Below are 55403 nucleotides of genomic sequence, written 5' to 3'. Positions count from 1 at the left end.
CGGCACTGGCGATAAACGCCACGGCGAACGCGGCGATCAACAATTGGGGATCGGCCAGGTTCAGCAAGTCGCTGGGACGCAGCCAATCGATGGCGTCGGCGAGGTTTTCCGGCACCTCCACGCGCTTGACCTGCAACGCCAGTACCAAGCTGGCCAGCGTTGCCAGGCCCACACCCAACAAGGCGCCCGGCACAAACCGCAGCGGTTGCGGGCGGAACTTATCCCACAGGTACATCACCAACATGGTCGACAGCCCCAGCAAACCGGCCTGCCAGCCAAGGCCGCCGCCCAGGGTAGGCACCGCCGCTGCCAACGCGGCCGGGAAGCCCGCCAGGTTATCCAGCCCTGATGGCTGGGGCGCACCGTCGAGCATCACATGGACCTGCGACAGCACAATCAGCACGCCGATCCCCGCCAGCATGCCGTAGACCACCGCCGGCGCCGTGACACGGAACCAGCAGCCCAGGCGCAAACGCCCGGCCAACAGCTGCAGCAAGCCGGCCAGCAGCAGGATCGGCCCGAGCATCGGCATGCCGTGCTGGCGCACCAGTTCGAACACCAACACCGCCAACCCCGCCGCCGGCCCGCTGACTTGCAACGGCGACCCCGCCATCCAGCCCACCACCAGGCCCCCGATGATCCCGGTGATCAGGCCCTTGGCCGGCGGCATGCCGGAAGCGATCGCGATCCCCATGCACAAGGGCAGGGCGACCAGAAACACTACCACGGAGGCCAGCAGCTCCCGAGGCAACACAGCTTTTAATTGAGCAGCACGCATGATGACTCTCCCGAGGCATTCGCCGGGCGCGGCAAAGCCTGGCTGCATCCATGGCAGCCACCGCTTTACCCGGCAGGGAAGTGTGTTAGAAGCGCGCTTTAGGCGTCGCGGAGGGGATTGGTTCGGTGCCGTTCAGCGGTCGAAACGCCGCCTTTTCCGCATCGTAGGCGCGGATTTCACTGGTCTCGATGTTGTAGATCCAGCCATGGATAAACAAATGACCATTGGCCATGCGCGAGGCCACGGACGGGTGGGTGCGCAAATGCTGCAACTGGGCGATGACGTTTTCTTCGGTCAGCATCTTCATGCTCTCGCCTTCATTGGCGCAGTCGCAGTTGTCGTGAACCATGGTCTTGGCGACTTCGGCGTGCCGCAGCCAGGCCTTGACCGTCGGCATCTTCTCCAGGCTCGCGGGGTTGAGCACCGCGCGCATCGCGCCGCAGTCGGAGTGCCCGCACACGATGATGTGCTGCACGCCCAGGGCAAGGACCGCGTATTCGATGGCCGTGGAAACGCCGCCGTTCATCTGCCCGTAGGGGGGCACCACGTTGCCGACGTTACGGGTCACGAACAGGTCGCCGGGCGAGCTCTGGGTAATCAGCTCGGGCACGATGCGCGAGTCGGCGCAGGTGATGAACATCGCCCGAGGGTTCTGGGCCGTGGCGAGTTTCTTGAAGAGTTCTTCTTGCTGAGGGAAGACGTCGTGATGGAAATGCAAAAAGCCGTCAACGATGTGCTTTAGCGCTGCATCGGCGGACTCCGCCACTTGAGCGGCTGAAGCCGACGCAGCCAACGGCTGTTTATCCTTGTCACTCATGATTCATCCTCTTGATTAATGCAGGGGAGGGTTCAGGTCAATTCGACGCCGGGCCGATGGAATAGTTTTAGAACGCCGCAAAGCCGGGTGCCAACTCGTCAGTCACTCGCTGAACAAAGTAGCCGTCGAAACTTAACTCAAACTGAATAAACCGCTCTAGATCGCGGGTTTCAGTGATGTCAAAACGCGACCACCTCTACGATCACAGTGCGTATTTGCCCGATAGTCTACAACAACGCCATCTGCCTGCCCGGTGGGCAGAACGCCGTGCAATCCAGATTGAAGCCTTCCCGACGGTCGAGCCCAAGGCGCTTGATTGCCTTGCTGAAGCGCTGCGCCAGCAGGTCGGCAAACGGCCCCTCTCCGCGCATACGCACGCCGAAGCGACTGTCATACACGCCCCCGCCCCGCACCTGGCGTACCAGGCTCATCACATGGGCCGCGCGCTGCGGGTAATGCGCCGCCAGCCACTCCTCGAACAGCGGCGCCACCTCCAGCGGCAGGCGCAGCATCATATACGCGGCACTTTGTGCACCGGCTGCATGGGCTTCGGTGAGCAGGCTCTCCAGCTCGCTGTCGTTGATCATCGGGATCATCGGCGAACACAGCACCCCCACCGGGATACCGGCCTCGCGCATCACCCGGATCGCCCGCAACCGGGCCTTGGGCGCCGCCGTGCGCGGTTCCAGGATGCGCTTGAGTTCGTCGTCGAGGCTGGTGAGGCTGATCATCACCGCCACCAGCCGCTGGCGCGCCAGTTCGGTGAGCAGGTCGAGATCGCGCAGGATCAGCGAGCCCTTGGTGATGATGGTCACCGGGTGCCGATAGCGCAGCAGCACTTCGAGGGTTTGCCGGGTGATCTTGTACTCGCGCTCGATCGGCTGGTACGGATCGGTGTTGGAACCCAGGTTGATCGGCGCACACACGTAGCCGGGCTTGGACAGCTGCTGTTCGAGCACGTCGGCGGCGTTGGTCTTGGCGATCAGCTTGGTTTCGAAATCCAGCCCCGGCGACAGGTCCCAATAGGCATGGCTGGGCCGCGCATAGCAGTAGATGCAGCCATGCTCACACCCGCGATAGGGATTGATCGAGCGATCGAACGGCAAGTCCGGCGAGTTGTTGCGCGTAATGATGGTCTTGGCCGTTTCGATACGCACTTCGGTGCCCTGGGTCGGCGGCACCTCCTGGTACCAGCCGTCGTCCTCGACCACGCTGACGGTGGGCGCGAAACGATTGTGCAGGTTGGTCGCCGTGCCCCGGCCACGGGGCGGCAGAGGTGCAGACATGAAAACGCCCCTATACTGTTTTTATATACAGTATAGGGGCGCAAGCTGGATGACCAGTGCCGTTTGGCGGTCAGTGCGGTTGCGTGACTTGCCCCAGGTCGTCGCCTGACGTCGTGTGCATGTCGTTCTTGCGCAGGTCGGCCACGTCACTGGCCTTCACCGCAGCACCTTTATTACCCCAGCTACCGCGCACAAAGCTGACGACATCCGCCACTTCCTGGTCCGACAGGCGCCAGGCAAACGCCGGCATGGTGAAGGTGGACGGCGCAGTGTGGGTGGCCGGCAAAGTGCCGCCGTTCAACACGATGTTGATCAGCGACGTGGCATCCGCCGTCTGCACCACCGGGTTGCCCGCCAGCGCCGGGAACACCCGCGTGTAGCCATGACCGTCGGTGCGATGGCAGGCGGCGCAGTTGTCGATATACACCGACGCGCCCGGCCGGCTGTCATCGCCTTTCCACAGCGCTTCGGCCACCTGCTTGTCGTACTGGTGCGGCGGGTTTTGAGGGTCCATCGCCGGCAGGCTCTTGAGGTAGCGGGCGATCGCGGTCAGGTCGTCCTGGGACATGTACTGCATGCTGTGGACGACCACATCGCTCATGCCGCCGAACACCGCGCTGCGATCACTGCGGCCGGTCTTGAGGAATTGCACCAGTTGCTCTTCGCTCCAACTGCCGAGGCCGTCTTTGTGGTCGCCACGCAGGCTTTTCGCGATCCAACCTTCCAGCGGCGCACTGCCGGACAAAAAAGCGCTGCCGTCGGCCGCACTCAAGGCTTTTTCCTGCATGGTCAGCGCCCGCGGCGTATGGCACGCGCCACAGTGGCCGAGGCCCTCGACCAAGTAAGCGCCACGGCTGATCACCGGATCGGCGCCCGCCACTTCCGGGGTATCCGCCACGGGCGGGGCAAACATCCAGCGCCACGCCGCCAACGGCCAACGCATGCTCAAAGGCCAGGGAATGTCACTGGCCCGGTTTTCCTGGGCGACCGGTTCCACGCCCTTCATGAAGTACGCATACAGCGCCTGCATGTCGCTTTCACTGACGCGGGCGTAAGACGGATAGGGCATCGCTGGGTAAAGCGTACTGCCACTCTTGGCGACGCCATGGCGCACGGCCTTGTCGAAGTCCGCGAAGCTGTAGGCGCCCAGGCCGGTCTTGTCCGGGGTGATGTTGGTGGAATAGATCACGCCGATGGGGGTCTCCATCGGCAGGCCGCCGGCGAACGGCTTGCCGCCCTTGGCAGTGTGGCAGGCGACGCAGTCGCCGGCGCGGGCCAGGTATTCGCCTTGCTTGATCAGGTCGGCGTCGGCGGCGCTCACCGAGCAGTTGCCGAGCAACGCCAGGGACGCCGCGAAGGAGGCGATAACACGTGCTTTCATGGTCATCGTTCCTTATGCCTGAACCAGTGGGCCGGGATTTTTCAGGTACTGCTCGCGAATCGCTCGCGCCGACCAGTAGGTCAACGCCGCCACCAGGCCGGTAGGGTTGTAACCTAGACCTTGTGGGAAAGCGGACGCACCGGGGACAAACACGTTGTGTACATCCCAGCACTGCAGGTAGCGGTTCAACGCACTGGTTTTCGGGTCGGTACCCATGATCGCGCCGCCGTTGAGGTGGGTGGTCTGATAGGACGCGGTATTGAAATGCTCACCGACCTTCTTGCCCAGCACGGCAATGGCCTTGGGGTTCATCGCTTCGGCGATCTTGCCCATTTTCTCGACCATGAAGCGGTTCATCTTGATGTCGTTTTCCTGCCAGTCGAAGGTCATGCGCAGCAGCGGCAGGCCGTAGGCATCGTGGTACACCGGGTCCAGATCGAGGTAGTTGCCGCGGTAGGATTGATGCGCGCCGTGGGCATCCATCGACACCTGATGGGTGTAGTAATCAGCGGTGGCACGCTTCCAGGCGCTGCCCCACGCCGGAGTACCGGGTGGGTTGGAGGTGCCGGCGATCGGCCGACTGCCGGCCTGGTTGACCCACATCGGCGAGCCCCCGACGAAGCCATGGGGCCCGTGGTCGAAGTTGTCGGCGTTGAAGTCATCGATGGCCACGCCATTGCCGCCAGCACCGATAAAGTTGTTGGTGTGGGTGTCCTTGTCGAAGAAGGCCTTGATGGTCGCCATGTTCTGGTAGGCGAAGTTCTTGCCTACCACGCCTTCGCCGCTGATCGGGTCGTAGGGCTTGCCGATCCCCGACAGCAGCATCAAGCGCACGTTATGGAACTGGAACGCGCCGAGAATCACCAAATCGGCCGGCTGCTCGCATTCCCGCCCCTGGGCGTCGATATAGGTCACGCCGGTCGCCTTGCTCTTGGTGTTGTCGAGGTTGACCTTGAGTACGTGGGAATTCGGCCGCAGCTCGAAGTTCGGCACCTGGCGCAACGCTGGCAGGATGTTCACGTTCGGCGACGCCTTGGAGTACATGTAGCACACGTAGCCACTGCAAAAACCGCAGAAGTTGCACGGGCCCATCTGCGCGCCGTAGGGGTTGGTGTATGGCCCCGAGGTATTGGCTGATGGCAGGTTGTAGGGTTTGTAACCGACTGCCGTGGCTGCTTTCTGAAACAGCTGCGCCGACACCGTGTTCTTCTGCGCCTCCAATGGGAACGGGTTGGAACGATCCGGCGCATACGGGTTGCCGCCACGGCCTTCGCCGACCAACTGACCGTTGACGGTCCAGGCCTGGCCGGAGGTGCCGAAGACTTTTTCGGCGTAGTCGAAAAACGGCTCCAGCTCTTCATAGCTGACGCCGAAGTCCTGGATAGTCATGTCCTTGGGAATGAAATGTTTGCCGTAGCGCTCTTCGTAGTGGCTGCGCATGCGCAACTCGATAGGGTCGACGCGAAAATGCACACCCGACCAGTGCAGCCCCGCACCGCCGACGCCGTTGCCCGGCAAAAAGGCGCCGAGCTGACGGTTGGGCAGGGCGACGTCATTCACGCTATGGCGAATTGTCACCGTCTCCTTGGAGATGTCCTGGAAGAGTTTTTTACGCACGCTGTAGGTCAATTCGTCGATGACCTGGGGATAGTTGCCGTCCGGGTAAGTGTCCTGCATCGGGCCGCGCTCTAGCGCTACCACGTTGAGGCCCGCTTCCGTCAGTTCCTTGGCCATGATCGCGCCAGTCCAGCCGAAGCCGACGATCACCGCATCCACTTTTTTCATAATGGTCGCCACGTTTATGCCCTCTCGCCGCGAATGGAAACCGCCGGGAAGGGGTATTGCTCGTTGCGCTCCACCCAATCCATAAAGTCGGCGCGGGCGCCGGGGAAGCCGATCATGGTCCAGCCGACCAGGCCTTTATTGCCGCCGTGGATCGGATCGCAGAAGAAGCCTTCCTTGGTGTTTTGCAGCAGCAAATTGAAGAACATCTTCGGCGGCACCGCGTCGAAATGGGCACTCACCTCACTACCGCCAGCCTCCAGGCGGCGCAGCATGTCATCCTGGGTAGCGCTGTCTTGCGCAGCAAAAGCCTTGCCGTTGAACGCTTTCGACCAGGCATCCGTCGCGGCAATGCCCAGGCGATAGATGACCTTGGGTACCAACTTGCTCTGCCAGCCCATTTCCGGCGCGGCGTCGGCGTTGAACGGACCTTGCATGAACCACAGCGCGCCACTGGCGTAGGGCGTGTTCATCTGGCGGTCGATGTATTCCGCCGCACCGGCTTCCAGGGCGCCAGGGCCTTGGGCATCGGCCGGGATCAGGCGCGCCACGGCGGCGTTGATGAATGCCCATTCTTCGGCGCTGAAATAGCTCGGCTCATACGCCTTGTCGCTGACCGGCGGCGGAACGGGGCTGGCTTGGGCCGGTGCGGGCGCGGCCATCAGCATCGAACCGCCAAGGCCGGTGCTGGCAACCGTGACCACCGGGATCAAGGTCAAGGATTTGCGCAAAAAGTCACGCCGGGGGTTGTCTTGATCTTGATCAGACATGGGTGTACCTCATCATGTGGTCACGGGTTTATCAGCCGCTTCTAGGAGCAGCTTGTGGTTTGGCAGCAGCAAGGTGGACCCCACCGATCCAAGCAGATAGAACGTAGCGGCAATCAATAGTTACAAATGATAGCAGGCTAAGTATAAAGAGAATCGATTCAGCGTCAAAACTGCAACATCGACGGTGATTCACATTTCTTTGACGCGCCCCTCACACCCCATTGACCGCGCCTGGCCGACTCTTGGCATCACCCGCCAACCCCCTATCGGTTACGTCGCCCATGTTCAATCATCAATGGCTACCGGCCCTCGGCCTTGCGTTCCTGGCACTGTTCACCAGCGCTCACACCTGGGCGGACGACAGCACATCCCTGCGTTCCCCCGAATGGGCGCAGCCGGTCGGCAATCAATACAACCTGCACCAGATGACGCCCACCCTCTACCGCAGCGCGCTGCCGGACAGCAATGCCGTGCCTCTGCTGGAAAAACTCAAGGTCGGCACGGTGATCAACTTTCTGCCGGAGTCCGACGACAGCTGGCTAAAAAATTCTGATATCCGACAGATTCAGCTGATTTATCGCACAAATCATGTCGATGACGCTGACGTGCTGGCCGCACTGAGGGCGATCCGCGACTCCGAAGCCAACGGTGCAGTGCTGATGCACTGCAAGCATGGCTCAGACCGCACCGGCCTGATGGCGGCGATGTATCGCGTGGTGGTTCAGGGCTGGAGCAAGGAAGAGGCGTTGAACGAAATGACCTTGGGCGGCTTCGGCAGCAGCAAGGGCTTCAAGGACGGCGTTCGCTACATGATGAAGGCCGATATCGACAAGTTGCGCACAGCCTTGGCCAATGGCGATTGCAGCACCAGCGCGTTTGCCCTGTGCTCGGTGAAAAGCTGGTTCAACACAGCCGGCAACAGCCATGTCGAACCTCAGAAAAGCACGCTGACGCTGACAACCCCCTGACAGGGTCTCAGTCTTTCTTCAGCTTGGGATTAGGAAAAAACTGCACCGACTGCACCGTCGGGTCCGGCGCTTTGAGCGCCGAGGTGTTGACCCGCGTGCCCAATTCCTTGGGCACTGACAAACCTTGATCATTCAAGGTGTCGGTATAGCCGCAGGCCACGCATTCGCGATGCGGCACGCTGTCCTCGGTCCACATCTTCAACTTGTCCGGCTCGCTGCACGCCGGGCAGACAGCCCCGGCGATGAATTGCTTTTTGGTAATCACTGGTACGTCACTCATGCTGCTGCGTCCTCACTCAGGCCGCTGTGGCGCAAGAGTGCGTCAATCGACGGCGCACGCCCGCGGAAATCGACAAACAACACCATCGGCGCCTGGGAACCGCCACGGGCCAGGATCGCCTCGCGGAAAGCACGTCCGGTTTCGGCATTGAGCACGCCGTCTTCTTCGAACTTGGAGAACGCATCGGCCGACAGCACTTCAGCCCACTTGTAGCTGTAGTAACCCGCGGCGTAACCACCGGCGAAGATATGCGCGAAGCTGTTGGGGAAGCGGTTATAGGCCGGCGGACGCATCACCGACACCTCGTCGCGCACGCTTTCGAGTACCTGCGCCACACTGCGGCCATCGCCATGGGTGGCATGCAATTCAAAGTCGAACAGCGAGAACTCCAACTGGCGCACCATCATCAGGCCGGACTGGAAGTTCTTCGCCGCGAGCATTTTTTCCAGCAGGTCCTGGGGCAGCGGCTCGCCGGTTTCATAATGGCCGGAGATCAGCGCCAGGCCTTCCGGCTCCCAGCACCAGTTCTCCATGAACTGGCTCGGCAATTCCACCGCATCCCAGGCCACGCCGTTGATGCCGGACACGCCGGCATGCTCGACACGGGTCAGCAGGTGATGCAGGCCGTGGCCGAATTCGTGGAACAGCGTCGTCACTTCGTCGTGGGTCAGCAGGGCAGGCTTGCCGCTGTCGGCCGGGGTGAAGTTGCACACCAGGTTGGCCACCGGGCTTTGCAGCACGCCGTCGATGGTGCGGCGACGGTCGCGGGCGCCGTCCATCCAGGCGCCGCCACGCTTGTTGGCGCGGGCGTACAGGTCGAAGAAGAAGCGGCCGACGTGCTGGCCGTTTTCCTTGATTTCGAACAGGCGCACGTCTGGGTGCCAGGTGTCGAAGCCCTTCTGCTCGGCGATCTCGATGCCATACAGACGCTGCACGATGGCGAACAGGCCACCAAGCACCTTGTCGATCGGGAAGTAGGCGCGCAAGGCTTCCTGGGACACGCTGTAGCGCTGCTCACGCAGTTTTTCACCGTAGAAACCGCTGTCCCAGCTTTGCAGGTCGGCGCAGCCTTGTTCGGCGGCGTAGGCTTTGAGCTGCTGCAGGTCCTGGGCGGCAAACGGCTTGCTGCGCTTGGCCAGGTCGCGCAGGAAGCTCAACACCTGGTCGCTGGAGTCGGCCATTTTCGTGGCCAGGCTCAATTCCGAGAAGGACGCATAGCCCAGCAGTTGGGCGAGTTCCTGACGCAGGTCGAGGATCTGTTCCATGACCGGGCCGTTATCGTTCTGACCGGCATTCGGGCCTTGGTCCGACGCTCGGGTGCAATAGGCTGCGTAGATTTCTTCGCGCAGGGCGCGGTCCTGGGCGTAGGTCATCACCGCGTAGTAGCTGGGGAATTCCAGGGTGATCAGCCAACCGTCGAGGCCTTTGGCCTGGGCCGCGGCGGCCATTTGCGCCTTGGCCGAGTCGGTCAGGCCGGCGAGGGTGGCTTCATCGGTGACGTGTTTGGTCCAGGCCTGGGTCGCGTCCAGCAACTGGTTGGAGAACTTGCTGCCCAGTTCGGAAAGCTTGCTTTGCACTTCGGCGTAGCGTTTTTGCTGTTCGGGCGGCAGGTCGATACCCGACAGGCGGAAATCGCGCAGCGAGTGTTCCAGGATGGTTTTTTGCGCCACGTCGAAACCGCCGGCTTCCGGGCTGCTGGCCAGGGCTTCGAAGGCCTGGAACAGTTCGCGGTTCTGGCCCATCTCGGTGGAATAGGCGCTCAACGCCGGCAGGCATGCCTCGTAGGCTTCGCGCAGTTCGGCGCTGTTGCACACGGCATTGAGGTGGCTGACCGGGCTCCAGGCAGCACCCAGGCGATCATTCAGCTCATCCATGGCGAGGACCAGGCCGGCCCACGTCGGATTTTTCCCCTGGCTTTGCAGGATGCCTTCGATGGCAAGCCGGTTGTCGGCGAGGATCTGTTCGATGGCCGGCTGAACGTGCTCGGCACGGATCGCCGAGAACGGCGGCAGGTCATAGGGCTGCAGAAGAGGGTTGTTCGCGCTCACGGTTGGCACCTTGGCTGAAGAAACATGTAAGAACAAAGATGGGGCCATCTTAATTACAATCAACGTCCACCGCAGCTATCAGCAGAAGAGAGAGAGGCTATCGTGACCCTTCGCACCTATCAGAACCACACGCCAAGCCTGGGCGCCGGGGCTTTTGTCGATATTTCGGCGGTGGTGATCGGCGATGTCGAAATCGGCGACGACAGCTCGGTTTGGCCGCTGACGGTGATCCGCGGCGACATGCACCGCATCCGCATCGGCGCGCGCACCAGCGTGCAGGACGGCTGCGTGCTGCACATTACCCACGCCGGGCCGTTCAATCCCGATGGTTTTGCGCTGCTGATCGGCGACGACGTGACCATCGCCCACAAAGTCATGCTGCACGGCTGCACCGTCGGCAATCGCATCCTGATCGGCATGGGCAGCATCGTGATGGACGGCGCCGTGGTCGAAGACGACGTGATCATCGGCGCCGGCAGCCTGGTGCCGCCGGGCAAGAGACTTGAAAGCGGCTTCTTGTACGTCGGCAGCCCGGTTAAACAGATCCGCGAACTGACTGACAAGGAACGCGCGTTTTTCACCTACAGCGCAGCGAACTACGTGAAGCTCAAGGACCTGCACCTGGCCGAGGGATTCGATCAATGACTCTGCACCATCAAACCGTACTGTTCGACCTGGACGGCACCCTGACCGACCCGCGCGAGGGCATTACCCGTTCGATCCAGTACGCGCTGGGCAAACTCGGTATCGATGAGCCGGACATCACCCAACTGGAACATTTCATCGGGCCCCCGTTGCTGCAAGCCTTCATGCAGTTCTACGATTTCGACGAAGCCAAGGCCTGGGAAGCGGTGAATTTCTACCGTGAACGCTTCAAAGTCATCGGTTTGTATGAAAACCGCGTGTTCGACGGGGTGATGCCGCTGCTCGAAGCCCTCAACAGCCAGGGGCGTCAGCTGTACGTGGCCACCTCCAAGCCGTGGGAATTTGCCCGCGAGATCGCCCGTCATTTCGATTTTGCCAAGCACTTCAAGGTGATCTACGGCAGCGAACTGGACGGCACGCGCACCAACAAGGTCGAGCTGATCGCCCACTTGATGCGCGAAGAACGCCTGGACCCGGCCACCACCTTGATGATCGGCGACCGCAAGCATGACTTGATCGGGGCGCGCAGCAATGGGCTGGATTCGGCGGCGGTCGGGTATGGGTTCGGCAGTTTCGAAGAGCTGAGTGCCGAAGCGCCGACCTGGCATTTCGAGACGCTGGCGCAGATGCATCAGGCGTTTTTGCAGCGGCCTTGAGGGCGCTATCGGGAGCAAGCTCCCTCCCACATTTTGATCCGTGTACGCAGGCCAAATGTGGGAGGGGGCCTGCTCCCGATGAGGCCCTACCGGCCAACACCTTCCAACTGCCTCAACGCTGCCTTACGCTGTGCCACCGGTAGTTGGCCCATCCGCTCCACTGCCGCATAGAACTTCAGCCAATCCCCGCCTTCCTGCCGGAACAACGCCGCAAATGCCGGCACCCACTGGTCATACAGCCCGAACGGTAAAAGCCGCGCATTGTTCATCGGCAGGTTCATCCAGGCGTCATAACGCTTGTCGCCGCCCCACTGACTGTCCCGCACCCGCCGGTAGTCGCTGCGCAAACGCTCGAATTCAGCCGCCTTGGCCCGCCGCATCGCATCGGCCGCCAAGGGCTGGGCGTAGAGTGTTTCCAGACGTTTGCGAGTATCGAGGAGCAACTGGGTAAATTGGTCACGCTGCTGCAGCGCCGCGCTGCCGATCGGCGCCAGGCCACGGGCGGCGCGCCATTGGCGCGTGCCTTCCTGCTCGACGAAGGTGGCAAAGGACTCGTTGAACTCGGTGTCGTCCTTCACGTAAAAGCGTTGGTGCGCCAGCTCGTGAAAAATCAACGTGGCCAGGCGCTCGTCGCCCCAGCCCAGCATCGAACTCATGATCGGGTCATTGAACCAACCCAAGGTGGAATAGGCCTCGACGCCGCCAATCGACACGTCCATGCCTTGTTGCTTGAGCAACGCCGCCTCACCCCGCGCCGCGCCCTGGCTGTAATAACCGCGATAGGCGACACAGCCAGCGATGGGAAAGCAGTGATTTTGCGCCGACAAGGAAAATTCCTGCGTGGCAAAAACATTCCAGACCACATAAGGCCGGCCAATATCGGCGTACAACCGGTAACTCTGATTGTCAGGCAGGTGCAACTGCTCGCTGGCGAACGTGCGCGCCTTTTGCGATTGCACCAAGTGCTCACGTAACTGTTGCGGCCGCGCCGGGTCGGCAATCACCTTGGCCACCGGCTCCCGAGCCTGCAGCAACTGCCACTGGCCGCTGGCCAATTGGCCGTAGTAATCGACGCTGGAACAACCGCTGAGCAGCACCCACCACAACCCTGGAAGAAAACGCCTGATCATGCCGCGACTGCTCCTGGGTAATTGGCTCGCCAGCCTATCGTGACTGCCCGGCGTTTTTCCATGGCGTAGCGCGTTTATACTCAAGGCTCTCCTTGTGTTGAGTGCCCGCCATGCGCCAGCTAGTGCTTCCCATCGCCGCCCTGTTGCTCAGCGCCTGTGCTTTACCACCCATCCCGCCGATGGACGCGCAACAGGCCTGGGTCGATTTCGCCACCCCGACACCGGGGGCCAAGCTGGTGATGGCCCAACGTCTGGATGGGAAAAACCTCAACGACGGGCGCTTCTTCCAGGTCCCGCCGGGCAGTCACGAGTTGATGGTGCGGTTTGATTTCGAAGTGCCGACCGGCGGCAGCTTTGGCGGGTTGTCGCAGACCCAGGACCGGACCTGTTTCATGACCTTGCAGTACGACCACTTCGAGGCAGGCCAGCGTTATCGCCTGGAGGGGCGCTCGTTGTCCTACACACCGAATATCCGGCTGTACAACGCCGCGCGTCAGTTATTGGCGCAGGAGCGCAGCGTGAACTGCATCTGATCAGTCATTGTTCTTCTGGTAGATGATTGCCTTGGTACCGTTCTCACACGTGCCTACGACCATGGCGACATCGTGCTTGTCGGCTTCTTCCTTGCTGACGATTTCCAGGGTGTAGGACGGAATCGCCTTGGCCTGGATCTTCACTTCGATCTCTTTCCTGAGTTCTTCGCAGTCTTTGGGCGCGGCCACAGCCGATGTGGCCAATACACCGCAGATGATCGCCAAGACAAAACGTTTCATGTGTGAAGCTCCCTGAATGCACGCGCACGAATGTGCGCCTATGGCTGCATAGGCTATAGGACCACATCGGGGAAACACGAGTTCTGATTTAACGCACAACTGAATGTGGGAGGGAGCAAGCCCCCTCTCACCTAAGGCTGTGTCAGTCGACGAGGGTGGCGTCCAGGCTGATTTTCGCGTTCAGCACCTTGGACACTGGGCACCCTTCCTTGGCCTTTTTGCTCAGCTCATCGAACTGCGCCTGGCTCGCGCCGGGAATCTTGGCATTGAGGATCAGGTGTACAGCGGTGATCGCAAAACCACCGTCGACCTGGTCCAGGGTCACTTCGGCCTGGGTGTCGATGCTGTCAGCCTTGAGCCCGGCGTCGCCGAGAATCATGGAAAACGCCATGGAGAAACAGCCAGCGTGGGCCGCACCGATCAACTCTTCAGGGTTGGTGCCCTTGCCGCCCTCGAAACGGGCCTTGAAGCCGTAGGGCGCTTCGCGCAGCACGCCGGTTTCCGTGGAGATGGAACCCAGGCCTGTCTTCAGATCACCTTCCCAATGCGCGGATGCTTTTTTAACGATACTCATAGCAGTCTCCTCAAACGATGGTTTTGCGTCAGTAAGGGTTCTGAGGATAGATGCTTTGGCAAAGTTCACTTGTAAGAGAAACCTAGCAACAAAGTAGGAAATTTCGCACGACCTATTGAATCTCGGGTATATGCCCTCATTGCATAGAACATGCACATGAAGCGGCAGGTTTTGGTTCGTCTAAGAAACCTGCGCCCTTATTGGAGAAGCAGGCTTATGAAATCGCTGTCCGACGTGAAGTTCTCGACCCTCGACCTGGTGCCCGTGCGGGCCAACGGCAGCGCCGCGCAGTCGTTGCGCAATTCCCTGGACCTGGCCCAGCATGTGGAAAAGTTTGGCTACAACCGCTTCTGGGTGGCGGAACACCACAACATGGACGGCATCGCCAGCTCGGCCACCTCGGTATTGCTCGGTTACCTGGCCGGCGGCACTTCGACCATCCGCGTCGGCTCCGGCGGCGTGATGCTGCCCAACCATGCACCGCTGGTGATCGCCGAACAATTCGGCACCCTGGAAAGCCTGTACCCCGGCCGGATCGACCTGGGCCTGGGCCGTGCGCCCGGTTCCGACCAGATGACCGCCCGCGCCCTGCGCCGTGAGCGCTCCGGCAGCGCCGACGACTTCCCCGAAGACGTGGCCGAATTGATGGCCTACCTCGGCCCGCGCACGCCCGACCAGCGGGTGATCGCGGTTCCCGGCACCGGCACCAACGTCCCGGTGTGGCTGCTCGGGTCCAGCCTGTTCAGCGCACAGTTGGCGGGGGAGCGCGGCTTGCCCTACGCCTTTGCCTCGCATTTCGCACCGCGCTTGATGCATGAGGCGATTCGTGTGTACCGCAATCACTTCAAGCCTTCGGCCGTTCTGGACAAGCCTTACGTAATGCTCGGCCTTCCGTTGGTCGCGGCGGATACCGACGAACAGGCCGATTACCTGGCCACTTCCGTCTACCAACGCATCCTGGCGCTGATGCGCGGGCAGAGCCTGGTGCAGCGTCCGCCGGTGGAAAGCATGGACGGCCTGTGGCTGCCCCATGAAAAAGACGCGGTGGGCAGCTTCCTCGGCCTGGCGATGGTCGGCAGCCCGGCGAAGATCCGCGCCAAACTGGAAGTACTGGTCGAACAGACCGGCGCCGACGAGCTGATCTTTACCTGCGACCTGTACGAACACGCCGACCGGATTCATTCCTACGAACTGCTCGCGCAGTTGATGAAGGGCTAAATCTGGCAGGCGAAAAAAAACCGACGCGCGCGTCGGTTTTTTATGTCTGCAACGCGCGATTAACCGCGCTTGTAGACGATTTCCTTGGTGCCGCCTTCACAGGTGCCAACCACCTTGCCGTCAGCCGCAGCGCCTTTAGCCACCACTTCCAGCGAATAACCCGAAGCACCCTTGGCGTCGATTTTCGCGGCAATTTCGCTTTTCAGCTCTTCACACGGCTTGCCCGCCGCCAGCACGGTGCCCGCCATGCTCAACAAACCTACTGCTAACAAGAACTTCTTCATCCGTCACTTCCCTTGCGCTGATCGAAACGAGCGTGCCGACGCTGGTCGCATCGGCCCCCATTGGTTGTAGCGCAGGTTATGGCAATCGGCCAGCCGGCAAGTTCAACGGCTTAGATCAACTACTGGCAATTCGGAACCCCACCTTCAATGTAACCTGGAAGTGCGCAGCCTTGCCGTCCTTGATATGGCCACGGGTTTCGGTCACCTCGAACCACTCCAAATGCTTGATGCTCTTGCTGGCTTCAGCCAGGGCGTTGTTGATCGCCTCTTCGATGCTGGTGGTGGACGAACCCACCAATTCGACTTTCTTGTAAGTGTGATGATCAGACATGGCGTTTCTCCTGAGGGTCGTCAATAAAGCCTAGCAGTCAAAGCTCATACTGCTTCTGGCGACCGTTCCTACTCGAAAGTTCAGATTTACTGCACTTTCTGAAATGGCCGTAGTCGGTATCTACACACGCCACCTAATCACTTCAGGAGAGTCCACATGGCCAACACCTCTTTACGCAAAGCGTCGCTGGAAAGCATGGAAGCCGAGATTTCGAGCCTGCTCAAGTCCCTAGAGAGCCTCAAGGACGACGCATCCGATGAGTCGCTCAAGACTCTGAAGGCCCTGAAAAGCAATGCCGAGAACGCGCTCAAGCATTCTCGTCACCTGATCAGCGACGCCTACGAAGAAAGCAAAGTCAAAATCCGCGAAACCGGCGTGGCGACCCGGGACTACGCACAAGAACACCCATGGACTACCGCCGGCGTTGCCGTTGGCGCGCTGGGCCTGCTGGCGGCTTACCTTTTGTGCAAACGCGGTAACTGATCTGCCGGCTATACCGGCTGGCGCGACAGCTCAGCCTTGAGCCATTGCGCCAATTGCCGAGCGCGCCCGTCCGCGGCGCGCTTGGGTAGCCACAAAGCCAGGTGCGCCGGGGTTTGCGTGAAACCCCACGGCGCCACCAGGCGACCGGCGCGCACGTCCTCCGCCACCAGCGGCTCCGGCGCGATCGCCACACCCAGCCCCGCAACCGCCGCTTCCAGCAAGTAATACAAATGCTCAAACCCCTGGCCGAGTTTTAACGCACCGGGTTCGATCCCGTGTTGCTGCGCCCAGCTGGGCCAGGCCTGCGGGCGAGACGTGGTGTGCAACAGCGCTTCGCCGCACAGCGCCGTGGCCGGGGCGTCGCGCAGGCGTTCGTAACCGGCGAAACGCGGGCTCATGACCGGGCCGATGCGTTCGCTGGCCAGCTCGTACACCTGCATATCCGCCGGCCACGGCGGTTCGGCGAACAACAGCAGGGCATCCAGGCCGGGGCGGCGCGGGTCCAGATCACCTTCACCCGCCGACAGGTGCAAGCGCAGATCGGGCAGGTCGGCATTCAAGCGGCCCAGGCGCGGAATGAACCAGCGCGCCAGCAAACTGCCCGAACAGCCGAGGACGAACGGTGCATCGGCGCTGCTTTGGGTAATTTGCGCGCACACCTCCCTTAACCGCTCGAACGCCTCGGCACTCGCATCGCGCAGACGCACGCCGGCATCTGTGAGTTTGAGGCCGCGCCCTTCCTTGACGAACAGGCTGACCCCCAAATGTTCTTCCAGCACTTTAAGCTGGCGGCTCACGGCGCCATGGGTGACGTGCAACTGCTCAGCCGCCTGGCTCACACTGTTGAGGCGGGCCGTGGCTTCGAAGGCGCGCAGGGCGTTAAGGGGCGGGAGGTCTCGGCTCATCTGTGAGTTTTCCTGACAGGTTGCAGCGATCTTATCGGTTTTCAGCCCTGAGCGTCAGGGGTAGAGTGAGCGTCATTGCTTCCCACCCGAATTCTTTTCCTGGAGCGTCCCATGACTCAGTCCCAGACCGATCTACGCAACGGCCCTGACGCCAACGGCCTGTTCGGCGCATTCGGCGGCCGCTACGTCGCCGAAACCCTGATGCCGTTGATCCTCGACCTGGCCCGCGAGTACGAAGCGGCCAAGATTGATCCTGCGTTCAACGAGGAATTAGCCTACTTCCAACGCGACTACGTCGGTCGACCAAGCCCGCTGTATTTCGCTGAGCGCCTGACGGAGTTCTGCGGCGGCGCCAAGATTTACCTCAAGCGCGAAGAGCTGAACCACACCGGCGCGCACAAGATCAACAACTGCATCGGCCAGATCCTGCTGGCGCGGCGCATGGGCAAGAAACGCATCATCGCCGAGACCGGTGCCGGCATGCACGGTGTGGCCACCGCCACCGTGGCCGCGCGTTTCGGCCTGCAATGCGTGATCTACATGGGCACCACTGACATCGAGCGCCAACAGGCCAACGTATTTCGCATGAAGCTGCTGGGCGCTGAAGTGATCCCGGTGGTCGCCGGCACCGGCACCCTCAAAGACGCGATGAACGAAGCTCTGCGCGACTGGGTGACCAACGTCGACGACACGTTCTACCTGATCGGCACCGTTGCCGGCCCGCACCCTTATCCTGCGATGGTGCGCGACTTCCAGTCCGTGATCGGCAAGGAAACCCGCACCCAGCTGCAAGCCCAGGAAGGCCGCCTGCCGGACAGCCTGGTGGCGTGCATCGGCGGAGGGTCCAACGCCATGGGCCTGTTCCACCCGTTCCTGGATGACAGCAGCGTCGAGATCATCGGCGTGGAAGCCGCGGGCTTTGGCATCGAAACCGGCAAGCACGCCGCCAGCCTCAACGGTGGCGTACCGGGCGTACTGCACGGCAACCGCACCTTCCTGCTGCAGGACGACGATGGCCAGATCATCGACGCCCACTCGATTTCCGCCGGCCTCGACTACCCCGGCATCGGCCCTGAGCACGCCTGGTTGCACGATATCGGCCGCGTCCAGTACACCTCGGTGACCGACCACGAAGCGCTCGACGCCTTTCACAAATGCTGCCGCCTGGAAGGGATTATTCCTGCACTGGAAAGCGCCCACGCCCTGGCCGAAGTGTTCAAACGCGCGCCGACCCTGCCGAAGGAACACCTGATGGTGGTCAACCTGTCCGGCCGTGGCGACAAAGACATGCAGACCGTGATGCACCACATGGAACAGTCCCAGCAGGAGAAACACTAAATGAGCCGCCTGCAAACCCGCTTTGCGCAACTCAAGCAACAAAACCGCGCCGCCCTGGTGACCTTCGTCACCGCCGGCGACCCCGGTTACGACACCTCGCTGGCGATCCTCAAGGGCTTGCCCGCTGCCGGTGCCGACGTGATCGAGCTGGGCATGCCCTTCACCGACCCGATGGCCGACGGCCCGGCCATTCAACTGGCCAACATCCGCGCGCTGAGCGCCAAGCAAAACCTGGCGAAAACCCTGCAGATGGTGCGCGAGTTCCGCAAGGACAACAGCGACACCCCGCTGGTGCTGATGGGTTACTTCAACCCGATCCACAAATACGGCGTGCCGGCCTTTATTGCCGACGCCAAGCAAGCCGGGGTCGACGGCCTGATCGTGGTCGACCTGCCGCCCGAACATAACGGCGAGCTGTGCGACCCGGCCCAGGCGGCCGGTATCGACTTTATCCGCCTGACCACGCCGACCACCGACGACGTGCGCCTGCCGACCGTGCTCAACGGCAGCTCGGGCTTTGTGTACTACGTGTCGGTAGCCGGTGTGACCGGTGCCGGTGCCGCCACCCTGGAACATGTCGAAGAAGCCGTGGCCCGCCTGCGTCGCCATACCGACCTGCCGATCAGCATCGGTTTCGGTATCCGCACGCCGGAACAAGCGGCCGCCATCGCGCGCTTGGCCGATGGTGTGGTGGTGGGTTCGGCGCTGATCGATCACATCGCCAACGCCAGCAACGACCAGCAAGCCATCGACGGCGTGCTGAGCCTGTGCGCGGCGCTGTCGGAAGGTGTCCGTAACGCACGTAAGTAAGCGCCTCGTATGCGGTAGGTAAAGTTCCTGATACACAGGAATCAACCGGCAACACCGTGGCCTAAACAACAAGACCAAGGGATTTCGAACCGTGTTCGCAATCCCTTTTTTTGTATGTGTGCCCCGAGGAATTCCCGATGAAAATGCGCAAATCCGTGATTGCTGGTTGTGGCGTCCTGGTGCTTGCCGCCAGCGCCCTGGTGCAAGCCGCGCCGCCTGACCAGCGCGGTGACGACCGTGGCGGCCCACAAGACCAGCACGAGCAACGTGGCGACGACCATCGCGGCCCGCAGGACAACCATCGCGGCGGCCCGCCCCAGGACTTCGGCCCGGTGCGCCAGATCATCCACGACAACCACGGCCAATTCGGCCGTGGCGCGCCACCGCCGCCGAATGTGCGCCTGGTCCGTGGCCGGCCGCTGCCCCACGGCTACTATGGCGAACGCCTCGACAACCGCGCCCTGGCGCGCCTGCCGTACTACGAGGGTTACGAATGGCGCCGTTCGGGCCCGGACGTGGTGCTGATCGCAGTGGGCACCGGCATCGTCTATGAGATTCTGGAAGGCGTGTTGAACTGACGCCACGGTTCCGCGATTTCTTCCGCTAGGCTTAAGGGGCGAACCGTTCGTTCCCCCTTAACGCACTTCATGCCTATTGCCGTCTAACCACCTCAGCAAGCCCCGGTATTTCTTGCGCTCCCGGTCGTTAAGTTAGCCGCATCAGAAGTCATTCTTGGCTCTATGGAGTACATCATGGCATTTGATCTCATCACCGAATCGGACCGCCGTCACGCCACCTTGCAAAAAGGCTTCAACCTGCGCTGGCCGTTGGGCAACGTGCAGGGCCAATCCTCGCCCAACGGCGCCAACCTGATTTACCTCTGTTACAGCCCCCAGGACATCATCGACGCCGCGGCGCAGGCCCTGGCCGTTGCCAATGGCCGGATTACCGTGCGCAGCGGCGGCCACTGTTACGAAGGTTTCGTCGCCAACAAGATGCCCGACAACCCCAATGAGGTATTGGCGATTCTGGATATCGGGCAAATGAAGCAACTGGACTACGATGCCGACGGCCAACTGCACTCCCAGTTGATACCGACCTTGCCCTATCGCTACCGCTTTCGCCTGGAGGCCGGCGGGCAAAACTGGGACGCCTACGTCGCACTGTACACGTTGGCCAACAAGACCCTGCCCGGGGGTTCGTGTTATTCGGTGGGCCTGGGCGGGCACATCTGCGGTGGCGGCTACGGCTTGCTCTCGCGCAAACACGGCCTGGTGTGCGACTGGCTGTCCGGTGTCGATATTCTGGTGCCCAACGCCCAGGGCAACGGCCTGACAGCGCGTCATGTCTGCCGGGAGAGCACCGACCCGGACGAACTGGACCTGTTTGCCGCGTGCTGCGGTGCCGGCGGCGGGCAATTCGGGATCATCACCAGTTATTACTTCAAGGACCTGCCGGACGCCCCCAAGGAGGTGCTTTGGCTGGTACTGGAATGGGACTGGGCGATGCTGACCAAACCGGCGCTCGACCGATTGCTGGTGGCCTATCAAGCCTGGTTCGCCCAACATCAGGCCGACCCGGACACCTGGGGCCTGGCGACCAAGCTGGAAATGCGCCACCAGCACACCGGCAACGTCACGCTGGGCATTCACTACGTGGACAAAGACGGCGAGTTGAACGATCAGGCGCCCTTCGACGATTTTGTCACGACGATGCTGGACGCCATCGGCATTGCCGCCAGCGAATCGGTGACACCGTTTCACGTGATCCACCTGCCGCGAAGCAACCCCACCGGGCGTGTCATCAACTCCTTGAGCACGGCGCAGGCCGTCGTGCGCCGTCTCGACTGGCTGCCGTGCCAGCAAACCCTCAACGGCTCCGGCGACAACCAGCGCGGGCGCTATAAGTCGGCCTATCAGAAAGGCATTTTCACGCCGCAGGTGTTATCCGCGATCTGGACCACGCTGACCTGGCCCGACCCGGCGAACGTGTTGACCCAAAGCCTCATACAGATCCAGTCGTTCGGCGGGCGCATCAACCAGCCAGATCCGGCGGTGCGGCGCGAATCGTCTGCGGCCCAGCGCGGCTCTTTCCTCAAGTGGCAACCGCAGTGTTATTGGCGCGATGCCAGCGCCGCCACCGACCAGGCACATGCCGATTGGATTCAGGGGCTGTTTTTCAACGCCTTCGCCAACGATCAAGGCGTGCCGCTCAACGCGGAGTTCGAGGGCTGCTACATCAATTACCCCGACCTCGACATGACGCACCTCGGCGGCAACCCGGCGAACGCCAAGAACCCCCAGTGGTACACGGTTTTCTTCCCCGACCTGATCATCGAAAGCCGGCTGCGGCGTACCAAGCAGCGCTGGGACCCGCTGAATATATTCCACAACGAAATGTCGGTGCCGTAAGCCGCAAATAAAAACGGGCGACCCCAAGGTCGCCCGTTTTTTTACAACTCGATCCGTTCGACCTTGCCCACCAACAAGATGTAGGAAAGCGCCCCGAGCAACGCCAGCACTGCGATATAGGTGATCGCCGGTGCGAACGAATCGCCGCTGGCCAGGAAGCCAATCACGATCGGCGTGGCAATCGCCGCCAGGTTGCCGATGAAGTTGAACACGCCACCGGTCAAGCCGAGCAAGCGAGCGGGTGCCAAGGTCGACACCAGCGACCAGGTGATCGACGCCAGGCCATTGCCGAAGAACGCCACTGCCAGGAACGCAATCACCCAGGCCGTCGAATCCACGTAGTTGGCGCCAATGATCGCGGTGGAAATCAACAGCCCGCCAATGATCGGCAACTTGCGCGCAAAGCCCACTGATGCGCCACGGCGAATCAACCAGTCGGAAAAAATCCCGGAGCACAGCACGCCGACAAACGCCGCGAGGAAGGGCAGGGAAGCGAGCAGGCCGGATTTGATGAAGTCCATCCCGCGATATTTCACCAGATAGGTCGGGAACCATGTCAGGAAGAACCACAGCGTGGAGTTCAGGCAGAACTGCCCCAGGTAGATGCCCCAGAGTTTGCGCTTGCTCAGCACGATGCCCAGGTCGACCCAACTGAACGGTGCCTTGGTGGTTTGCGCCTGCATGTCCACCAGCCCGCCGCCGGCACGGATCAGTTCGATTTCAGCGGCGTTGGCGCCTTTGAAGTCCTTCGGCTCGCGGTACACCGCGTACCAGATCAGCGCCCAGAGGATGCCGACGCCGCCGGTGGTGACAAACACCATGTGCCAGCCGTAGTGGTGCTGTAACCAGGCCAGCACCGGGGTGAGAAACGCCAGCCCGACGAACTGGCCGGAGGTGTAGAAGCCAATCGCCGTGGCGCGCTCACGCTCGGGGAACCACGTGGTGACCACGCGGCTGTTGATCGGATAGGCCGGCGCTTCCAGGGCGCCCACCGCCATGCGCAGGACAAACAGCGCGATGAAGCTGGCCGCAAAGCCGAGCATCACAGTGGCGATGGACCACAGCAGCAGGGCCACGGTGTAGAGGATGCGCGGCGGCACCCGGTCGACCAGCCAGCCACCGGGGATTTGCATGGCGGCGTAGGTCCAGCCGAACGCCGAGAAAATCAGCCCGACATGCACCGGATCGATGCCCAGGTCGCTGGTCAGGGCCGGGGCCGCGATCGACAGGTTGCTGCGGTCGAGGTAGTTGATCACCACGGTGATAAACAGCAGCACCATGATGAAGTAGCGCTTTCTGCTAGGCGTGACTAAAGAAGCCTGCCCGGTGAGGGATTCAGGGTGCATGGGGTTGTCTCTTCTTATGTTTATTGAGGACGGACTTACTGACCAAACCAGCTCAAATGTGGGAGGGGGCAAGCCCCCTCCCACATTTTTTGCCACATTTTTTCAGGCAGACATCACCACTCGGCAAAACTGCCGTCGGCATGGCGCCAGATCGGGTTGCGCCAGCGATGGCCGATGGCCGCGCGTTCGATCACGTATTCCTCGTTGATCTCGATGCCCAGGCCCGGCCCGTTGGGGATCTTCACGAAGCCCTGGTCATAGTCGAACACGCCCGGGTCGCGCACGTAGTCGAGCAGGTCGTTGCTCTCGTTGTAGTGAATGCCCAGGCTTTGCTCCTGGATAAACGCGTTGTAGCAGACCGCGTCCAGCTGCAGGCAGGCGGCCAGCGCGATCGGGCCCAGCGGGCAGTGCAGCGCCAGGGCCACGTCGTAGGCTTCGGCCATGTTGGCGATCTTGCGGGTTTCGGTGATACCGCCAGCGTGGGAAGCGTCCGGCTGGATGATGTCGACGTAGCCTTCGCTGAGCACGCGTTTGAAGTCCCAGCGCGAGAACAGGCGCTCGCCCAGGGCAATCGGGGTGCTGGTCAGCGGTGCGAGTTCTTTCAGCGCTTCGTAGTTTTCGCTGAGTACCGGCTCTTCGATGAACATCAGTTTGTACGGGTCCAGCTCTTTCATCAGCACCTTGGCCATGGGCTTGTGTACGCGGCCATGGAAGTCGACGCCGATGCCCACGTTGGGGCCGACGGCATCGCGCACGGCGGCGACGTTGGCCAGCGCCAGGTCGACTTTTTCGAAGCTGTCGACGAACTGCAATTCTTCCGTGCCGTTCATTTTTACCGCAGTGAAGCCACGGGCCACGGCCTCTTTGGCGGCGCGGGCGGTGTCGGCGGGGCGATCGCCGCCGATCCACGAATACACGCGAATCTTGTCACGCACCTGGCCGCCCAGCAGGTCGCTGACCGACACGCCCAGGGCCTTGCCCTTGATGTCCCACAGCGCCTGGTCGATGCCGGCCAGCGCGCTCATGTGCACGGCGCCGCCGCGATAGAAACCGCCGCGATAGAGCACAGTCCAGATGTCTTCGATATTGCGTGGGTCTTTGCCGATCAGGTAATCGGACAGTTCCTCGACCGCAGCCGCCACCGTGTGGGCGCGGCCTTCGACCACGGGTTCGCCCCAGCCGGTGACGCCCTGGTCGGTCTCCACTTTGAGGAAGCACCAGCGCGGTGGGACGATGAAGGTAGTCAGTTTGGTGATTTTCATCTTCTTATCTCTCTTGTCGATGCAGCGCCCAAGGCGCAAAGCTTGCGATCAGTTCAAGGCGTTCCAGGCCGCGACATACGCCTGGGCACTGCTCGCCACCTCGGCCACGGACATGCCCGGCTTGAACAATCCGGACCCCAGGCCGAAGCCCCTGGCGCCGGCGTCGAAATACACCTGCATGTTGGCCGGGCTCACGCCGCCGACCGGCAGCAACAGCGTGCCCGCCGGCAATACCGCCAGCCACGCCTTGATCACCGCCGGGCCCATTTGCTCGGCGGGGAACAGTTTCAATACGTCGGCGCCTTCGGCCAGCGCGGCGAACGCCTCGGTCGGGGTGGCCACACCTGGCGACAGGTACAGGCCGGCGGCTTTCGCGGCACGCAAGACCTTGGCGTCGCTGTGGGGCATCACGATCACCTGGCCACCGGCGGCCTTGACCTGCTCGACCTGCGCCGGCGTCAACACCGTGCCGGCGCCGATCAGGCAATCGGCGGGCAGGCTGTCACGCAGGGTGCGGATGCTGGTGTAAGGGTCCGGCGAATTGAGCGGGACTTCGATCACGCGAAAACCGGCGCGGTACAGCACCTGGCCAACCGCCTCGGCTTCGTCCGGGCGCACGCCGCGCAGGATCGCGATCAAACCGTTTTGCGTGAGTGCTTGCTTGAGCATGTCAGGCCTCCATTGCTGGTTGAATGAGCCCGGCGGCCAGGGCCAACTGCCAGAGACCGCGTTCGCTGGCCTCTTGCGCCAGGCTGACGTGGGCGAAGCCGCAGAGGCCGAGGGCACGCTGGTAACGTGTACAGAGCGGTGCGGCGCCGACCAGGATGATCGGCTTATGTTGGGCGGCACCGGGCAAGCCGGCGAGTTCATGGCCGATCAACAGGCCGGAGAGGTAGTCGGGCTGCTGGTCCGGGGCGAGTTCGCCGGTCAAGCCCAGGGTGCGTGCGCTGAACAGCGTCGACAGCACGCCGCGCTGGCCGTCTGCCGACAGCGCCACGCGCACGCCGCGGTCGAAAGCCGCCGCCTGGAAGTGTTCGGCGGGTTGTTGGGTGCGCCCGAGCAGGCTGTGCTTGCTCAGCACCCCGAACAGCTCGCCGGTCATGAAGGTGTCGAAATGGGTGATACAGCCATCGACCACCTCGACCCATTTGGAATGGCTGCCGGGCAGGCCGATCAAGACTTCGGCGCCAAGGCCTTGCAGCACGCCGAGTACCTGGGTTTCTTCGCCGCGCATCACGTTGGGCAAGCCGACCTGCTCGATCACGCCGGGCACGATATGCACATCGACGCCGCGCACACTGCGCACGCGGTGCAACGCTTGGCCGAGGCTGGCGACGTCGACCGGGGTGTTGCGGTAGGCCGCTTCGCTCCAGCCCTGGGCGCTGCCGACCATGCCGCAGGCGATCACCGGCAAGCCCGGTTGCGCGTCGAGCCAATCGCCACAGGCCGCGTCGAACGCCAACTCGAAGCCATCGCTGCAGCAAACGCCGGCAATCTCCCGGGGCTGGCTGGGCAGGTGCATGATCCCCGACGCCAACGCACGTTGTTCCAGCACCACGCCTGCGGGGCCGAGTTTATAAGCACGAAGGGAACTGGTTCCCCAATCGAGCGCGATCAATTGCGCCGGCATCGCTTCACCTGAAATGAGTGGGTGCTGAAAAAAGCAGATGGGCGAATATAAACCTATGCTCGGCGATATCTCAATATATAAATATCAATCCCATATATTGGAATGAATCGAGATAAATCCTACAACCACTCCGCCTTTTACTGCGGGAACGGCCAGGCTTTATCTGATAAAAGAGGTTAAAAAACCGACAGATTCAGTTCGCGTATCGCACCCATCCAGATCGCGTACTCGGTGTGGTCCTTCAGGTCGTCGCCCCCTAGACGGCAATCGACGGCAGGGCCAGCCCGGTCAGCGACTGTGCACTGCGCGCCTGCTCCGCCACCAGCCAGTCGACGAACCGCTCGACCAACTGCCCCCGCCGTTTGCGCTGCGGCTGCACCACGTAGTAGCCGAAGCGTGAGATCACCGTGTCGCTGATCGGCCGGCACAGCCATTTCTGTTCCAGCAGGTTGTCCACCAAGTGGCGCCAGCCGATGGCCACGCCCTGGCCGGCAATCGCCGCCTGGATCAACAGGGTGTAGTTATCGAAGCGCAGTTGGCCGGGGGTCGGCGTGCTGGTAATGCCCAGTTCGCGGAACACGCCGCTCCAGTCGAACCACTGGCTGGTGTGTTCCTGGCGCAGGTGCAGCAAGGGGCAGTCGGGCAAGGTCTGCACGGTCAGCGGCGTGGCCTGGTCCTTGAGCCATTGCGGACTGCACACCGGGAACACTTCCTCATTGAACAGCCACAGGCTGTCGCCCTGCTTGAAACGGCCGTCGCCAAACAGCACCGCCACGTCGATATCGCTGCGCAACGTGGCGTGATTGCGCTCGCTGGTCACCAGGCTGACGTCGACCTGGGGGTTGGCCGCATGGAAGCGATGCAGGCGCGGCATCAGCCAGTAGGCGGCGAAGGCGAAGTCGGTGGCCACTTGCAGCACTTCGTGCTGGTCCTGCTGGGTGATCGCGCTCAGGCCCTGGTTGATGGTCTGCAAACCGCCCTGGACATGTTCGAACAGCAGCGCGCCGGCGTCGGTCAGCTCGATGCCACGGTAGATGCGATCAAACAGGCGGATCGCCAATTGCTCTTCGAGGCGCTTGATCTGCTGGCTGATGGCCGGTTGGGTGGTGCCCAGCTCCATCGCCGCAGCGGTAAAACTGCGGTGGCGCGCCGCCGCTTCGAACGCCCGGAGCAGATCGAGGGATACGTCGCCGAAGGCTTTATACATAAGCTGTACTTATCCTAGACATTGCCTTTCATGGGCTTTACCCCATTTTCCATGGGCTGCATGCTCATTCGCATAAACACCGCCTATGGAATGCCGAAGACCCATGAAGCGCAAGAACATTCTTTTCATCATGGCCGATCAAATGGCCGCGCCGATGCTGCCGTTCTACGGACCTTCCCCGATCAAGTTGCCGAATCTCAGTCGCCTCGCCGCACAAGGCGTGGTGTTCGACGCCGCCTACTGCAACAGCCCACTGTGTGCGCCGTCGCGCTTTACCCTGGTCAGCGGCCAGTTGCCGAGCAAGATCGGCGCCTACGACAACGCGGCAGATTTCCCCGCCGATGTGCCGACGTATGCCCACTACCTGCGTCGTCTTGGCTACCGCACCGCGCTGTCGGGCAAGATGCATTTCTGCGGGCCAGACCAGTTGCACGGTTACGAAGAGCGCCTGACCAGCGACATCTACCCCGCCGACTATGGCTGGGCGGTGAACTGGGATGAGCCGGACGTGCGCCCCACCTGGTACCACAACATGTCCTCGGTGCTGCAAGCCGGGCCGTGCGTGCGGACCAACCAACTGGATTTCGACGAAGAGGTGGTGTTCAAGGCCCAGCAGTACCTGTTCGACCACATTCGCGAGGGCGGCGACCAGCCGTTCTGCCTCACCGTGTCGATGACCCATCCCCACGACCCGTACACCATTCCCAAACCATTCTGGGATCTGTACGACGACAGCGACATCCCGTTGCCCACAACCCCGGCCCAGGGCGATCTCGACCCGCACTCCCAGCGCCTGCTCAAGGTCTACGACCTGTGGGACAAGCCGCTGCCAGTGGACAAGATCCGCGATGCGCGCCGCGCCTACTTCGGCGCCTGCAGTTACATCGACAGCAATGTCGGCAAGCTGCTGCAGACCCTGGAAGACACCGGCCTGGCCGACGACACCCTGATCATTTTCTCCGGCGACCATGGCGACATGCTCGGCGAGCGCGGCCTCTGGTACAAAATGCACTGGTTCGAAATGGCCGCCCGCGTGCCGCTGCTGATCAGCGCGCCGGGGCAGTTCGCGGCGGGCCGTGTGACCCAGGCGGTCTCCACCGCCGACCTGTTGCCGACCTTGGTGGAACTGGCCGGCGGCGAACTCGAACCGTTCTTGCCCATGGACGGCCGCTCGCTGGTCCCGCACCTGCAAGGGCAGGGCGGGCACGACGAAGTATTCGGCGAATACATGGCCGAAGGCACCCTCAGCCCACTGATGATGATTCGCCGTGGCGCCTACAAATTCATCTACAGCGAAGACGACCCCTGCCTACTGTTCGACATACACAACGACCCGCGCGAGCAGGAAGAACTCAGCCAATCGCCGCAGCATCGGGCGCTGTTTGCCGCCTTTCTGCTTGAGGCGCGGGCCAAATGGGACATCCCGGCGATCCACCAGCAGGTGCTCGCCAGTCAACGCCGTCGCCGCCTGGTCTACCAAGCGCTGACCCAGGGCAAGCTGAAGAGCTGGGATCACCAGCCGCTGGTGGACGCCAGTCAGCAATACATGCGCAACCATATCGACCTCGACGACCTGGAGCGCAAGGCACGTTATCCACAACCCTGCCAAAACCAATAAAACAGAGGGAAGGCCATGCAAAAATTGACTGTGGTGCTGGGCGTAATGGGCATGGCGGCGTTGAGCAGCGCCACCGTGTCCGCGGACGCCGGTTGTGAGACGGTGAGGATGGCCGATCCCGGCTGGAGTGATATTGCCGCCACCAATGCCGTCGCCGGTTTTCTGCTGACGGACATGGGTTACAAGCCCAAGGTCGACACCCTGGCGGTGCCGATCACCTTCGGCGGGCTCAAGGACGGCCAGGTGGATGTGTTCCTGGGTAACTGGATGCCGGCGCAGCAAGGTTTCTACGACAAATTCGTGGCCAACGGCGATGTGGTGCAGTTGGCGAAAAACCTCGACGGCACCGAATTCACCCTGGCTGTGCCGGACTATGTGTGGGACGCCGGGGTGCATGACTTTGCCGACCTCAACTCATTCGCCGACAAGTTCGACAAGAAGATCTACGGCATCGGCTCCGGCGCGCCGGCAAACCTCTCGCTGCAGGAGATCATCAAGAAGAACGACTTCGACCTGGGCCAATGGAAGCTGATCGAGTCCAGCGAACAGGCGATGCTCGCCGAAGTCTCACGGGCGGTGAAGAAACAGCGCTTCATCACCTTCCTCGGCTGGACCCCGCACCCGATGAATGTGCAGTTGAAAATGCATTACCTCAAGGGCGGCGAGAAGTACTTCGGCGACACCGGCAGCGTGTATACCCTGACGCGCAAGGGTTATGCACAAGCCTGCCCGAACGTAGGAAAACTGCTGACCAACCTGAGTTTCACCCAAGCGATGGAGAACAGCATCATGGCCGCGGTGGTCAACAACAAGGTCAGCAACGCGGATGCGGCGAAGGCGTGGATCAAGGCCAACCCGGCGGTACTGGAGCAGTGGCTCGACGGCGTGAAAACCGTGGACGGCCAGGATGCATTGGCGGCCGTAAAAGCCAAGCTCTAAAGCCCACCACTATCCAAATGTGGGAGGGGGCTTGCTCCCGATAGGTGAGTGTCAGTCGACATCTTCGGCGGCTGGTTCGCCGCTATCGGGGGCAAGCCCCCTCCCACAAAAAGCCGGTGTGTACTGATACCCTGAGCCAAACCTTTCAGCCCGAGTTTGCGATGCCCCGGCCCAACCGCCACACACTCTTCCCCTTCCTCAGTTGGCTGCCGCGCCAAACCCGCGCCAGCGTCGGCCGGGACGCGATCGTCGGCCTCAGCGGCGCGGTGCTGGCCTTGCCGCAGTCGATTGCCTACGCGCTCATCGCCGGTCTCCCACCGGAATACGGCCTGTACGCCGCGATCATCCCGGTGCTGATCGCGTGCCTCTGGGGTTCGTCCTGGCACCTGATCTGCGGCCCCACGGCGGCGATTTCCATCGTGCTCTACGCCAGCGTCAGCCCCCTGGCCGTGCCGGGTTCACAGGACTACATCACCTTGATCCTGCTGCTGACCTTCCTCGCCGGGGTGTTCCAGTGGTTGCTCGGCCTGCTGCGCTTCGGCGCGCTGGTGAATTTCATCTCTCATTCGGTGGTGCTGGGGTTCACCCTCGGCGCCGCCGTGGTGATTGCCCTCGGCCAACTGCCCAACCTGTTGGGCCTGGATTTGCCGAGCCAGGCCACGGCGATCAACAGTCTGATGACACTGATCGAGCACGGCGGCGAGTGGGACCGCGCCTCACTCGCCCTGGGGCTCGGCACCTTGCTGGCGGGCGCGCTGCTCAAGTACCTGCTGCCGCGCTGGCCGACGCTGTTGATCACGCTGGCGCTGGGCAGCCTGGCCGCCTGGCTGTGGCCGGCGATATTCGGGCAGGTGGCGCTGGTCAGTGCGTTTATCGGCAAGCTGCCGCCATTCAGCCCGTTGCCGCTGGACCTGGACATGCTCTTGCGCCTGCTGCCCAGCGCCGTGGCGGTGGGTATGCTCGGGCTGGTGACCAGCCTGTCGATCGCGCGCTCGCTGGCGGCGCGCTCACAGCAATTGCTCGACGCCAACCAGGAAGTTCGAGCGCAGGGTTTGTCCAATATCGTCGGCGGATTTTTCTCCGGCTACCTGTCGGCCGGTTCCTTTACGCGCTCCGGCCTCAGCTACGAAGCAGGCGCCTGCTCGCCGCTGGCGGGGGTGTTTTCCGCCCTGTGGGTGGCATTGTTCGCACTGTTTGGTGCAGCGCTGATCGCACATATACCGATCCCGAGCATGGCCGCGAGCATCCTGCTGATCAGTTGGGGCCTGGTGGATCATCGGGGCATTCGCGCGTTGTTCCGGGTCAGTCGCGCCGAGTTTGTGGTGATGAGCCTGACCTGCATCGCCACGTTGCTGCTGGAGCTGCAAACCGCGATTTACGCCGGAGTGCTGGCCTCGCTGTTTTTCTACCTCAAGCGCACCTCGCAGCCGCGGGTTCAGCAATGGCGCGACGGCGAGGAAGAGGTGTTGCGGGTCGGTGGCTCGATCTTTTTCGGCGCCAGCCATTACCTGCAGGTTCGCCTGCAAAGCCTGCAGAGTGAGCGGGTGGTAATCGAAGCGCAGCAGATCAACTTTATCGACTATTCCGGGGTGGAGATGCTGCACCAGGAAGCGCGGCGATTAAGGGCGATGGGCCGTAGCCTGACCTTGCGCCGGGCCAGGCCGCAGGTCGTCGAGGAGTTGAAAAAGCTGGAAGGCGCCGACAATTGCCCCATCCATTTCGAAGACTGAATGCGGTCAAACAGGTGGGAGGGGGCTTGCTCCTCCCACCTTTCGAGTTGCCTCAAGCCAATTGGCGGCGCAGTTCGGCCAACACCGGCGCCGAATCCGGACGCACGCCGCGCCACAGGAAGAACGCTTCCGCCGCCTGCTCCACCAGCATGCCCAGACCATCCATCGCCACCGCCGCGCCGTGTTCCGTGGCCCAGCGGCAGAATGCGGTCGGTTCCTTGGCATACATCATGTCGTAGCAAAACGTTTTGCCCGGCGCGATCAAGCTGCCTGCAATCGGCGGTACATCGCCTGACAGGCTGGCGGAGGTGGCATTGATGATCACGTCCACCGGCTCACACAGCCAGTCGAAACCACTGGCAGACACCGGGCCCAAATCGTCGAACAACTCGGCGAGCATTTCGGCTTTTTCCACGGTGCGGTTGGCGATGATCAGCGACGCCGGCCGCTCGGCCAGTAACGGCTCCAACGCCCCGCGCACTGCGCCGCCAGCGCCGAGCAACAGGATGCGTTGCCCTTGCAGGTGCAGCCCGGCATTCACCGTCAGGTCGCGCACCAGGCCGGCGCCGTCGGTGTTATCGCCCAGCAGGCTGCCATCGGCCAGCTTGCTCAGGGTGTTCACCGCCCCGGCGCGCTCGGCGCGTGCGGTGAGGGTGTCGGCCAGGCGGTAGGCGTCTTCCTTGAACGGCACCGTGACGTTGGCGCCACGGCCTTGTTGAAAAAACTCACGGGCAAACCCGATGAAATCCTCGAGCGGCGCAAGCAGAGCGCTGTAGTCCAGTTGCTCGCCGGTCTGCTCGGCGAACATGCGGTGGATCAACGGCGACTTGCTGTGGCCGATGGGGTTGCCGAACACCACATAACGGTCCATCAGACCGCCGCCTTGGGCGCAGCCACGCCGAGCCAGTCGCGGTCTTGCAGGAAGTAGTCGGTGAGGCGCGCTTCTTCGCTGCCGGCCTCGGCTTTCCAGTCGTAGCTCCAGCGCACCTGGGGCGGCAGCGACATCAGGATCGACTCGGTACGCCCGCCCGACTGCAGGCCGAACAAGGTGCCACGGTCGTAGACCAGGTTGAATTCAACGTAGCGACCACGGCGGAATTCCTGGAATTCGCGCTGCTGTTCGGTATAGGCCTGGGCCTTGCGGCGCTGCACGATCGGCAGGTAGGCGTCGATGTACGCATCGCCGATGGCACGGATGAAGGCGAAGCAGGTGTCGAAGTCCCACTCGTTCAAGTCATCGAAGAACAGGCCGCCGATGCCGCGCGGTTCGTTGCGATGCTTGATGTAGAAGTAGGTGTCGCACCAGGCCTTGTAGCGCGCATAAACGTCGGCGCCGAACGGCGCACAGGCCTGTTCGGCCACGCGGTGCCAGTGGATGCAGTCTTCTTCGTTGGCGTAATAGGGCGTGAGGTCGAAGCCGCCGCCGAACCACCACACCGGCTCTTCACCTTCTTTTTCAGCGATGAAAAAGCGCACGTTGGCGTGGGAAGTCGGTACATGCGGGTTGTGCGGGTGAATCACCAGCGACACCCCCAGCGCTTCAAACCCACGCCCGGCCAGCTCGGGGCGATGCGCGCTGGCGGACGGCGGCAGGCCGCTGCCAAACACGTGGGAAAAGTTGACGCCGCCTTTTTCGATCACCGTACCGTTTTCAATCACACGGGTGCGACCGCCGCCGCCGGCTGGCCGGGTCCAGGCGTCTTCGATAAAGCGAGTGTCCGTCTCGAAGGTTTCCAGGGCGCTGCAAATACGGTCTTGCAGATCAAGCAGATAGGCTTTAACAGCCTCGGTGCGGGTAGTCATGGCATCACCTTGAATCGGGCAAAGCTACGCGAGGCCATTGGGCGTCGGCGGCAAATGGGCGCACAGGATACCACCGCACTCAACTCCGTCGCAGTTGACGAAGATCAAGCTTAGGAGTCCGATAGGGCGCTACCCGAATTCGAACCCAGGAGAAGTGCAGATGGCCAAACGTATCCAGTTCAGCGCCCATGGCGGCCCCGAGGTGCTTGAGTATGTGGACTACACGCCAGCAGAACCTGGCCCACAGCAGGTTCGGGTGCGCAACGCGGCCATCGGCCTGAACTTCATCGACACCTACTATCGCAGCGGCTTGTACGCGCCGCCGGCCTTGCCGTCGGGCCTGGGCGCCGAAGGTGCCGGTGTGGTCGACGCCGTGGGCAGCGAGGTCAGCCAATTCAAGGTCGGCGACCGCGTGGCCTACGGCAGTGGGCCGTTGGGTGCCTACAGCGAACTGCACGTGTTGCCCGCAGCCAACCTGGTTCACCTGCCGGACGACATCAGCTTCGAACAAGCCGCTGGCGCGATGCTCAAGGGCCTGACCGTGCAATACCTGCTGCGCCAGACCTATGAGTTGAAGGGCGGCGAAACCATCCTGTTCCACGCCGCAGCCGGTGGCGTGGGCTCCCTGGCCTGCCAGTGGGCCAAGGCCCTGGGCGTGAAGCTGATCGGCACGGTCAGTTCGCCGGAAAAAGCCGCTGTGGCCAAATCCCACGGCGCCTGGGCAACCATCGACTACAGCAAGGAAAACGTCGCACAGCGCGTGCTGGAATTGACCGACGGCAAGAAATGCCCGGTGGTGTACGACGGCGTCGGCAAGGACACCTGGCTGACCTCGCTGGACTGCGCAGCGCCCCGGGGGTTGGTGGTGAGTTTCGGTAACGCCTCGGGCGCGGTGGACGGGGTGAACCTGGGGATTCTGGCGGCCAAGGGCTCGCTGTACGTCACCCGGCCGACCCTGGCGACCTACGCCAGCAACCCCAAGGACTTGCAGGCCATGGCCGATGATCTGTTCTCGATGATCCAGAGCGGCAAGGTACGCATCGATATCAACCAGCGCTTCTCGCTGGCGGAAGCGGCCAAGGCACAGACCGAGCTGTCGGCGCGGCGCACGACCGGGTCGACCATTCTGTTGCCGTAAGGCTTGGGATTTCGGCGTGGCTAAGGGCGCCATCGCGGGCAAGCCCGGCTCCTACATTTGACCGTGTTGTCATGACGGACAGCGATCGAATGTAGGAGCCGGGCTTGCCCGCGATAGCCACGCCGCGGTCTCAGGACGGCCGCACAACCTCACCCGTCACCAGATCGCGAATCAGGCTCGGGTTCTTGCGCCCACCGAGGGCGCCACCCAACACCAGATCGACCTGGCCACGGAAGTACTGCTCGACGCGAATCCGCGTGCGGGCGGCCGGGCGGCCCTGGGGGTTGGCCGAGGTGGAAATCAATGGCCCGACCAATGAGCACAAGTCGCGCACCAGCGGATGGTCGCTGACCCGCAGCGCCACGGTGTCATGCTCCCCCGTGACCCATTCCGGCAACAGGTCCTGATGAGGCACCAGCCAGGTGTTCGGCCCCGGCCAGGTGCTGGCCATGCGGTCGATCCAATCCTGCGGGAAGTCTTCGAAGAGAAAATCGAACTGGCGGATAGTATCCGCGACCAGGATCAGGCCCTTATCCACCGAGCGGTTCTTGATCGCCAGCAGCCGGTCCACCGCCGCTTCGTTCCACGGGTCACAGCCCAGGCCCCAGACCGCCTCGGTCGGATAGGCAATCACCGCGCCTGCGCGAATTTCTCGTGCGGCTTCCAGCACACGCCACCTGTTGACCATTACTCACTCTCCGGACTAAAGCTCTGCGCAGTTTACCGATCTTCCCTGCAAAACCTAGCAGCGCGCGAGCCAACGCCCGCTTTCGCAGATCACCTGGCCTTCCAGCTCCAACTCGGTGAGGCTCGCCAGCACCTGGGACAACGGCCGCCCGCTGGCAATCGCCAGGGCTTCGCTGGTGTGGGGCGCCGCATGCAGCAGTGCGACCAGCGGATGAGTCGCCGGCAGCGGCACCGGACACGGCAGCGCCTGCCAGCCGCGCAAGCCTTCAAGAATGTGCTCGATGGTTTCCACCAACACCGCGCCGTCGCGGATCAGCTGATGACAACCCTTGGCCGCGGGATGATGGATCGAGCCGGGAATCGCGTACACCTCGCGCCCTTGCTCGGCGGCGAGCCGCGCGGTGATCAGCGAACCGCTGGCGATGCCGGCTTCCACCACCAGCACGCCCAGCGACAGACCACTGATGATGCGGTTGCGCCGGGGGAAATTGCCGGCCTGGGGCGCGGCGTCCAGCGGAAACTCGGAAACCACCGCGCTGCCCTGGGCAATCATCGCGGCCGCGAGGCGTCGGTGGCGCTGTGGATAAAACTTTTCCAGGCCGGTGCCGAGTACGCCGATGGTCTGCCCGCCGACCTCCAGGGCCGCTTGATGCGCCGCGCCGTCAATGCCCAGGGCCAGGCCGCTGGTGATGACAAACCCAGCACTCGCCAGGCTGCGGGAAAAGGCGGCGGCGGTGTCCATGCCGGGGCGCGATGCGCGGCGGCTGCCGACCATGGCCAACTGGGGTTTTTCCAGGATCGCAGGGTCGCCGGCGACGAATAACAACGGCGGTGCGTCATCGATCTGGGCCAGCAGTGCGGGGTACTCAGGCTGGTCCCACATCAGCAAATGCTGGGCCGGACGCGCCAGCCAGGCCAATGCGACACTCGCGCCCTCGCGGACTTCATGGCTGCGCCGGGCCTCGGCGCTGACGGCGGGCAAGCCGAGCGAACGCCAGGCGCTGGCCGGCGCGCTGAGCGCCTTCGAGGCGCAGCCGAACGCGTCGATCAACCGGCGAAAACGCTTCGGGCCCAGTTCCGGCAGCCTGTGCAAGCGTAGCCGGGCTTCCAGTTCTGCCGGGGAAATTTCACTGCTGTTTATCGGATACATCTGATCATCCTTGACCGGAACAAGCTGTGGATAACTCTGTTGGTAACTTATTTAGCAGCCTATTTATTGCGTTTGACGGGCCGTCTCGAAACGGTCCATCACCGCCAGTGGCCGCGAGGCATTGAGGACCAGGCCGTAACTGAGTTTTTCGTAGGTGCGAAACACCAGCAGCATGCCGCCGTACTCATCGGCCAGCTTCACCGGAGCGCCGCTGAGAGCGTCGCGTACCGTGGCGCCGGTCTTGATCACATTCAGCCGTTGGCCGTCGACCAGGCCGTCGCGGCGGCCTTTATTCAGGGTCACGGCATCCAGCACGCCGATCTGCGTCACGCCCTTGGGTACGTCGATGATGCGCCCTTCGATAAACGGCGCGGCCTGCGGGCCTTCCAGGCTGGCCAGCGCAACCGGCGGTTCGGCACGCAGCAAGCGGTCGCCGGGGCGCACTTCCTGGGTGACCCGTTGTACGGCAAGGGTGGTCAGGTCGCCGGCCATCACCCAGTGCGCGGTGCCGATGTCGTCGGCGTGGATACCCAGTAACTCCTGGGTTTTGGGGTCGGTGTAGACCTTGCCTCGGCGGAAAATCCCATAGCTTGGCTGGGCCGGGTCCAGGACGCCGCGGGCATGCACGCGCTCGCCATTGGCCCCCAGCACGCGCCCGGCCTCTGCCGCGACAACGTAGGGCGCGTTATCGAGATCGAGGGGCGAATCGAGGATGCGATTGTGTAACAAAAATCGCTGGATGGCCTGTTGCGTCGGTTGATCCAGGCGCGGGCCGGGCGATGGAAGCAGGGCCTGGGCGAACGGCGCCCAGAGCAGCAAGACGAGTAGCGATTTCCTCATGGGGTGAATCTCCTTTATTATGTACGTTCGCGTGAAACGCCATAGCCTTCGCGGCTTCCGAGCGTTCCACACCGGCCGTGCGGGTCCATCCCTACGCCGATTTGCCTTTACCTCACATGTGCAGCAATTACGCTTATGGCTATTTTGAACATCCTCGAATTCCCCGACTCGCGCCTGCGCACGATCGCCAAACCGGTGGCCGTAGTGGACGATAAGGTTCGTCAGTTGGTCGATGACATGTTTGAAACAATGTATGAAGCCCCGGGCATCGGCCTCGCCGCGACCCAGGTCAACGTGCATCAGCGTGTCGTGGTGATGGACCTGTCCGAAGATCGCAGCGAGCCACGGGTGTTCATCAACCCCGAGTTCGAAGCGCTGACCGACGAAATGGGCGAATACCAGGAAGGCTGCCTGTCGGTGCCGGAGTTCTACGAGAACGTCGAGCGCCCGGTGCGCGTGAAGATCAGGGCCCTGGACCGCGACGGCAAGCCCTTCGAGCAGGTTGCCGAAGGCCTGCTGGCGGTGTGTATCCAGCACGAATGCGACCACCTCAACGGCAAGCTGTTTGTCGATTACCTGTCCACGCTCAAACGTGACCGGATCAAGAAGAAGCTGGAAAAAAAGCACCGCCAGCAAGCTTGATGCCCTTCTTCCAAAGGCTTGCTGCGGCAAGCCTTTTTCTTTTGTGACTGCTTTTAACCGAGAACGCCCATGACCGAGCCACTGCGCATTGTTTTTGCCGGCACACCCGAATTTGCCGCCGAACACCTCAAGGCCCTGCTCGCCAGCCCTTATGACATCGTCGCGGTGTACACCCAGCCGGATCGCCCGGCCGGTCGCGGGCAAAAACTGATGCCGAGCCCGGTCAAGCAACTGGCGCTGGAGCACCACATTCCCGTGCTGCAACCGCCGACCCTGCGCAACGCCGAGGCCCAGGCCGAGTTGGCCGCGCTGAAACCGGACCTGCTGGTGGTGGTGGCCTACGGCTTGATCCTGCCCCAAGTGGTCCTGGACATCCCGCGCCTGGGTTGCATCAACAGCCATGCCTCGCTGCTGCCACGCTGGCGCGGTGCGGCACCGATCCAACGCGCCGTGGAAGCGGGCGACAGCGAAAGCGGCGTGACCGTGATGCGTATGGAAGCGGGCCTGGATACCGGCCCGATGCTGTTGAAAGTCAGCACCCCGATCACCGCCGAAGACACCGGCGGCAGCCTGCACGATCGCTTGGCCGAGATGGGCCCGCCGGCCGTGATCCAGGCGATTGCCGGGCTCGCTGCCGGCACCCTCGAAGGCGAGGTGCAGGACGACAGCCTGGCGACCTACGCGCACAAACTGAACAAGGACGAAGCGCGCCTCGACTGGAGCCGCCCGGCCGTGGAACTGGAGCGCCTGGTGCGCGCGTTCAACCCGTGGCCGATCTGCCACAGCACCCTCAACGGCGAAGCCTTGAAGGTGTTGGCTGCCACCCTGGCCGACGGCAAGGGTGCCCCCGGTGAAATCATCGGTGCCAGCAAGGACGGCCTGCTGGTCGCCTGCGGTGAACAGGCGCTGTGTCTGACGCGTCTGCAATTGCCCGGTGGCAAGGCGCTGAATTTCAGCGATTTGTTCAACAGCCGTCGTGAGAAATTTGCCGTAGGCACGCTTCTCGGGGTGGCCGCCCAATGAACCCGCGTCTGGCCGCCGCCAAGGCCCTGGCCGCCGTGCTCAACGGCAAGGCTTCGCTGAACAGTTCGCTGCCGACCCAGTTGGATAAGGTCGAAGACCGTGATCGCGGTTTCACCCAGGACCTCGCCTTCGGCACCGCGCGCTGGCAGCCACGGCTGTCGGCGCTGGCAGCCAAGCTGCTGCAAAAGCCGTTCAAGGCGGCCGATGCCGATGTAGAAGCGCTGCTGCTGGTAGGCCTCTATCAATTGCTCTACACCCGCGTGCCGGCCCACGCCGCCATCGGTGAAACCGTCGGCTGCGCCGAAAAGCTGAAAAAACCCTGGGCCAAAGCCCTGCTCAACGCCGTGCTGCGCCGCGCCCAGCGCGAAAGCGAAGCGCTGCTGGCCGAGCTGGAACATGACCCGGTGGTGCGTACCGCTCACCCGCGCTGGCTGCAAAAATCCCTGAAAGCCTTCTGGCCCGAGCAATGGGAAGCCATCTGCGCGGCCAACAATGCACACCCGCCGATGATCCTGCGGGTCAACCGTCGCCATCACCGCCGCGATGCTTATCTGCAATTGCTGACCGATGCGGGCATCGCGGCCACGCCGTGCATGTACAGCACCGATGGCATCGTGCTCGAAGCCGCCACCGACGTGCGCAGCCTGCCGGGCTTCGCCGAGGGCTGGATCAGCGTGCAGGATGAAGCCGCGCAACTGGCGGCCGACCTGCTCGACCTGGCCCCAGGCCAGCGGGTGCTGGACGCCTGCTGCGCCCCCGGCGGTAAGACGTGTCACATCCTGGAGGTCGAAAAAGACCTGGCCGGCGTCGTCGCCGTCGACCTGGAAGCCAAGCGCCTGGTGCGCGTGCGGGAAAACCTCGCACGCCTGGGCCTGAGCGCCGAGCTGATCGCCGCCGATGGCCGCGACACCGCCACCTGGTGGGACGGCAAGCCGTTCCAGCGCATCCTGCTCGACGCGCCGTGCTCCGCCACCGGCGTGATCCGTCGCCACCCGGACATCAAGCTGACCCGCCAACCCGACGACATCGCCGCCCTGGCCGTGCTGCAAGGCGAACTGCTCGACGCGTTGTGGCCGACCCTGGAAGTCGGCGGCATCCTGCTCTACGCCACCTGTTCTACCTTGCCCACCGAGAACACCGAGGTCATCGAAGCCTTCCTCGCCCGTACCAGCGGCGCGCGCGAGCTGGACCTCGCCACCGCAGCCGGCATCAAGCAACCCCACGGGCGCCAATTGCTGGCACAGGAAGGCGGACACGATGGCTTCTACTACGCCAAACTGATCAAGATCGCCGCCGCACGCGGCTGAACGGTTCAAAGGGAGTGACCGGATGAAAATCATCATCCTCGGGGCAGGGCAGGTCGGTGGCACGCTGGCCGAGCATTTGGCCAGCGAATCCAACGACATCACCGTGGTCGACACCGATGCCGAGCGCCTGCGCAACCTGGGCGACCGCCTGGACATTCGTACCGTGCAGGGTCGTGCGTCGTTTCCTACGGTGCTGCGTCAGGCGGGTGCCGACGATGCCGATATGCTGGTGGCCGTGACCAACAGCGACGAGACCAATATGGTCGCGTGCCAGGTCGCCCACACGCTGTTCCACACCCCGACCAAGATCGCCCGGGTGCGTGAAGCCGCGTACCTGACCCGCGCCGGCCTGTTCGACAACGACGCGATCCCGGTGGACGTGCTGATCAGCCCGGAGCAGGTGGTCACCCACTACATCAAGCGCCTGATCGAGATTCCCGGCGCGTTGCAGGTGATCGACTTCGCCGACGGCAAAGCGCAACTGGTCGCCGTGAAGGCCTATTACGGCGGGCCGTTGGTCGGCCAGCAACTGCGCCAACTGCGCGAACACATGCCGAATGTGGAAACCCGCGTCGCGGCGATTTTCCGGCGTGACCGGCCGATCCTGCCCCAGGGCGACACGGTGATCGAGGCTGACGACGAAGTCTTCTTCATCGCCGCCAAAGCGAATATTCGTGCCGTGATGAGCGAAATGCGCCGTCTCGATGAGACGTATAAACGCATCGTCATCGCCGGTGGCGGGCAGATCGGCGAACGCTTGGCCGAGGCCATCGAAAGCCGCTACCAAGTGAAGATCATCGAGATGAGCCCGGCGCGCTGCCGGCATTTGTCCGACACCCTCGACAGCACTGTAGTCCTGCAAGGCAGCGCCTCGGACCGCGACCTGTTGATGGAAGAAAACATCGCCGACGCCGATATCTTCCTGGCCCTGACCAACGATGACGAAGCCAACATCATGTCATCGCTGCTGGCCAAGCGGCTGGGGGCGAAGAAGGTGATGACCATCATCAATAACCCGGCGTATGTCGACCTGATCCAGGGCGGCGATATCGACATCGCCATCAGCCCGCAGTTGGCGACTATCGGCACCTTGCTCACCCACGTGCGCCGTGGCGATATCGTCAGCGTCCACTCCCTGCGCCGCGGCGCGGCGGAAGCCATCGAGGCGATCGCCCATGGCGACTCGAAGTCGAGCAAGGTGATCGGCAAGGCCATCCGCGACATCGGCTTGCCGCCGGGTACCACCATCGGTGCGATCATTCGCGATGAAGAAGTGATCATTGCCCACGACGACACGGTAATTGCCACCGGTGACCATGTGATCCTGTTCCTGGTGGATAAAAAACATATCCGCGATGTGGAGAAGCTGTTCCACGTGGGGTTGAGCTTTTTCTGATCAAACGGAGTACACCGACATGCTCGAATCCCTGGAGAAAATGCTGGCCAAGGGTGTGGATAACGCCCTGCTGCGCTTTGGGCTGGGCAAGGGTTATCTGGACCTGAAGGACAACGCCAAGGCCGCCGAGCATCTGCACAAGTGTGTCGAGTTTGATCCGAAGTATTCGGCGGCGTGGAAGTTGTTGGGGAAGGCCCACGTCGGGCTTGGCGATCAGGCCGCCGCGCGACTGGCCTGGGGGAAGGGTATTGAAGCGGCCCAGGCCCATGGCGACAAGCAGGCCGAGAAAGAAATGACGGTGTTCCTGAAAAAACTCGACCGCAAGGCCTAAGCGGAACTCAAATGTGGGAGGGGGCTTGCCCCCGATAGCGGAGGTTCAGTCAAATATGCATTGGCTGACACACTGCTATCGGGGGCAAGCCCCCTCCCACATTGGTTTTGGGTTGCCTTTGAGTCAGTACCACCGCGCCTCACCCGGCGGGCGTTTCTTGAAGCGCTTCATGCTCCACATGTACTGGCTCGGGTAGGCGCCGACATAACGCTCCACCACCTTGCTCATCGCCGCGCAGGAGGTGGCGGTGTCGGTGCTGTACATGTCTTCCGGCGCTGCTTCCAGGATCACTTTGTAGCCTGAACCGTCCGGCAGGCGCAGGGCATGCAGGAATACACCGACCGCCTTGTGGCCCGCGAGCATGTTCGGCACGAACTTGCTGGTCAGCGCCTGGGTGGCGAAGAACGGCACGAAGATCCCCGCCGATTCAGCCGGCTCCGGGTCGGCCGGAATGCCCACCTGGCCGCCCTTGCGCACTTCCTTGATGACACTGAGGATGCCTTCCTTGGTGGACGCCGCCACGCGGTTACCCAGTTGCACGCGTTGCTTGCGCAGCAGGTCATCCACCGCCTTGAGCTTCGGCGGGCGGTAGAAAATGATCGGTTTGCACTGGCTGCAATAGAAGTGGTTCAACACCTCCCAGTTGCCCAGGTGGCTGGTGATACCGACCACGCCTTTGCCCGAGGCCAGGGCTTCGTGGAGGACTTCCAGGCCTTCGACTTCGCGCACCAGGTCGATGGAGCGCTGGGCCGGCCAGATCCAGGCGCAGGCGCTTTCGGTCAGGGACTTGCCGATGTCCATCAGGCTGCGGCCCACCAGGCGCTCGCGCTCGGCCGGGTCCATGTCAGGGAAGCACTTTGAGAGGTTGATCCGCACCGTGTCGCGGGAGCGGTTGGGGGTTTTCCACATGATCCAGCCAATCGCCGAACCTACGGCTTGCACGGCGCGCCAGGGCAGCAGGGCAAACAACCGGAGAGCGCCTACCAGCAAGGCGCCTTTAAACTTTTCCACAGGTCACTCCTGATCGTGTGTGGTGCGCAAAGCACGCATTCTAACCGGCGTTGGCCAAGTCCGCGTAACGGTCGCAGTCCTGAGTGTGGTCCATGACCATGCCCGAGGCCTGCATGAACGCGTAGCAAATGGTCGGCCCGACGAAGGTGAAACCGGCTTTTTTCAGCGCGCGGCTCATGGCCTCGGCTTCGGCGGTAATCGCCGGGACTTCGCTGCGGTCCTTGAAGTGATTGACCTTGGGCACGCCGCCGACAAACGACCACAGCAGCCCCACCGGGTCCTCCAGCGCCAACCAGGCCGCGGCGTTGCGGCGGGTGGCGTTGAGCTTCAGACGATTGCGCACGATGCCCGGGTCGAGCATCAACGCTTCGATCTCGGCATCGCTCAGCCGCGCCAGGCGCTGTGCATCAAAACCGAACAAGACCTTTCGATAATGCTCGCGTTTGCGTAAAACGGTGATCCAGGACAGGCCCGCCTGGAACCCTTCGAGCAAAAGTAACTCGAACAAACCCTGCGCATCGCGCAGCGGCGTTCCCCACTCCTGATCGTGATAAGCCATGTACAGCGGATCTTCAGAACACCAAAAGCAGCGTGGCATAAGGCTCCAGGGGATGGTGGCGCGGCCGAATCGGGTATACTCCCGCTCTTTAAATCGCAGCCCAAGTAACAGGTGAATTTCGTGAGCCAGCCTACGCCAGCCGTGCGTACCTTCCAAGACTTGATCCTCGCCCTCCAGCAGTACTGGGCCGAGCAAGGTTGTGTGGTACTTCAGCCCTACGATATGGAAGTAGGCGCCGGCACTTTCCACACCGCTACATTCCTGCGGGCCATCGGCCCGGAAACCTGGAACGCCGCTTATGTGCAGCCCAGTCGGCGCCCGACTGACGGCCGCTACGGCGAAAACCCGAACCGTCTGCAGCATTACTACCAGTTCCAGGTGGTATTGAAGCCGAACCCGGACAACTTCCAGGAGCTGTACCTCGGCTCGCTGAAGCATGTCGGCCTCGACCCGTTGGTCCACGACATCCGTTTCGTCGAAGACAACTGGGAATCGCCGACCCTGGGCGCCTGGGGCCTGGGCTGGGAAGTCTGGCTGAACGGCATGGAAGTCACGCAGTTCACCTACTTCCAGCAAGCGGGCGGCATCGAGTGCTACCCGGTGACCGGCGAGATCACCTACGGTCTCGAGCGCCTGGCCATGTACCTGCAAGGCGTGGATTCGGTCTACGACCTGGTGTGGGCAGACGGCCCGTTCGGCAAAGTGACCTACGGCGATGTGTTCCACCAGAACGAAGTGGAGCAGTCGACCTATAACTTCGAACACGCCAACGTCGAGAAGCTGTTCGAACTGTTCGACTTCTATGAAAGCGAAGCCAAGCGCCTGATCGAACTGGACCAGCCGCTGCCGTTGCCGAGCTATGAAATGGTGTTGAAGGCGTCCCATACCTTCAACCTGCTGGACGCCCGCCGCGCCATCTCGGTGACCGCGCGCCAGCAATATATTCTGCGTGTTCGCACCCTGGCGCGTTCCGTCGCCCAAGCCTACCTGCTGGCTCGCGCCAAGCTGGGCTTCCCGATGGCAACCCCGGACCTGCGTGATGAAGTGTTGGCTAAGCTGGAGGCTGCACAATGAGTGCTCAAGATTTTCTGGTTGAACTGGGCACCGAAGAGCTGCCACCCAAGGCACTGAACACCCTGGCCGATGCGTTCCTGGCCGGTATCGAAAAAGGCCTGCAAAGCGCCGGCCTGAAGTTCGAGGCGAAAAAAGTCTACGCCGCGCCGCGTCGCCTGGCGGTGTTGCTGACCGCGCTGGAAACCCAGCAGCCGGATCGCAGCATCAACCTCGACGGCCCGCCACGCCAGGCCGCCTTCGACGCCGAAGGCAACCCGACCCAAGCAGCGCTGGGCTTTGCCAAGAAGTGTGGCGTCGAGCTGAGCGAGATCGACCAGAGCGGCCCGAAACTGCGTTTCAGCCAGGTCATCAAAGGCAAGCCGACCGCCAGCCTGTTGCCGACCATCGTCGAAGACTCCCTGAACGACCTGCCGATCCCCAAGCGCATGCGCTGGGGTGCGCGCAAGGAAGAGTTCGTGCGTCCGACCCAGTGGCTGGTGATGCTGCTCGGTGACCAGGTCATCGATTGCACCATCCTTGCCCAGAAAGCCGGCCGCGATTCCCGTGGTCACCGCTTCCACCACCCGCAAAGCGTGCGTATCACCGCGCCGGCCAACTACCTCAACGACCTGCGCGCCGCCTATGTGCTGGCCGACGCCAACGAGCGTCGCGAGCTGATCAGCAAGCGCACCGAAGAGTTGGCCCGCCTGCAGGAAGGCACCGCCATCGTGCCGCCAAGCCTGTTGGACGAAGTGACCGCCCTGGTTGAATGGCCGGTGCCGCTGGTGTGCTCGTTCGAAGAACGCTTCCTCGATGTGCCGCAAGAAGCGCTGATCACTACGATGCAGGACAACCAGAAGTACTTCTGCCTGCTGGACGTGGACGGTAAGTTGCTGCCGCGCTTCATCACCGTGGCCAACATCGAAAGCAAGGACCCGCAGCAGATCATCGCCGGTAACGAAAAAGTCGTGCGCCCGCGCCTGACCGACGCCGAGTTCTTCTTCAAGCAAGACAAGAAGCAGAAGCTCGAAGACTTCAACCTGCGCCTGCAAAACGTGGTGTTCCAGGAAAAACTCGGCAGCGTCTACGACAAGGCTGTGCGCGTTTCCAAACTGGCCGCCTACATTGCCCCGCGCATTGGCGGTGACGCTGCCTGGGCTGCGCGCGCTGGCCTGCTGTCCAAGTGCGACCTGGCCACCGAGATGGTCGGCGAGTTCCCGGAAATGCAAGGCGTTGCCGGTTACTACTACGCCCTCAACGACGGCGAGCCGGACGATGTCGCCCTGGCCCTGAACGAGCAGTACATGCCGCGCGGTGCTGGCGCCGAATTGCCGAGCACCCTGACCGGTGCGGCCGTGGCCATTGCCGACAAGCTGGATACCCTCGTCGGGATCTTCGGCATCGGCATGCTGCCTACCGGCAGTAAAGACCCGTATGCCCTGCGCCGTGCGGCCCTGGGCGTACTGCGGATCCTGATCGACAAGAAGCTCGACCTCGACCTGACCCAGGCCGTGGTGTTCGCGGTCGGCCAGTTCGGCGGCAAGGTCAAGCAAACCGGCCTGGCCGAGCAAGTGCTGGAGTTCGTGTTCGACCGCCTGCGTGCGCGTTACGAAGACGAAGGCGTGGACGTTTCGGTGTACCTGTCGGTACGTGCCCTGCAACCGGGTTCGGCGCTGGACTTCGACCAACGCGTGCAAGCCGTGCAGGCCTTCCGCAAACTGCCGGAAGCCGACGCCCTGGCCGCCGTGAACAAGCGCGTGTCGAACCTGTTGAGCAAGGCCGACAACCTCGGCAATGCCGATGTCGACCCAGGCCTGTTCGCCGATGCCAAGGAGTTCTCGCTGAACTCGGCCATCGCCAAGGCGGAAAATGCGGTGAAACCGCTGATCGCCGAACGCAACTACGCCGAAGCACTGGCGCGCCTGGCTACCTTGCGCGAGCCGGTGGATGCGTTCTTCGAAGCGGTGATGATCAATGCCGAAGATGCCGGCGTGCGGAAAAACCGCTACGCCATGCTGGCGCGTCTGCGCGGTCTGTTCATCAACATCGCTGACATTTCCGTATTGGGCTGATCATGTTGAAACTGCTGATTCTCGATCGGGACGGGGTGATCAATTACGACTCCGACGCTTACATCAAGTCGGTGGAGGAATGGATCCCACTGCCCGGCGCGATCGAGGCCATCGCGCAGTTGAGCAAGGCCGGCTGGACGGTGGCCGTCGCCACCAACCAGTCCGGCATCGCCCGCGGCTACTACGACATCGCAACCCTGGACGCCATGCACGCGCGCTTGCGCACGTTGGTGGCGGAGCAGGGCGGTGAGGTGGGGCTGGTGGTGTACTGCCCCCACGGGCCGGATGAGGGCTGCGATTGCCGCAAACCCAAGCCTGGCATGTTGAAAACTATTTCAGAACATTACAACGTGCCCCTGGCTGGGCTATGGTTCGTCGGGGATAGCCTCGGTGACCTGGAGGCGGCCAAAGCCGTCGACTCTCAGCCAGTTTTGGTAAAGACCGGGAAAGGCGAAAAGACCCAGGCGAAAAACCTGCCGGTAGGCACCTTGATTTTTGACGATCTGGCGGCGGTTGCCGCAGAACTTATCAACAACTAGCCGCCCTCGACTGCCTGACCAAGGACTGTTCGGGAGTGCGCCTTCAACAGGCGGGCTGTGTCCCGCAACGGTAAATGCCGCCATGTCGATTTTGCAGGCCATCAGAACCTTCTTCTTTTACCTGCTGTTGGGCACCAGTTCGTTTCTCTGGTGCACCCTGAGCTTTTTTATCGCGCCTTTTCTGCCGTTCAAGGCGCGCTATCGCTTCATCAACGTCTATTGGTGCCGCTGCGCGCTGTGGCTGAGCAAGGTGTTCCTGAACATCCGCTTCGAGGTCAAGGGCGCGGAAAACGTCCCGGATCAGCCCTGCGTGATTCTGTCGAACCACCAGAGCACGTGGGAGACGTTCTTCCTCTCGGCGTACTTCTCGCCCCTGAGCCAAGTGCTCAAGCGCGAGCTGCTGTATGTGCCGTTCTTCGGCTGGGCGATGGCGATGCTGCGCCCGATCGCCATCGACCGCGACAACCCCAAGGCGGCGCTCAAGCATGTGGCCAAAAAGGGCGACGAGCTGCTCAAGGACGGCGTCTGGGTGCTGATCTTTCCGGAAGGTACGCGTGTGCCCTACGGCACCGTAGGCAAGTTCTCACGTGGCGGCACGGCATTGGCCGTCAACGCCCACCTGCCTGTGTTGCCGATTGCACATAATGCCGGCAAGTACTGGCCAAAAACCGGTTGGGCAAAACGTGCAGGCACCATCACCGTGGTGATCGGGGAACCGATGTACGCCGAAGGTGAAGGGCCGCGTGCAATTGCCGCACTGAATGACCGCGCCGCCGCCTGGAATGAAGCCCAGCAACGCGCCATGGGTTCGCTGCCGCCGGAGCCGGTGGCGGTGGACACGCCGGTGGCCTGAGCATCTGTGGATAACCTGTGTACGGTTTGTTGGCAAAATGACCTTTTCTCTTCATAACAAGATGATTTTATTAGATATTTCCTGAACTCATAAAAATACTAAAAACGTGCATAAGTTTTTTTTGGATAAAAAAACCGGTCCTTGAGACCGGTTTTTTATACACAGCGCAAAAGCACGTGTTGTCAGTCTTCCAACTGGGGCAGCTGCAGGGTGAATGTGGTGCCTTTGCCCACCACGCTTTCGCAGCAGATACGGCCACCGTGCCGCTCCACAACGGCCTTGACCATGGTCAGGCCCAACCCAAGGCCTTCGCTGCCTTGGGCAGAATCGAAGCGGCGGTACTGGCTGAACAGTTCCGGCAAGTCCTTTGCCGCAATGCCCGGGCCCTGGTCGCTGATGCGACACTCCAGCCAACCTTGCGCGCTGCCGTGGCTCAACCTCACGGTGGTGCCGGCCGGCGAGTATTTGATCGCGTTCTCCAGCACGTTGAACAACGCGCGGGTGAGCAGGGATTGATCGGCCGACACCATGCCTTCATCCGCTTCATCCAGGTCGTGGATCAACTGGATGCCCTTGAGCTGCGCAATCACCGCCACCTGATCGAACGCATCCATCACCAGCATGGCAAACAGGCTTGGCTGGAAGTGGTAGCCGTCAGCCTCGGCTTTCGCCAGTTGTACGAACGATTCGGTGAGGCTCAAGGCGCGTCGAACCTGCTGCTCGATCTGGGCAAACACCGGCGACTCCGCGTTATGCACATCCAGCAACGCGAGGATCGCCGAGTGCGGCGCGCGCAGGTCGTGGGACAGGAAGCGCAGCATGGTTTCGCGGTGTTGCTGGGCTTCGCGCTCCTTGCTCAAGTCGGTCAGGCTGAGCAGCCAGCCGAGGGCGACATCGCCTTCGGCGGGCAGCAAGGGTGCGATTTCCATGCGCAGGCTGCGTTGGTGGATGTCCCGGAACTCGACGATTTCCAGGGCGGACAGGGCGGGGCGCACGCCGTTATGCAGGGGTGGATAACCCAGGTCGGCGAGCTGCTCGAGCAGGTTTTGGTTGACCAGATCATTGCCGAATACGTCGCGGGCAATGCGGTTGGCCAACAGGATGTTGCCCCGCGGGTCGGTGATCAGGGTCGCCACCGGCAGGCATTCGAGGCCATCGGCCATGAAGCGTCGGGTGTCACGGGTGCGGCTGACGGCCTGCTCCAGGGCAAAGATGCGCCCTTGCAACACATCGCCTTTGTTCGCGGGCGCTCGGCGGCGTTCGGGCAGCACCTTGGGTTCGTTGTCCAGGCGCGCCAGTTCCCAGCCAAAGTAGGCAAGGATCACGCTCAGGCGGCGCCAGTTCCAGATCAGGTAGCTGAGCAACATACCGATCAGGCAGGCCGCGGGCGACCACCAATGGCCAAGGCGTAACAGCGCCCACGCGCCGAGCAACGCGCCGGCCATGCAAGCCAAGGTCATCCACAGCGCGTAGCGTGGGCGGTACAGCAAAAGGCCGAGCAACAACGCCACCCAGGCAGTGGCGATCAGTGCCGCGAGCCAGCCGGGGAGGTCGACAATGCTGCGCTCCTGCAGCAAACCGTTGAGCACATTGGCCTGGATTTCCACACCGGCGGTGGTATCCGGAGTGGAGGAGAGCGGCGTCACAAAACGGTCCCCCAGCCCATAGGCGCTGGCGCCCACCAGGATCAGGCGGTCGCGCAGCAATTCGGCCGGCACTTCGCCGTGCAATACGCTGGCGTAGGACACACTGGGAAACCCATGCGGCTCAGACGTGGACGGGACGCGAACTCTATATTCCCGATGCCAGCGCTGACTGTTGGGTTGTTCGCTGCGTCCCGGCATTTGCGCGGTTTGCCCGCTCAACGTATACGCCAGCCATGCCAACTGCGGCAGGGTGTTCCCAGGCGGGCCTTCACGCAGATACAGGCTGCGGACGGCACCGTCGCTGTCTGCTTCGACGTTGATATGGCCCAGCCCCTTGGCGCAATTGAGCAGCGGCAACAGCTGTTCGCCCGGCTGGCTCGCGCCGCCATCGCGTTCCAGGGGAAGCAAAACATTCCCAGCGTTGCACACGGCATTGGCCAGGCGCTGGTCATCGGTGGCGTTGCGCGGCTCACTGAAGATCACATCGAACAAGATACCCGCGGGTTGGGCAGCGCTCAGACGGTTGATGACGTCGGCATGCAGGCTGCGCGGCCATGGCCATTGGCCGAGCTTTTTCAGGCTCTGGTCATCGATGGTCACCAGCAAAATGCGCGGATCGACCGGCAGAGGGGTCAGGCGGCGCAGGCCGTCATACAGCGGATTATTGAAGGCCAGGCCCGCACTTGAGGACAAATATGCAGTAAAGGGCAGCAACACCAGGCCAATCCACAGCCACTCCCGAAACAGGCCATGGAACAACAACTGCGCCTGGGTGGGCTGGCGTTTTTCGGCCTTGCGCCACAGCATCACAGGGCGACCGCCAGGAACCCGCACCGCTGCTGAAAATGGACAGTTGAAGATGTCATAGACCCGGTTTCTCCCTCCAGGTGGTGCGCGGTGTGGTGCTGAACCCAGTGAAGCTCATTTTGATCGCCCCGGTTTTTTTCCTGAAAGCGTTCGTTGAAACATACCGTACATCGGGGCGCAGTATCAGCTACCCGCACGGCTATGCAATGCCAGCGGCACTGATCCTTTTCCTTACGCACGGGAGTCGGTATCTTTCCCCCTGAGCCGCATGGTTTTTCAAAGCGTTAACGGCCCTTTGATATCAGCGTACCGAGAGATCCAAAGGGTCGTTGAATCTGAGCACAATTCTTCAGATTCAATGACTGGCATCTGCGCAGCAAGGACGCCCGCTCTTCGACCGGCCGACAGCTGAAATATTTCCAAGTAGAAAGGACCCACCCATGCGTGTCGCAATACTGGATGACGAACCCGCTGAATTGCAGCGGGTGGAACAGACACTGCGACAGATCCCCAGCAACCTGGAACAGCCCTGGTCTGTGCATTGCTTCGAACGCGGTGAGGACCTGCTGCGCCAACTGCGCCGGGAAACCTTCGACCTGCTGATCCTCGACTGGCAGCTGCCCGACATCAGCGGCATCGCCTTGCTGCGCTGGACCCGTGAACACATGGAATCGCCCCCGGCCGTGATCATGCTTACCAGCCGCGATGCCGAAAGCGATATCGTCACCGCCCTGAACAGCGGCGCCGACGATTACGTCAGTAAACCCTTTCGCCCGAATGAACTCAAAGCCCGGGTCAACGCCGTCCTGCGCCGCCACGGTCTGCAAAAGTCGGCGACGTCTGAAGTGCAAAGTTTCAACGACCTGACCTTTGACGACGCCGAACTGACCGTCACCCGTGCGGGCAAACCGATCAACCTGACCGAACGCGAATACCGCCTGGCCAGCTGCCTGTTCGCCAACCTGGCGCGGCCGTTGTCTCGCGAGTATCTGTATGAGCGGTTCTGGAGCCATGAAGAAATGGTCTCGTCGCGGCCGCTGGACACACATATCTATCGGCTGCGGAACAAGCTGGGGTTAACCGCGGATCGGGGTTGGCAGTTGTTGACGATCTATGGATACGGCTACCGGTTGGAGAGTGTGGCGGCCGCTTCAGCGGGTTAAAAATGCCGATGTTCCACGTGGAGCATTTGGCTTTATTGATGCAGAGAGACGTGGCGGCTATCCAAATACGGCCGCATCAATGCCTCGAACCACTCGTGGAACACATCCAGTCGCTGCGAACGCTGCCGGCGGTGCGGGTAGAGTAGGGATACCGGCATCGAAGCGGCACAGTAACTCGACATGACCTCCACCAGTTGTCGTGAGTCCAGCAGGTGTTGGACGTCGAAGCGCGGGATCTGGATCAACCCCAACCCTGCAAGGCAGCAAGCGATATAGCTTTCGGCATTGTTCACGATCACCCGGCTCGGTACGTCGAACCGCTGCACGCTGCCGTCGCCGGACAGGTATTCCCAAGGCAGTTCCTTGCCCGACTTCGGCGACGCATAGCCGATGGTCCAATGTCCGTCGAGTAGCTGCGCAGGTTGCTGAGGCTCTCCATGCTCAAGCAGATAGGCCGGGCTCGCACAATTGATCAAGGCAATCTGACCCAGCGGCCGCACCACAAGACTGCTGTCATGCAGCGCGCCAACGCGCACCGCGCAGTCCACACCTTCCTGCACCAGATCGATGGCCCGGTCGGTCGAACCCAAAATCAATTGAAGCAGGGGATGACAACGCAACAGGCCGGGCAGCGCTGGCGCGATGACGCGGCGGGCAATGCGGCTGGGCACATCGATGATCAGCCGGCCGGAAACTTGCCGCTGGCTGGCCTGGAATAACTGGTCGATGTCTTCGACGTTGCACAACACCGGGCGCACACGGCTGAGCAATTGCTCCCCATCGGGTGTCAGCCGTACCTGCCGCGTCGTGCGATGCAGCAGGCGCACGCCCAGTTGAGCCTCTAACTGCTGGATGGCCGCAGACACCGACGCTCGTGGCATCTCCAGCGCGTTGGCAGCTTTGATGAAGCTGCCCATCTCGGCCACTTTGGCGAATACGCGGTACTGGTCGAATCTGTCCATGTATCTGCCCTGCCAATGGTCCCGACGTCAGCCTGCCCAGGAGCGCCTGCTTTGCGTCGATTGTACGGCGCCCCAGCAGCGGATGGCGACGAAGATCACACTGCGGATAATGGATTTACTTGGTGGTGTACCCGCCATTGATGAGAATGGTCTGGCCGGTGATCCACCAGCCGTCACTGACCAGATGGCGAATGAAAGGCACCACATCCTCGATGTCGGTCAGGCCTGTTTTGCTGAACGGCGAGAGCGCGGCGGCGGTCTTGTGATAGGCCACCGCGTCGGCGCCTTCGGCCGGGTAGAAGAACGGCGTATCCATCGGCCCCGGACCGACCGCTGTCACCGAAATACCGCGCGCGCCCAATTCCTTGGAGGCCGCTCGGGTGTAGTGTTCGACCGGCGCCTTGGTGCCGGCATAGGCAGCATAGAACGGCGTGAAGGCGCCCAGCAGCGACGTCACTATCGTGCAGATCTTGCCATGGTCGTTGAGGTGCTTGCCCGCTTCCTTGAGGAAGAAGAAAGCGGTCTTGGAGTTGACCGCGCTCATCTCGTCGTATTCGGCTTCACTCACCTCGGCCATCGGCTTCTTGAGCACCTTGCCAACGGTGTTGATGGCGATGTCGGGTTTGCCGACCGCGGCGATGGTATCGGCGAACAACCTCTCGATGGCGCCGGCCGTCGTCAGATCCCCCTGCAGCGCGACGGCCTGTGCGCCGCTGGCCTGAACGGCGGCAACCGTGGCATCGGCATCAACCTTGGACGCGGCGCTGTTGTAATGGATCGCGACAGCCTTGGCACCCTGTGCGGCCATATCACGGGCGATGAGACCGCCAAGGTTCTTCGCACCGCCAGCGATGAGAACGACTTTGCCTTTAATGGAATGGTCTGCCATGGAGAATCTCCTTCACGAATCGATGGAGAATCGAGATTAGGCCGCTTCAACGCGGCGATAAACCGTGGATGACTGGATGAATAATCCAGAAAAACACCCCAATCAGGCAGATTGGAGTGGGGAAGGTCACGTAATAAAAACCCGGATCGAATGCAAAAAAAGCCCGCGATTTGACGGGCTCTTTTCGTGATGTTCAGCTAATCGGTGAGGATTAGCCGAACCATCTATGTGTGCAACTCCACGGAGGGCCTGGAATGCTTGGGAAGACGCAGACGGGAGCCTCTTACTCCTCAGATGCCACCAGTCGCACACCTTTACGCGTGACCTGTTGCCCGACTTCAAAACGCCCATTGGGTGAGCGCACCGTACTAATCTCGCCTTGCGCGTTTTTCACTTCATAAGCGGTTTCAGACTTGCCAATGCCTCCTTGCACCGCACTGCCGGCGAAAAATCCGCCAGCTGCGCCGACTAATGCTCCAATCGGGCCACCTACCGCGCCAACCATCATTCCGGTCAAAACGCCGACCCCCTTGCCGGCGGTTGTGTCGGGGACTACACGGATTATCTGGTCTGCCTGGCATAGCGGAGACAGCAGTGTACACAGGGTGAAACTGAGCGCGATGGTACGAGTCATGAGATTGTCCCTTTGGGGTTTGCGTTAAGTTCATTACCTAATACACAAACCGGGCCAACAATTTTATTGTTTAATATCAACTAGTTAAATAACAACACTGTCATTATGACCTAACTCGAAAAAGGTCATAATGACAAAGGAATAGTCAATATGACTTCCTATCGCCGGTTGAGGCAATTTGTTGAAGGGAGGGGTTGAACAGCGCTCAACGCTCTACAGAGCCGCTATGCGTCATGAGCGAAGATCGAGTTGTTGCACTTGAGATAGCGTTGAAACGGTGATGGCGATCGACAGAAATAATGGAATTGATATTGATCAACTATGCAGACAATCAATTGGCGCGATAATCGCAACGGCGCAATGACCTGGGCTCTAACGTTCAAACCCCACATTGAGGGCCCAGGTTATCTGGAATCAAAAAGGCAGCGGCAGGGGGAGGGCAACGGCATTCAGATGGCCCAGGAAGAGAAAGCCCGAAACCAATACCGCGTTGATCGACCAGGCCACCGTGAGGAAACGAGCGATCTGACCGTAGAGGGGGTCACTGACATTATCCGCATTGCGCCATACCGCATTGAGCATGCACGCGGTGTAGGCCACAAAACCCAGCAGCATTAGACCAAACAGGGAGGGTGCAACTTTGTTGAAGGCGACCAGAATCAGGCCAAACAGTACATTGCTGAGCACTACCCCATAGAGCCAGAACACCACCCACAGCGCAGTGCTGCCCTGCGAGTTTACCCACTGCTGAAGCTTACTCATCACAACCCCCTGGCTAGCTAATAGCCGATTTTCCCTATAAGCCCGTACAGACTTCACCCAAGTGATGCCGACGTAGGGACGTCGTGCATGGTTTCAGTCTAGCGGGTATTTCCTACATGTCCCGACCGAGTACAAGTAGGCCGACAAACCTTGCTTCCTTGTTTCCGGGTTCTCAGCGGGACGGGTTTATGGAGTAAACGATGGACAAGAAATCGCTACCGGATTGGGATCCCAGGTCTGAAGCCGTATTAAAGGATCAGACGACAGCCTATGACGACATGCGCCACCGTTGCCCGGTCGCACACAGTCAATATGGCTATACGTCGTTATTCAGGCATGCGGATGTGCTGCGCGTACTTAACGATCATGAAACCTTCAGTAATGCCGTCTCGCGTTTCCCCGCGGTCCCCAACGGAATGGATCCGCCCGAACATACGGCGTACCGGAACCTCATCGAGCGTTATTTCAGCCCGGAGCATATGGATGCCTTTGCGCCGACGTGCCGTGACATAGCGGTTCGTCTGGTGCAGGCATTACCGGATGAAGGCCGTGCAGAACTGATCGGCGAATTTGCCCAGATCTTTGCGTTGCAGATCCAGTGTGCCTGGCTGGGTTGGCCGGCGGATTTTCATGAACCGCTGCGCCTGTGGACGCTGAAGAATCACTCGGCCACGCTGTCCCGAGACGAGGCGGCCCTGAGTGCCGTGGCCCTTGAGTTTGACGGTTACATCAAGGA

General features: G+C 62.0%; 56 protein-coding genes and 1 pseudogene (2 of these 57 cut by a window edge). 25 read left to right on the top strand and 32 right to left on the bottom strand.

Going from position 1 to position 55403, the window contains the following annotated elements; genetic code table 11:
• From TU80_RS16680 to TU80_RS16655, 6 genes are all read right to left on the bottom strand, one after another.
• Nucleotides 1-778 carry the 5' portion of a SulP family inorganic anion transporter gene (locus tag TU80_RS16680; RefSeq protein ID WP_057004941.1) on the bottom strand. Its footprint begins 770 nt before the window's first position, so the window shows 778 of its 1548 coding nt (coding positions 1-778); it begins with the start codon at nucleotides 776-778; its stop codon lies off the left edge, out of view.
• Between the two features lie 85 nt (nucleotides 779-863).
• Complete coding sequence (locus TU80_RS16675; RefSeq protein WP_017849002.1) at nucleotides 864-1595, bottom strand: carbonic anhydrase; 732 nt, start codon at nucleotides 1593-1595, stop codon at nucleotides 864-866.
• A gap of 227 nt (nucleotides 1596-1822) precedes the next feature.
• Nucleotides 1823-2881 (bottom strand): PA0069 family radical SAM protein, encoded by a 1059-nt coding sequence (locus tag TU80_RS16670; protein ID WP_017849001.1) that lies wholly within the window; start codon nucleotides 2879-2881, stop codon nucleotides 1823-1825.
• A 70-nt stretch (nucleotides 2882-2951) separates the two neighbouring features.
• Nucleotides 2952-4262: a c-type cytochrome gene (locus tag TU80_RS16665; RefSeq protein ID WP_046381545.1), complete on the bottom strand. Its 1311-nt coding sequence runs from the start codon at nucleotides 4260-4262 to the stop codon at nucleotides 2952-2954.
• A 12-nt stretch (nucleotides 4263-4274) separates the two neighbouring features.
• Nucleotides 4275-6059: a GMC family oxidoreductase gene (locus TU80_RS16660; RefSeq protein WP_057004940.1), complete on the bottom strand. Its 1785-nt coding sequence runs from the start codon at nucleotides 6057-6059 to the stop codon at nucleotides 4275-4277.
• 2 nt (nucleotides 6060-6061) lie between these two features.
• Nucleotides 6062-6814: a gluconate 2-dehydrogenase subunit 3 family protein gene (locus TU80_RS16655; RefSeq protein ID WP_057004939.1), complete on the bottom strand. Its 753-nt coding sequence runs from the start codon at nucleotides 6812-6814 to the stop codon at nucleotides 6062-6064.
• A 281-nt stretch (nucleotides 6815-7095) separates the two neighbouring features.
• Between TU80_RS16655 and TU80_RS16650 the strand changes: the two genes are divergently transcribed.
• The gene (locus TU80_RS16650; protein WP_046381547.1) at nucleotides 7096-7782 is read left to right on the top strand and encodes a tyrosine-protein phosphatase; all 687 of its coding nucleotides are present in this window, start codon (nucleotides 7096-7098) and stop codon (nucleotides 7780-7782) included.
• A 7-nt stretch (nucleotides 7783-7789) separates the two neighbouring features.
• Here the strand turns inward: TU80_RS16650 and TU80_RS16645 are convergent, their stop codons facing one another.
• On the bottom strand, nucleotides 7790-8062 hold the full coding sequence (locus TU80_RS16645) for a YheV family putative zinc ribbon protein (RefSeq protein ID WP_046381548.1): 273 nt from the start codon (nucleotides 8060-8062) through the stop codon (nucleotides 7790-7792).
• A complete protein-coding gene (gene prlC, locus TU80_RS16640; RefSeq protein ID WP_169881584.1) occupies nucleotides 8059-10158 on the bottom strand; it encodes an oligopeptidase A in 2100 nt (699 codons plus the stop codon). The genes TU80_RS16645 and prlC overlap by 4 nt, the downstream gene beginning before the upstream one ends.
• A gap of 54 nt (nucleotides 10159-10212) precedes the next feature.
• Between prlC and TU80_RS16635 the strand changes: the two genes are divergently transcribed.
• The gene (locus TU80_RS16635) at nucleotides 10213-10755 is read left to right on the top strand and encodes a gamma carbonic anhydrase family protein (RefSeq protein ID WP_057004938.1); all 543 of its coding nucleotides are present in this window, start codon (nucleotides 10213-10215) and stop codon (nucleotides 10753-10755) included.
• Nucleotides 10752-11411 (top strand): HAD family hydrolase, encoded by a 660-nt coding sequence (locus tag TU80_RS16630; protein ID WP_057004937.1) that lies wholly within the window; start codon nucleotides 10752-10754, stop codon nucleotides 11409-11411. The genes TU80_RS16635 and TU80_RS16630 overlap by 4 nt, the downstream gene beginning before the upstream one ends.
• Before the next feature lie 86 nt (nucleotides 11412-11497).
• On the opposite strand, the gene TU80_RS16625 is transcribed toward TU80_RS16630, so the two are convergent.
• Nucleotides 11498-12541, bottom strand: coding sequence for an aminopeptidase (locus tag TU80_RS16625; protein ID WP_057004936.1), 1044 nt, complete (start codon nucleotides 12539-12541; stop codon nucleotides 11498-11500).
• Nucleotides 12542-12651: 110 nt separating this feature from the next.
• Here TU80_RS16625 and TU80_RS16620 point away from each other — a divergent pair, with 110 nt between their 5' ends.
• The gene (locus TU80_RS16620) at nucleotides 12652-13074 is read left to right on the top strand and encodes a PA0061/PA0062 family lipoprotein (protein ID WP_017848991.1); all 423 of its coding nucleotides are present in this window, start codon (nucleotides 12652-12654) and stop codon (nucleotides 13072-13074) included.
• Here TU80_RS16620 and TU80_RS16615 read toward each other — a convergent pair whose 3' ends face one another.
• Nucleotides 13075-13314 (bottom strand): DUF1161 domain-containing protein, encoded by a 240-nt coding sequence (locus TU80_RS16615; RefSeq protein ID WP_017848990.1) that lies wholly within the window; start codon nucleotides 13312-13314, stop codon nucleotides 13075-13077. It abuts the gene before it with no gap.
• Between the two features lie 142 nt (nucleotides 13315-13456).
• A complete protein-coding gene (locus tag TU80_RS16610) occupies nucleotides 13457-13888 on the bottom strand; it encodes an OsmC family protein (protein ID WP_017848989.1) in 432 nt (143 codons plus the stop codon).
• Between the two features lie 216 nt (nucleotides 13889-14104).
• Here TU80_RS16610 and TU80_RS16605 point away from each other — a divergent pair, with 216 nt between their 5' ends.
• Complete coding sequence (locus TU80_RS16605) at nucleotides 14105-15106, top strand: LLM class flavin-dependent oxidoreductase (RefSeq protein ID WP_017848988.1); 1002 nt, start codon at nucleotides 14105-14107, stop codon at nucleotides 15104-15106.
• A 59-nt stretch (nucleotides 15107-15165) separates the two neighbouring features.
• Here the strand turns inward: TU80_RS16605 and TU80_RS16600 are convergent, their stop codons facing one another.
• Together TU80_RS16600 and TU80_RS16595 are read right to left on the bottom strand one after the other, a co-directional pair.
• The gene (locus TU80_RS16600) at nucleotides 15166-15390 is read right to left on the bottom strand and encodes a DUF1161 domain-containing protein (protein WP_017848987.1); all 225 of its coding nucleotides are present in this window, start codon (nucleotides 15388-15390) and stop codon (nucleotides 15166-15168) included.
• Nucleotides 15391-15505: 115 nt separating this feature from the next.
• Nucleotides 15506-15721, bottom strand: coding sequence for a dodecin (locus TU80_RS16595; protein WP_017848986.1), 216 nt, complete (start codon nucleotides 15719-15721; stop codon nucleotides 15506-15508).
• Nucleotides 15722-15877: 156 nt separating this feature from the next.
• Here TU80_RS16595 and TU80_RS16590 point away from each other — a divergent pair, with 156 nt between their 5' ends.
• Nucleotides 15878-16204, top strand: coding sequence for an ElaB/YgaM/YqjD family protein (locus TU80_RS16590; RefSeq protein ID WP_010565821.1), 327 nt, complete (start codon nucleotides 15878-15880; stop codon nucleotides 16202-16204).
• Nucleotides 16205-16212: 8 nt separating this feature from the next.
• On the opposite strand, the gene TU80_RS16585 is transcribed toward TU80_RS16590, so the two are convergent.
• Nucleotides 16213-17109 carry a LysR family transcriptional regulator gene (locus TU80_RS16585; RefSeq protein WP_017848985.1) on the bottom strand — a complete coding sequence of 299 codons (897 nt, stop codon included), beginning with the start codon at nucleotides 17107-17109 and terminating at the stop codon, nucleotides 16213-16215.
• Between the two features lie 111 nt (nucleotides 17110-17220).
• Here TU80_RS16585 and trpB point away from each other — a divergent pair, with 111 nt between their 5' ends.
• The 4 genes from trpB (at nucleotide 17221) to TU80_RS16565 (ending at nucleotide 21668) form a co-directional block, all read left to right on the top strand.
• The gene (gene trpB, locus TU80_RS16580; protein WP_017848984.1) at nucleotides 17221-18447 is read left to right on the top strand and encodes a tryptophan synthase subunit beta; all 1227 of its coding nucleotides are present in this window, start codon (nucleotides 17221-17223) and stop codon (nucleotides 18445-18447) included.
• Nucleotides 18448-19257 (top strand): tryptophan synthase subunit alpha, encoded by an 810-nt coding sequence (gene trpA / locus TU80_RS16575; protein ID WP_046381551.1) that lies wholly within the window; start codon nucleotides 18448-18450, stop codon nucleotides 19255-19257. It abuts the gene before it with no gap.
• A gap of 137 nt (nucleotides 19258-19394) precedes the next feature.
• The gene (locus tag TU80_RS16570) at nucleotides 19395-19835 is read left to right on the top strand and encodes an anti-virulence regulator CigR family protein (protein WP_057004935.1); all 441 of its coding nucleotides are present in this window, start codon (nucleotides 19395-19397) and stop codon (nucleotides 19833-19835) included.
• Between the two features lie 174 nt (nucleotides 19836-20009).
• Nucleotides 20010-21668, top strand: coding sequence for a BBE domain-containing protein (locus tag TU80_RS16565; protein WP_057004934.1), 1659 nt, complete (start codon nucleotides 20010-20012; stop codon nucleotides 21666-21668).
• Nucleotides 21669-21709: 41 nt separating this feature from the next.
• On the opposite strand, the gene TU80_RS16560 is transcribed toward TU80_RS16565, so the two are convergent.
• From TU80_RS16560 to TU80_RS16540, 6 genes and pseudogenes are all read right to left on the bottom strand, one after another.
• Nucleotides 21710-23014 carry an MFS transporter gene (locus tag TU80_RS16560; RefSeq protein ID WP_046381554.1) on the bottom strand — a complete coding sequence of 435 codons (1305 nt, stop codon included), beginning with the start codon at nucleotides 23012-23014 and terminating at the stop codon, nucleotides 21710-21712.
• A 113-nt stretch (nucleotides 23015-23127) separates the two neighbouring features.
• Nucleotides 23128-24276, bottom strand: coding sequence for a galactonate dehydratase (dgoD, locus tag TU80_RS16555; protein ID WP_003170741.1), 1149 nt, complete (start codon nucleotides 24274-24276; stop codon nucleotides 23128-23130).
• A 48-nt stretch (nucleotides 24277-24324) separates the two neighbouring features.
• Nucleotides 24325-24945, bottom strand: coding sequence for a 2-dehydro-3-deoxy-6-phosphogalactonate aldolase (locus tag TU80_RS16550; RefSeq protein ID WP_057004933.1), 621 nt, complete (start codon nucleotides 24943-24945; stop codon nucleotides 24325-24327).
• 1 nt (nucleotide 24946) lies between these two features.
• Nucleotides 24947-25906 (bottom strand): 2-dehydro-3-deoxygalactonokinase, encoded by a 960-nt coding sequence (locus tag TU80_RS16545; protein WP_057004932.1) that lies wholly within the window; start codon nucleotides 25904-25906, stop codon nucleotides 24947-24949.
• A 176-nt stretch (nucleotides 25907-26082) separates the two neighbouring features.
• A pseudogene (locus TU80_RS31700) lies at nucleotides 26083-26160 on the bottom strand (DOPA 4,5-dioxygenase family protein); the annotation flags it as partial.
• A 2-nt stretch (nucleotides 26161-26162) separates the two neighbouring features.
• Nucleotides 26163-27113: a choline sulfate utilization transcriptional regulator gene (locus TU80_RS16540; RefSeq protein WP_017848977.1), complete on the bottom strand. Its 951-nt coding sequence runs from the start codon at nucleotides 27111-27113 to the stop codon at nucleotides 26163-26165.
• 103 nt (nucleotides 27114-27216) lie between these two features.
• Between TU80_RS16540 and betC the strand changes: the two genes are divergently transcribed.
• The 3 genes from betC to TU80_RS16525 all read left to right on the top strand — a co-directional run bounded on the left by betC (nucleotide 27217) and on the right by TU80_RS16525 (nucleotide 31400).
• Nucleotides 27217-28731 (top strand): choline-sulfatase, encoded by a 1515-nt coding sequence (gene betC / locus TU80_RS16535; protein WP_057004931.1) that lies wholly within the window; start codon nucleotides 27217-27219, stop codon nucleotides 28729-28731.
• A 15-nt stretch (nucleotides 28732-28746) separates the two neighbouring features.
• Nucleotides 28747-29670, top strand: a complete 924-nt coding sequence (gene choX / locus TU80_RS16530; RefSeq protein WP_057004930.1) for a choline ABC transporter substrate-binding protein — start codon at nucleotides 28747-28749, stop codon at nucleotides 29668-29670.
• Between the two features lie 161 nt (nucleotides 29671-29831).
• On the top strand, nucleotides 29832-31400 hold the full coding sequence (locus TU80_RS16525; RefSeq protein ID WP_057004929.1) for a SulP family inorganic anion transporter: 1569 nt from the start codon (nucleotides 29832-29834) through the stop codon (nucleotides 31398-31400).
• Between the two features lie 52 nt (nucleotides 31401-31452).
• Here TU80_RS16525 and aroE read toward each other — a convergent pair whose 3' ends face one another.
• Nucleotides 31453-32271 carry a shikimate dehydrogenase gene (gene aroE, locus TU80_RS16520; RefSeq protein ID WP_017848973.1) on the bottom strand — a complete coding sequence of 273 codons (819 nt, stop codon included), beginning with the start codon at nucleotides 32269-32271 and terminating at the stop codon, nucleotides 31453-31455.
• Nucleotides 32271-33203, bottom strand: a complete 933-nt coding sequence (gene hemF / locus TU80_RS16515; RefSeq protein WP_017848972.1) for an oxygen-dependent coproporphyrinogen oxidase — start codon at nucleotides 33201-33203, stop codon at nucleotides 32271-32273. Before hemF ends, aroE begins: the two co-directional genes overlap by 1 nt.
• A gap of 160 nt (nucleotides 33204-33363) precedes the next feature.
• Between hemF and TU80_RS16510 the strand changes: the two genes are divergently transcribed.
• Nucleotides 33364-34341: an NADPH:quinone reductase gene (locus TU80_RS16510; RefSeq protein WP_057004928.1), complete on the top strand. Its 978-nt coding sequence runs from the start codon at nucleotides 33364-33366 to the stop codon at nucleotides 34339-34341.
• Nucleotides 34342-34471: 130 nt separating this feature from the next.
• Here the strand turns inward: TU80_RS16510 and tsaC are convergent, their stop codons facing one another.
• From tsaC to TU80_RS16495, 3 genes are all read right to left on the bottom strand, one after another.
• Nucleotides 34472-35029 (bottom strand): L-threonylcarbamoyladenylate synthase type 1 TsaC, encoded by a 558-nt coding sequence (tsaC, locus tag TU80_RS16505; protein ID WP_017848970.1) that lies wholly within the window; start codon nucleotides 35027-35029, stop codon nucleotides 34472-34474.
• A 54-nt stretch (nucleotides 35030-35083) separates the two neighbouring features.
• On the bottom strand, nucleotides 35084-36178 hold the full coding sequence (dprA, locus tag TU80_RS16500) for a DNA-processing protein DprA (RefSeq protein ID WP_057004927.1): 1095 nt from the start codon (nucleotides 36176-36178) through the stop codon (nucleotides 35084-35086).
• Nucleotides 36179-36241: 63 nt separating this feature from the next.
• Complete coding sequence (locus TU80_RS16495) at nucleotides 36242-37018, bottom strand: hypothetical protein (RefSeq protein WP_057004926.1); 777 nt, start codon at nucleotides 37016-37018, stop codon at nucleotides 36242-36244.
• 135 nt (nucleotides 37019-37153) lie between these two features.
• Between TU80_RS16495 and def the strand changes: the two genes are divergently transcribed.
• The 5 genes from def to TU80_RS16470 all read left to right on the top strand — a co-directional run bounded on the left by def (nucleotide 37154) and on the right by TU80_RS16470 (nucleotide 41717).
• Nucleotides 37154-37660 (top strand): peptide deformylase, encoded by a 507-nt coding sequence (gene def / locus TU80_RS16490; protein ID WP_017848967.1) that lies wholly within the window; start codon nucleotides 37154-37156, stop codon nucleotides 37658-37660.
• A gap of 69 nt (nucleotides 37661-37729) precedes the next feature.
• A complete protein-coding gene (gene fmt / locus TU80_RS16485) occupies nucleotides 37730-38683 on the top strand; it encodes a methionyl-tRNA formyltransferase (RefSeq protein ID WP_046381561.1) in 954 nt (317 codons plus the stop codon).
• A complete protein-coding gene (gene rsmB, locus TU80_RS16480; protein WP_046381562.1) occupies nucleotides 38680-39990 on the top strand; it encodes a 16S rRNA (cytosine(967)-C(5))-methyltransferase RsmB in 1311 nt (436 codons plus the stop codon). Before fmt ends, rsmB begins: the two co-directional genes overlap by 4 nt.
• A 22-nt stretch (nucleotides 39991-40012) precedes the next feature.
• Nucleotides 40013-41386, top strand: coding sequence for a Trk system potassium transporter TrkA (trkA, locus tag TU80_RS16475; protein WP_046381563.1), 1374 nt, complete (start codon nucleotides 40013-40015; stop codon nucleotides 41384-41386).
• Between the two features lie 19 nt (nucleotides 41387-41405).
• Entirely contained in the window at nucleotides 41406-41717 is a 312-nt protein-coding gene (locus tag TU80_RS16470; protein WP_057004925.1) for a hypothetical protein, read from the top strand.
• Nucleotides 41718-41840: 123 nt separating this feature from the next.
• On the opposite strand, the gene TU80_RS16465 is transcribed toward TU80_RS16470, so the two are convergent.
• Both TU80_RS16465 and TU80_RS16460 read right to left on the bottom strand, forming a co-directional pair.
• Nucleotides 41841-42728 (bottom strand): lysophospholipid acyltransferase, encoded by an 888-nt coding sequence (locus TU80_RS16465; RefSeq protein ID WP_017848962.1) that lies wholly within the window; start codon nucleotides 42726-42728, stop codon nucleotides 41841-41843.
• Between the two features lie 40 nt (nucleotides 42729-42768).
• Nucleotides 42769-43326, bottom strand: coding sequence for a DNA-3-methyladenine glycosylase I (locus tag TU80_RS16460; RefSeq protein WP_017848961.1), 558 nt, complete (start codon nucleotides 43324-43326; stop codon nucleotides 42769-42771).
• 81 nt (nucleotides 43327-43407) lie between these two features.
• Between TU80_RS16460 and glyQ the strand changes: the two genes are divergently transcribed.
• From glyQ to TU80_RS16440, 4 genes are all read left to right on the top strand, one after another.
• The gene (glyQ, locus tag TU80_RS16455; protein ID WP_003213601.1) at nucleotides 43408-44361 is read left to right on the top strand and encodes a glycine--tRNA ligase subunit alpha; all 954 of its coding nucleotides are present in this window, start codon (nucleotides 43408-43410) and stop codon (nucleotides 44359-44361) included.
• Nucleotides 44358-46412, top strand: a complete 2055-nt coding sequence (gene glyS, locus TU80_RS16450) for a glycine--tRNA ligase subunit beta (RefSeq protein WP_057004924.1) — start codon at nucleotides 44358-44360, stop codon at nucleotides 46410-46412. Before glyQ ends, glyS begins: the two co-directional genes overlap by 4 nt.
• Nucleotides 46412-46951: a D-glycero-beta-D-manno-heptose 1,7-bisphosphate 7-phosphatase gene (gene gmhB / locus TU80_RS16445; RefSeq protein WP_169850580.1), complete on the top strand. Its 540-nt coding sequence runs from the start codon at nucleotides 46412-46414 to the stop codon at nucleotides 46949-46951. The genes glyS and gmhB overlap by 1 nt, the downstream gene beginning before the upstream one ends.
• Nucleotides 46952-47033: 82 nt before the next feature.
• Entirely contained in the window at nucleotides 47034-47804 is a 771-nt protein-coding gene (locus TU80_RS16440) for a lysophospholipid acyltransferase family protein (protein ID WP_046381565.1), read from the top strand.
• A 182-nt stretch (nucleotides 47805-47986) separates the two neighbouring features.
• On the opposite strand, the gene TU80_RS16435 is transcribed toward TU80_RS16440, so the two are convergent.
• Complete coding sequence (locus TU80_RS16435; RefSeq protein ID WP_057004923.1) at nucleotides 47987-50260, bottom strand: CHASE2 domain-containing protein; 2274 nt, start codon at nucleotides 50258-50260, stop codon at nucleotides 47987-47989.
• Between the two features lie 437 nt (nucleotides 50261-50697).
• Here TU80_RS16435 and TU80_RS16430 point away from each other — a divergent pair, with 437 nt between their 5' ends.
• Nucleotides 50698-51420 (top strand): response regulator transcription factor, encoded by a 723-nt coding sequence (locus TU80_RS16430; protein ID WP_017848955.1) that lies wholly within the window; start codon nucleotides 50698-50700, stop codon nucleotides 51418-51420.
• 32 nt (nucleotides 51421-51452) lie between these two features.
• Here the strand turns inward: TU80_RS16430 and TU80_RS16425 are convergent, their stop codons facing one another.
• From TU80_RS16425 to TU80_RS16410, 4 genes are all read right to left on the bottom strand, one after another.
• The gene (locus TU80_RS16425) at nucleotides 51453-52382 is read right to left on the bottom strand and encodes a LysR family transcriptional regulator (protein WP_046381567.1); all 930 of its coding nucleotides are present in this window, start codon (nucleotides 52380-52382) and stop codon (nucleotides 51453-51455) included.
• Between the two features lie 115 nt (nucleotides 52383-52497).
• Nucleotides 52498-53271 (bottom strand): SDR family oxidoreductase, encoded by a 774-nt coding sequence (locus TU80_RS16420; RefSeq protein WP_057004922.1) that lies wholly within the window; start codon nucleotides 53269-53271, stop codon nucleotides 52498-52500.
• Nucleotides 53272-53554: 283 nt separating this feature from the next.
• Nucleotides 53555-53905 carry a hypothetical protein gene (locus TU80_RS16415; protein WP_046381569.1) on the bottom strand — a complete coding sequence of 117 codons (351 nt, stop codon included), beginning with the start codon at nucleotides 53903-53905 and terminating at the stop codon, nucleotides 53555-53557.
• A 414-nt stretch (nucleotides 53906-54319) separates the two neighbouring features.
• On the bottom strand, nucleotides 54320-54667 hold the full coding sequence (locus TU80_RS16410) for a hypothetical protein (RefSeq protein WP_017848951.1): 348 nt from the start codon (nucleotides 54665-54667) through the stop codon (nucleotides 54320-54322).
• A 200-nt stretch (nucleotides 54668-54867) separates the two neighbouring features.
• Here TU80_RS16410 and TU80_RS16405 point away from each other — a divergent pair, with 200 nt between their 5' ends.
• Nucleotides 54868-55403 carry the beginning of a cytochrome P450 gene (locus TU80_RS16405; protein ID WP_057004921.1) on the top strand. Its footprint extends 667 nt past the window's final position, so only the first 536 of its 1203 coding nucleotides appear in the window; it begins with the start codon at nucleotides 54868-54870; the stop codon falls past the right edge of the window.

The organism is Pseudomonas veronii, assembly GCF_001439695.1.
GTDB lineage: Bacteria > Pseudomonadota > Gammaproteobacteria > Pseudomonadales > Pseudomonadaceae > Aquipseudomonas > Aquipseudomonas veronii.
The sequence above is the reverse complement of the archived record's forward strand: the minus strand, read 5'-3'. Positions and strand labels throughout refer to the sequence as shown.

What these genes read in the sequence shown, in the direction of transcription:
- dgoD (WP_003170741.1), bottom strand. Translation starts at nt 24,276, where the DNA reads ATGAAAATCACCAAACTGACTACCTTCATCGTCCCACCGCGCTGGTGC.
- TU80_RS16595 (WP_017848986.1), bottom strand. Translation starts at nt 15,721, where the DNA reads ATGTCTGATCATCACACTTACAAGAAAGTCGAATTGGTGGGTTCGTCC.
- dprA (WP_057004927.1), bottom strand. Translation starts at nt 36,178, where the DNA reads ATGTATCCGATAAACAGCAGTGAAATTTCCCCGGCAGAACTGGAAGCC.
- TU80_RS16610 (WP_017848989.1), bottom strand. Translation starts at nt 13,888, where the DNA reads ATGAGTATCGTTAAAAAAGCATCCGCGCATTGGGAAGGTGATCTGAAG.
- TU80_RS16625 (WP_057004936.1), bottom strand. Translation starts at nt 12,541, where the DNA reads ATGATCAGGCGTTTTCTTCCAGGGTTGTGGTGGGTGCTGCTCAGCGGT.
- TU80_RS16470 (WP_057004925.1), top strand. Translation starts at nt 41,406, where the DNA reads ATGCTCGAATCCCTGGAGAAAATGCTGGCCAAGGGTGTGGATAACGCC.
- prlC (WP_169881584.1), bottom strand. Translation starts at nt 10,158, where the DNA reads ATGGCCCCATCTTTGTTCTTACATGTTTCTTCAGCCAAGGTGCCAACC.
- trpA (WP_046381551.1), top strand. Translation starts at nt 18,448, where the DNA reads ATGAGCCGCCTGCAAACCCGCTTTGCGCAACTCAAGCAACAAAACCGC.
- betC (WP_057004931.1), top strand. Translation starts at nt 27,217, where the DNA reads ATGAAGCGCAAGAACATTCTTTTCATCATGGCCGATCAAATGGCCGCG.
- TU80_RS16645 (WP_046381548.1), bottom strand. Translation starts at nt 8,062, where the DNA reads ATGAGTGACGTACCAGTGATTACCAAAAAGCAATTCATCGCCGGGGCT.
- TU80_RS16560 (WP_046381554.1), bottom strand. Translation starts at nt 23,014, where the DNA reads ATGCACCCTGAATCCCTCACCGGGCAGGCTTCTTTAGTCACGCCTAGC.
- TU80_RS16510 (WP_057004928.1), top strand. Translation starts at nt 33,364, where the DNA reads ATGGCCAAACGTATCCAGTTCAGCGCCCATGGCGGCCCCGAGGTGCTT.
- tsaC (WP_017848970.1), bottom strand. Translation starts at nt 35,029, where the DNA reads ATGGTCAACAGGTGGCGTGTGCTGGAAGCCGCACGAGAAATTCGCGCA.
- choX (WP_057004930.1), top strand. Translation starts at nt 28,747, where the DNA reads ATGCAAAAATTGACTGTGGTGCTGGGCGTAATGGGCATGGCGGCGTTG.
- TU80_RS16675 (WP_017849002.1), bottom strand. Translation starts at nt 1,595, where the DNA reads ATGAGTGACAAGGATAAACAGCCGTTGGCTGCGTCGGCTTCAGCCGCT.
- TU80_RS16585 (WP_017848985.1), bottom strand. Translation starts at nt 17,109, where the DNA reads ATGAGCCGAGACCTCCCGCCCCTTAACGCCCTGCGCGCCTTCGAAGCC.
- TU80_RS16525 (WP_057004929.1), top strand. Translation starts at nt 29,832, where the DNA reads ATGCCCCGGCCCAACCGCCACACACTCTTCCCCTTCCTCAGTTGGCTG.
- TU80_RS16440 (WP_046381565.1), top strand. Translation starts at nt 47,034, where the DNA reads ATGTCGATTTTGCAGGCCATCAGAACCTTCTTCTTTTACCTGCTGTTG.
- TU80_RS16620 (WP_017848991.1), top strand. Translation starts at nt 12,652, where the DNA reads ATGCGCCAGCTAGTGCTTCCCATCGCCGCCCTGTTGCTCAGCGCCTGT.
- TU80_RS16410 (WP_017848951.1), bottom strand. Translation starts at nt 54,667, where the DNA reads ATGAGTAAGCTTCAGCAGTGGGTAAACTCGCAGGGCAGCACTGCGCTG.
- TU80_RS16630 (WP_057004937.1), top strand. Translation starts at nt 10,752, where the DNA reads ATGACTCTGCACCATCAAACCGTACTGTTCGACCTGGACGGCACCCTG.
- TU80_RS16415 (WP_046381569.1), bottom strand. Translation starts at nt 53,905, where the DNA reads ATGACTCGTACCATCGCGCTCAGTTTCACCCTGTGTACACTGCTGTCT.
- TU80_RS16550 (WP_057004933.1), bottom strand. Translation starts at nt 24,945, where the DNA reads ATGCTCAAGCAAGCACTCACGCAAAACGGTTTGATCGCGATCCTGCGC.
- trkA (WP_046381563.1), top strand. Translation starts at nt 40,013, where the DNA reads ATGAAAATCATCATCCTCGGGGCAGGGCAGGTCGGTGGCACGCTGGCC.
- TU80_RS16650 (WP_046381547.1), top strand. Translation starts at nt 7,096, where the DNA reads ATGTTCAATCATCAATGGCTACCGGCCCTCGGCCTTGCGTTCCTGGCA.
- TU80_RS16655 (WP_057004939.1), bottom strand. Translation starts at nt 6,814, where the DNA reads ATGTCTGATCAAGATCAAGACAACCCCCGGCGTGACTTTTTGCGCAAA.
- TU80_RS16670 (WP_017849001.1), bottom strand. Translation starts at nt 2,881, where the DNA reads ATGTCTGCACCTCTGCCGCCCCGTGGCCGGGGCACGGCGACCAACCTG.
- fmt (WP_046381561.1), top strand. Translation starts at nt 37,730, where the DNA reads ATGACCGAGCCACTGCGCATTGTTTTTGCCGGCACACCCGAATTTGCC.
- TU80_RS16590 (WP_010565821.1), top strand. Translation starts at nt 15,878, where the DNA reads ATGGCCAACACCTCTTTACGCAAAGCGTCGCTGGAAAGCATGGAAGCC.
- TU80_RS16425 (WP_046381567.1), bottom strand. Translation starts at nt 52,382, where the DNA reads ATGGACAGATTCGACCAGTACCGCGTATTCGCCAAAGTGGCCGAGATG.
- TU80_RS16605 (WP_017848988.1), top strand. Translation starts at nt 14,105, where the DNA reads ATGAAATCGCTGTCCGACGTGAAGTTCTCGACCCTCGACCTGGTGCCC.
- TU80_RS16420 (WP_057004922.1), bottom strand. Translation starts at nt 53,271, where the DNA reads ATGGCAGACCATTCCATTAAAGGCAAAGTCGTTCTCATCGCTGGCGGT.
- TU80_RS16665 (WP_046381545.1), bottom strand. Translation starts at nt 4,262, where the DNA reads ATGAAAGCACGTGTTATCGCCTCCTTCGCGGCGTCCCTGGCGTTGCTC.
- TU80_RS16430 (WP_017848955.1), top strand. Translation starts at nt 50,698, where the DNA reads ATGCGTGTCGCAATACTGGATGACGAACCCGCTGAATTGCAGCGGGTG.
- def (WP_017848967.1), top strand. Translation starts at nt 37,154, where the DNA reads ATGGCTATTTTGAACATCCTCGAATTCCCCGACTCGCGCCTGCGCACG.
- aroE (WP_017848973.1), bottom strand. Translation starts at nt 32,271, where the DNA reads ATGGACCGTTATGTGGTGTTCGGCAACCCCATCGGCCACAGCAAGTCG.
- TU80_RS16495 (WP_057004926.1), bottom strand. Translation starts at nt 37,018, where the DNA reads ATGAGGAAATCGCTACTCGTCTTGCTGCTCTGGGCGCCGTTCGCCCAG.
- TU80_RS16570 (WP_057004935.1), top strand. Translation starts at nt 19,395, where the DNA reads ATGAAAATGCGCAAATCCGTGATTGCTGGTTGTGGCGTCCTGGTGCTT.
- TU80_RS16540 (WP_017848977.1), bottom strand. Translation starts at nt 27,113, where the DNA reads ATGTATAAAGCCTTCGGCGACGTATCCCTCGATCTGCTCCGGGCGTTC.
- hemF (WP_017848972.1), bottom strand. Translation starts at nt 33,203, where the DNA reads ATGACTACCCGCACCGAGGCTGTTAAAGCCTATCTGCTTGATCTGCAA.
- trpB (WP_017848984.1), top strand. Translation starts at nt 17,221, where the DNA reads ATGACTCAGTCCCAGACCGATCTACGCAACGGCCCTGACGCCAACGGC.
- TU80_RS16615 (WP_017848990.1), bottom strand. Translation starts at nt 13,314, where the DNA reads ATGAAACGTTTTGTCTTGGCGATCATCTGCGGTGTATTGGCCACATCG.
- TU80_RS16545 (WP_057004932.1), bottom strand. Translation starts at nt 25,906, where the DNA reads ATGCCGGCGCAATTGATCGCGCTCGATTGGGGAACCAGTTCCCTTCGT.
- TU80_RS16460 (WP_017848961.1), bottom strand. Translation starts at nt 43,326, where the DNA reads ATGCCACGCTGCTTTTGGTGTTCTGAAGATCCGCTGTACATGGCTTAT.
- rsmB (WP_046381562.1), top strand. Translation starts at nt 38,680, where the DNA reads ATGAACCCGCGTCTGGCCGCCGCCAAGGCCCTGGCCGCCGTGCTCAAC.
- TU80_RS16565 (WP_057004934.1), top strand. Translation starts at nt 20,010, where the DNA reads ATGGCATTTGATCTCATCACCGAATCGGACCGCCGTCACGCCACCTTG.
- glyS (WP_057004924.1), top strand. Translation starts at nt 44,358, where the DNA reads ATGAGTGCTCAAGATTTTCTGGTTGAACTGGGCACCGAAGAGCTGCCA.
- TU80_RS16600 (WP_017848987.1), bottom strand. Translation starts at nt 15,390, where the DNA reads ATGAAGAAGTTCTTGTTAGCAGTAGGTTTGTTGAGCATGGCGGGCACC.